Source organism: Alteromonas sp. AWM4_230 (assembly GCF_056158305.1).
On sequence record NZ_JBSWTB010000001.1, the window covers coordinates 834,911 to 892,581 of the forward strand.

Consider the following 57,671-nt stretch of genomic DNA (forward strand, 5'->3'; position numbering starts at 1 on the left):
ATCAGCGTTTATTTTATCTCCATGGTTGTGCTTATCTTCAGTACTGACTGGCGCTTAGCCATGCCGCTTATCGTGTGGTTTTTTGTGTATATCGGTATCTTGAAGGTGCTAGTACCAAAACTAAAAGAAGTCTCTCAAAAGCAAGCCGACGCGCGCTCATTAATGACTGGCCGTATTGTGGATAGTTACACCAATATCACCACAGTGAAGCTGTTTTCGCATAGTCGCCGTGAAGCTGATTACGCAAAAGAAAGCATGGATGGTTTTCTTAAAACGGTTTACCCGCAAATGCGTTTGGTTACCGTATTGGAATTTTGTGTGGAAATGGCTAATGCCATTCTTATCTTTACCATCGGTGCGCTGTCGGTGTATTTGTGGATGGAAAACATCGCGAGCCCCGGTGACATTGCTATTGCTATAAGCCTTTGCCTGCGACTAAACGGTATGTCGCACTGGGTAATGTGGGAAGTATCAGGCTTGTTTGAGAACTTAGGTACTGTGCAAGACGGCATGAATACCTTAGCGCAGCCAATTGCAGTAAAAGATAAGCCTAAGGCCAATGCACTTAAAGTAAATGGCGGCGGGATTAACTTCGACAACGTGAACTTTTCTTATGCTGGGGCCGATGAAAAACCTATTGATGTGTTTAAAAATTTAGATTTAGACATTAAGCCTGGTGAAAAAGTAGGGTTAGTGGGGCGCTCTGGTGCAGGTAAATCGACTTTAGTGAATCTATTAATGCGCTTTTACGATACCCAAAGTGGCCGAATTATCATTGATGGGCAAGATATTACCCAAGTGGGGCAGGAAACCCTACGAGCTAAAATCAGTATGGTAACGCAGGATACCTCGTTGATGCATCGCTCTGTACGCGACAATATTTTATACGGGCGTACGGATGCGACAGAAGAAGATATGGTAAGGGCGGCTAAGCAAGCCGAGGCGCACGATTTTATCCTTACACTTACCGATAGTTACGGTAGAACAGGCTACGACGCGCATGTAGGTGAGCGCGGTGTGAAGCTTTCAGGAGGGCAGCGTCAGCGTATCGCTATCGCCCGTGTATTGCTAAAAGACGCACCTGTACTGGTACTGGACGAGGCGACATCGGCACTAGATTCAGAAGTTGAAGCGGCCATTCAAGCCTGTCTGGATAAAGTGATGGAAGGTAAAACCGTGCTAGCCATTGCACATCGCCTATCTACCATTGCACAAATGGACAGGTTACTGGTTTTAGATAAAGGTAACATCGTAGAGCAGGGCACACATGCTGAGCTTATCGCTCAAAATGGTATTTATGCGAAGCTTTGGGCTCACCAAACCGGCGGATTTATTGGTGTTGAATAGGAAACTCGCGAAATAGTGTTCAATCGCAGAAGGGATGGATAAACCGCTTGTATCTTGAAAGTGGTTAAGTATAATACTCGTCCCTCCCTTGCGATACCGCACTTTCCTTAGAAAAGACGCACAACTCACAAGGGCAGTGTAAGTAAATTTTGTCTTTTAGACACCACAGGGGTGTAGTTCGAATTGGTAGAACAGCGGTCTCCAAAACCGATGGTTGGGGGTTCGAGTCCCTCCACCCCTGCCAAATTTACTTAAACTAAGAATTTTTAAATTGCGCATTAAATGAGTGCGTAAAACAACGACGCTGTAGTGCTAGGATCGTAACATGAGCGAAAAGACGGAAAATCAGTCCAATGCATTGGACATGTTTAAATGGGTAGTGGTTTTTGCACTACTTGCCGGTTTAGTAACCGCTAATACAATGTACGGTGAGATCTCGGTACTATACCGTGCTATCGCTATTGTTGTAGTAGTTGGTATAGCTGGTTTTATCGCGGCAACTACCGAAAAAGGTAGCACCTTCTTGAGCTTTGCTAAAGAGTCTCGCACAGAAGTTCGCAAGGTTGTGTGGCCTACTCGCCAAGAGGCGAACCAGACTACCCTTATCGTGCTTGCAGCGACGTTAATCATGGCACTAATTTTATGGGGACTAGACGGCATCATCGTTCGTGTAGTTGGCTTTATTACTGGAATAGGAGCATAAACGTATGTCTGAAGAAGAAGCAGTAAAGAAAAGATGGTACGTAGTACAAGCCTATTCGCAATATGAGTCTCGTGTAAAGAAGACCCTGCTTGAATACATCAAAATGCACAACATGGAAGACTACTTCGGTCAGGTACTAGTACCAACAGAAGAAGTTGTTGAGATGCGTGCGGGTCAGAAGCGTAAATCTGAGCGTAAGTTCTACCCGGGTTATGTATTGGTAGAAATGGCGATGACCGAAGAGTCATGGCACTTGGTGAAAAGCGTTCCTCGAGTATTGGGTTTCATCGGTGGTACATCTGACCGTCCTATGCCTATCACGCAAAAAGAAGCTGATGCTATCTTAAATCGTCTTGAAGAAAACGTTGATAAGCCAAGACCAAAGACCTTGTTCGAGCCAGGCGAAGTTATTCGTGTTACCGACGGTCCATTTGCAGACTTCAACGGTGTGGTAGAAGAAGTCGACTACGAAAAGAGCCGCGTAAAAGTATCCGTACTTATCTTCGGTCGTTCTACACCGGTAGACCTAGAATTTGGTCAGGTAGAAAAAGGTTAAGCCTTCTCTGCTAAGCACATTTAAAAAAGCCCCGTTTAACGGGGCTTTTTTGTAGGTAATTACTAGTTAAACGGCGTAGGCTTAAAAATACTGACCTTTCGATGGTTTTTTATTCTAATTAGCCCTTGCATAGTAATTAATCACCTTATATAATGCGCGCCCTTTTAAACGGAAACGGGAAGCCGATTGAGCAAATAATCTCTGTATTTGCGAGGCGTTAGACCCAAACAAGAGAGCATGTAAAATGGCTAAAAAAGTAAGCGGTATTATCAAGCTTCAGGTTGCAGCTGGCGCTGCTAACCCAAGTCCACCAGTTGGTCCTGCACTAGGTCAACACGGTGTAAACATCATGGAATTCTGTAAGGCTTTCAACGCGAAAACAGAAAGCCTTGAGAAAGGCGCTCCAGTACCAGTAGAAATTACTGTATACGAAGATCGCTCTTTCACATTCGAAACTAAGACTCCTCCTGCGTCTTACCTGCTTAAGAAAGCAGCGGGCATCAAGAGTGGTTCTGGCCGTCCTAACACTGAAAAAGTGGGTAAAGTTACTCGCGCTCAGTTGGAAGAGATTGCTAAAACTAAAGAGCCAGACCTTACTGCAGCTGATCTAGATGCAGCGGTACGCACTATCGCGGGTTCTGCTCGCTCAATGGGCTTGAACGTAGAGGACTAATCGAATGGCTAAATTAACTAAACGCGCTCGCGTAATCCGCGACAAAGTTGACTCTACTAAAGAGTACGAAATCAACGAAGCAGTAGCGCTTCTAAAAGAACTAGCAACTGCTAAGTTCGCAGAAAGCGTTGACGTATCTGTAAACCTTGGTATCGATGCGAAGAAATCTGACCAAAACGTTCGTGGTGCAACTGTACTACCTAACGGTACTGGTAAAGACGTTCGCGTTGCAGTATTCACTCAAGGTGCAAATGCTGAAGCAGCGAAAGAAGCTGGTGCAGACATCGTTGGTATGGATGACTTAGCTGAGCAAGTTAAGAAAGGCGAAATGAACTTTGACGTAGTAGTTGCTAGCCCAGACGCGATGCGTGTTGTTGGTCAACTAGGTCAAATCTTAGGTCCACGTGGCCTTATGCCTAACCCTAAAACTGGCACTGTAACGCCTGACGTTGCAACTGCAGTTAAGAACGCTAAAGCTGGTCAGGTACGCTACCGTAACGATAAGAACGGTATCATCCACGCTAGCATCGGTAAGATTGCGTTCGAAGCGAACCAAATTCAAGAAAACCTTGAAGCGCTACTTGAAGCACTGAAGAAAGCTAAGCCTTCTTCTGCTAAAGGTACATACATCAAGAAGATCAGCCTAAGCACTACAATGGGTGCTGGTGTTGCTCTTGATAAGGCTTCTGTAGGTCTTTAATTTCGCTGAGCTAACGCTCATCGAAATCTCTTAAAGGTTATGGGTTGGAGCTGTGACAATTAGCAGTGCTAATAAGCAGCTCCCGTCCTAGACCGCAGGTGCGGTGTGGTGAAAGAGGTAAGAGAACTTTCACAGTCAACACACTGCTTAATACAACAACCTGCGCAGACGGTGGTTTGACTCAGACTCTCTGGGGTAACAAACACCGTAGAGCGGTATCAACCATGAGGGTTGGTATCAATCTGTGAACCCTGACGGCGTAAGCGGGTAACCGTAAACAAAGTCAGATACAAAGAGGTGAACTCAGTGGCACTAGGTTTAGCAGCAAAAAAAGAGATCGTAGCAGAAGTTTCTGAAGTTGCGTCTCGCGCTCTATCCGTAGCCGTTGCTGAATACCGTGGGATGGAAGTTGCAGAACTGACTGACCTACGTGTTAAAGCTCGTGAGCAAGGCGTATACCTTAAGGTTGTACGTAACACTCTTGCAAAGCGTGCTCTAGCAGACAGTCAATTTGCAGACTTAGACAGCGCCCTAACTGGCCCGCTTATCTATGGTTTCTCTATCGACGCACCAGGCGGTGCGGCACGTCTTTTCAAAGACTTCGGTAAGACTAACGATAAGCTTAAAGTTACAGCACTATCTATTGGTAGCGGTCTTCTTGGTCCAGAGAAATTGGACGCAGTTGCAGCACTACCTACCCGCGACGAAGCGCTTGCGAAACTACTTGCAACCTTCAAAGCACCAGTTGGGAAATTCGTTCAAACAATCAACGAAGTTCCTGGCAAGTTTGTGCGCGTATTGGCGGCGGTCAAAGACACCAAGTAATTGGCGTTTTTGGCATATTGATTTTTTTAACATTTTATACCCAGGAGTTTAGAGAACATGGCTCTAACTAAAGAAGATATCTTAAACGCAATCGCTGAAATGCCGGTAATGGAACTGGTAGAACTAATTGAAGCGGCTGAAGAGAAATTCAACGTATCTGCTGCAGCTGCTGTTGCTGTTGCTGGTCCAGCTGCTGGCGGCGACGCTGCTGCTGCAGAAGAAAAGACTGAATTCGACGTTGTAATGACTTCATTCGGTGGCAACAAAGTTGCAGTTATCAAAGCAGTTCGCGGCGCGACTGGCCTAGGTCTTAAAGAAGCTAAAGAAGTAGTTGAGTCTGCTCCTAAAGCTATCAAAGAAGGCGTAAGCAAAGATGAAGCTGAAGCACTTAAGAAAGAGCTTGAAGAAGCTGGTGCAGAAGTAGAAATCAAGTAATCTGACCTAGTCAGATTATTGCCTGAGACGGCAAGGCTGGTGGTTTTTTGAACCACCAGCCTTTTTGCGCTGTATAGTGTGTAGAAACTAACCCTTGGTTACACTACTTAAAGCGCCATTCGGAAATACCCATAAAAAGCATAAAAATCCAACAAGTTAACTAATAATTGGTTAAATTTTGTTGTATGCTGGTGTATCTGCCCGAAAAAGGGTTGTGGAAGTTTGTTGCTTAGTGCGCCATTTGAAACGCAGCTTTTAGCCCATAGCACGCGTTTTAAAGCATTTTGCAGCAGGTTGGGTCATAAATCAGCAGGCTGAGGAACCCATGGTTTACTCTTATAGCGAAAAGAAACGTATCCGTAAGGATTTTGGCAAACGCCCACAGGTACTGGAAATTCCATACCTTCTTTCAATTCAGCTTGATTCTTTCAAAAAGTTTATTGAGACCGATCCGGAAGCTCAATACGGTTTGGAAGCAGCATTTCGTTCCGTTTTTCCAATTAAAAGCTACTCAGGTAGTTCAGAGCTTCAATATGTAAGCTACCGCCTGGGAGAGCCAGTTTTCGACGTTAAAGAATGTCAAATTCGTGGCGTAACTTTCTCTGCTCCGTTAAGAGTAAAACTACGGTTAGTGTTGTTCGATAAAGACGCTGCCCCAGGTACCGTAAAAGATATTAAAGAACAAGAAGTGTACATGGGCGAGATCCCATTGATGACTGAGAACGGTACGTTCGTTATCAATGGTACTGAGCGTGTTATCGTGTCACAGCTACACCGTTCACCTGGTGTATTCTTTGATCACGACAAAGGTAAAACCCACTCGTCAGGTAAAGTGCTTTATAACGCACGTGTAATTCCTTACCGTGGTTCGTGGTTAGACTTCGAGTTTGACCCGAAAGATAACCTGTTTGTACGTATTGACCGTCGTCGTAAATTGCCTGCAACCATCATCTTGCGCGCACTTGAAATGACGTCTGAAGAAATCCTTGATACTTTCTTCGACAAAGTTGGCATACGTATCAACAAAGACAAGTTGATGATGGAAGTGGTTCCAGATCGCCTTCGTGGTGAAACTGCTGCATTTGACATCATTGACGGTGAAGGTAACGTTGTTGTTGAAACTGGTCGTCGTATCTCAGCACGTCATACTCGTGCACTAGAGAAAGCAGGTCTTACTGAGCTAGAAGTTCCAGCTGATTACCTAATTGGCCGCGTTTACGCAGCTACTTACGTAAACGAAGATACTGGCGAAGTTATTGTAAGTGCGAACGAAGAACTTACCCTTGAGAACCTTGCGGCGCTAAGCCAAGCGGGTATCAAAGAGTTCGAAACGCTTTACATCAACGAACTTGACCACGGTTCATATATTTCAGATACGCTACGTATCGACTCTTCAACTAACCGCCTAGAAGCACTAGTTGAAATTTACCGTATGATGCGCCCTGGTGAGCCACCAACAAAAGACGCAGCTGAAACCTTGTTCGATAACTTGTTCTTCTCTGACGAACGTTACGACCTATCTTCTGTTGGCCGCATGAAGTTCAACCGCCGTCTAGGTCGTGAAGAACTTATCGGTTCAGGCACGCTAGATAAAGAAGACATTATTTCTGTAATGAAGCAGCTAATAATGATTCGTGACGGTAAAGACGAAGTAGATGATATCGATCACCTAGGTAACCGTCGTATCCGTTCTGTTGGTGAAATGGCAGAGAACCAATTCCGCGTTGGTCTTGTACGTGTAGAACGTGCAGTTAAAGAGCGCCTAAGCTTAGGCGATCTAGACAACGTAATGCCACAGGACCTAATTAACGCTAAGCCTATCTCGGCTGCTGTTAAAGAGTTCTTCGGTTCATCTCAGCTTTCTCAGTTCATGGACCAAAACAACCCGCTATCAGAAGTAACGCACAAGCGTCGTATTTCTGCCTTAGGCCCGGGTGGTCTTACACGTGAACGTGCAGGCTTCGAGGTTCGAGACGTACACCCGACTCACTATGGTCGTCTATGTCCAATCGAAACGCCGGAAGGCCCGAACATCGGTCTTATCAACTCATTGGCGAGCTTCGCGCGAACCAATGACTTCGGTTTCCTTGAAACACCTTTCCGTCGCATTGTTGACGGTGTGGTAACAGACGAAATCGATTACTTATCTGCAATTGAAGAAGGTCAATTCGCAATCGCTCAGGCTAACATTGCGCTGACTGAGAATGGCGAGTTGGTAGACGACCTAATTCCATGTCGTCACCGCGGTGAAACTACTTTGATGCCGACTGAAGACATCAAATACATGGACGTTTCACCACAGCAGATCGTTTCAATTGCTGCGAGCATTATTCCATTCCTAGAGCACGATGATGCAAACCGTGCACTTATGGGTGCGAACATGCAACGTCAGGCAGTACCTACACTACGCGCTGATAAGCCGCTAGTTGGTACCGGTATGGAAAGAACTATCGCGGTTGACTCAGGTGTTACTGTAGTTGCTAAGCGCGGTGGTGTGGTTGATTATGTTGATGCCAGCCGTATCGTAATTAAGGTAGATGAAGATGAAATGCTTCCAGGTGAAGCAGGTATCGATATCTACAACCTGACTAAATACACGCGTTCTAACCAGAACACTTGTATCAATCAGAAGCCTACCTGTAGCGTTGGCGACCCGATTGTTACTGGTGACGTGCTAGCTGACGGTCCTTCAACTGACCTAGGTGACCTTGCACTTGGTCAGAACATGCGTATCGCGTTCATGCCGTGGAATGGTTACAACTTCGAGGATTCAATCCTTATTTCTGAGCGTGTAGCACAGGAAGACCGTTTCACTACAATCCACATTCAAGAGCTTAGCTGTATCGCTCGTGATACTAAGCTTGGGCCAGAAGAGATTTCTTCTGATATCCCTAATGTGGGTGAATCTGCACTAAGCAAGCTTGATGAATCAGGTGTTGTTTACATTGGTGCGGAAGTAAAAGGCGGTGACATCCTAGTAGGTAAAGTAACACCTAAAGGTGAAACTCAGCTTACGCCAGAAGAGAAACTACTACGTGCAATCTTCGGTGAAAAAGCGTCTGACGTTAAAGATACGTCGCTACGTGTACCTAACTCTGTTCACGGTACGGTAATTGACGTTCAAGTATTTACCCGTGATGGTGTAGAGAAAGACAAGCGCGCGTTAGAAATCGAAGACATGCAGCTACGTCAGGTTAAGAAAGACCTTACTGATGAGTTCGAAATTCTTGCTGACGGTATCTTTGCCCGTGCGCAAACTGCACTTCTACGTGCTGGTGTTGACCAAGCTAAGCTTGACAGCCTACCGCGTGAAAAGTGGTTTGAAATTGCACTTAACAGCGAAGATGCACAGCTAGAGTTAGACCAAATCGCTGATCAACACGCTGAAATTAAAGCTGACTTCGATAAGAAGTTTGAAACTAAGCGTCGTAAGATCACACAAGGTGATGACCTAGCGCCTGGCGTACTTAAGATTGTTAAGGTTTACCTTGCAGTCAAGCGTCACATCCAACCGGGTGACAAGATGGCCGGACGTCACGGTAACAAAGGTGTTATCTCGACTATCCAGCCTGTAGAAGACATGCCATACGATGCTAACGGTACGCCGGTAGATATCGTTCTTAACCCACTAGGTGTACCGTCTCGTATGAACATCGGTCAGATCCTAGAAACTCACTTGGGTATGGCTGCACACGGTCTTGGTGTGAAGATTGACCGCATGATTAAAGAGCAGCGTGAGCTGGCTGAACTGCGTGAGTTCTTGAAGAAGGTGTACGAGCTTGGTGAAAATCACCAAGAAGTTGACATCGATAACTTCACAGACCACGAAGTGCGTCGCTTAGCAGAAAACCTTCGTAAGGGTGTTCCAATTGCAACGCCTGTATTCGACGGTGCTCGTGAATCAGAAATCAAAGAAATGCTGAAGCTTGCTGATATTCCAGAAAGCGGTCAGATTTCATTGTTCGACGGTCGTACCGGTCGCGAATTTGAGCGTCCAGTTACGGTTGGTTACATGTACATGCTGAAACTGAACCACTTAGTAGACGACAAGATGCACGCGCGTTCTACTGGTTCTTACAGCCTTGTTACACAGCAGCCTCTTGGTGGTAAAGCACAGTTTGGTGGTCAGCGCTTCGGTGAGATGGAAGTGTGGGCACTTGAAGCATACGGTGCAGCATATACCCTTCAGGAAATGCTTACTGTTAAGTCAGATGACGTTAATGGACGTACCAAGATGTACAAGAACATCGTCGATGGCGACCACAGAATGGAACCTGGCATGCCAGAATCATTCAACGTACTACTTAAAGAAATTCGCTCGTTGGGTATCAACATCGAGCTTGAAGAAAAGTAATACGGCAATCGCCGCGTAATGTTATGAGATGGCCCGGCGCTTGCGCCGGGTTCTAGAGACTGACTCCGCTGGGAGAGTAATGTGAAAGACTTATTAAAGTTTCTAAAGCAACAAAACAAGACCGAAGAATTCGATAATATTCGAATCGGTCTGTCTTCACCTGACATGATTCGTTCATGGTCATTCGGTGAAGTTAAAAAGCCTGAAACAATTAACTACCGTACGTTCAAGCCTGAGCGTGACGGTCTGTTCTGTGCGCGTATCTTTGGTCCGGTTAAAGACTATGAGTGTCTTTGCGGTAAGTACAAGCGCCTTAAGCACCGTGGTGTTATCTGTGAGAAGTGTGGCGTTGAAGTTACACTGACTAAAGTACGTCGTGAGCGTATGGGTCACATCGAGCTAGCTAGCCCGGTTGCACACATTTGGTTCCTTAAATCACTACCGTCTCGTATCGGCCTTATGCTTGATATGACACTTCGTGATATTGAACGTGTACTTTACTTTGAATCATACGTGGTTACAGAGCCAGGTATGACTACACTTGAGCGCAGCCAACTTCTTAACGAAGAAGAGTACTTGGATGCACTTGAAGAGCACGGTGACGAGTTTGAAGCGAAGATGGGTGCTGAAGCAGTATTCGATCTTCTAACAGTACTAGACGTAGACGCAGATGTTGCGGCTATGCGTGAAGAACTGCCTTCAATCAACTCTGAAACCAAGCGTAAGAAGATTACTAAGCGTCTTAAATTGCTTGAGTCATTCCAACAATCTGGCAACAAGCCAGAGTGGATGATCATGACGGTTCTTCCGGTACTTCCACCAGATTTACGTCCTCTAGTACCACTAGATGGCGGCCGTTTTGCAACGTCTGACCTTAACGACCTATACCGTCGTGTAATCAACCGTAACAACCGTCTTAAGCGTCTTCTAGACCTAGCTGCTCCAGACATTATCGTACGCAACGAAAAGCGTATGCTTCAAGAGTCTGTAGATGCGCTTCTAGATAACGGACGTCGTGGTCGTGCGATTACCGGTTCTAACAAGCGTCCACTTAAGTCGCTTGCAGACATGATTAAAGGTAAGCAAGGTCGTTTCCGTCAAAACCTTCTTGGTAAGCGTGTTGACTACTCAGGCCGTTCTGTAATTACCGTTGGTCCTACGCTACGTCTTCACCAGTGTGGTCTTCCTAAGAAGATGGCACTTGAGCTATTCAAGCCGTTTATCTACGGTAAGCTTGAAGGTCGTGGTCTTGCAACAACAATCAAAGCAGCTAAGAAGTTAGTAGAGCGCGAAGCACCAGAGGTTTGGGACGTACTAGACGACGTTATCCGCGAACACCCGGTACTACTTAACCGTGCACCTACACTTCACCGTTTGGGTATCCAAGCATTCGAACCTACACTAATCGAAGGTAAAGCGATTCAGCTTCACCCGCTAGTGTGTGCGGCTTACAACGCCGACTTCGATGGTGACCAAATGGCGGTACACGTACCGTTGACAATCGAAGCACAGCTAGAAGCACGTGCACTTATGATGTCAACGAACAACATCCTGTCACCAGCGAACGGTGAGCCAATCATCGTACCTTCACAGGACGTTGTATTAGGTCTTTATTACCTAACGCGTGATAAAGTAAACGGCTTAGGCGAAGGCATGGTATTCACCAGCCCGAATGAAGCAGAAAAAGCGTACCGTACAGGTAATGCTGAGCTTCACTCTCGCGTTAAAGTACGTATTACTGAATATGACATCGATGAAGATGGCAACAAAACTGAGAAAGTAACCCTAACTGACACTACTGTTGGTCGTGCGATTTTCTCATTGATCCTTCCAAAGGGTCTGCCATTTGAAATCATCAACCAAGCGATGGGCAAGAAGCAAATTTCAAAACTATTGAATGCTTGTTACCGTACGCTAGGTCTGAAAGACACAGTAATTGCTGCTGACCAAATCATGTATACCGGTTTCCACTACGCGATGATCGCGGGTGCGTCTGTTGGTATCGACGATATGGTTATCCCTGCTGCTAAGAAAGAAATTATCGACGCGGCGGAAGCAGAAGTTATTGAAATTCAGGAACAGTTCCAAAACGGTCTTGTTACCGCGGGTGAGCGTTACAACAAAGTTATCGATATCTGGTCAAATGCCAACGAAAAAGTTGCTAAGGCCATGATGGATAACCTTAAGACTGACATCGTAATTAACCGCGATGGCGAAGAAGAAGAGCAATCATCATTTAACTCAGTTTACATGATGGCCGACTCGGGTGCTCGTGGTAGTGCCGCTCAGATTCGTCAGCTAGCTGGTATGCGTGGTCTGATGGCTAAGCCAGATGGCTCAATCATCGAAACCCCAATTACGGCGAACTTCCGTGAAGGTCTGAACGTACTACAGTACTTCATCTCAACTCACGGTGCTCGTAAAGGTCTAGCGGATACCGCACTTAAGACAGCTAACTCGGGTTACCTAACACGTCGTCTAGTAGACGTTGCACAAGACTTGGTAATTACAAACGACGACTGTGGCACATTCGAAGGTGTTCAAATGACACCACTAATCGAAGGTGGTGACGTTGTTGAGCCGCTACGCGAGCGTGTACTAGGTCGTGTGGTAGCAGAAGACGTACTTAAGCCAGGTACTGACGAAGTACTAGTTGAGCGTAATGTTCTTCTAGACGAAGCGTTAGTAGACATGCTTGAAGCTAACTCAGTTGACCAAATCATGGTTCGCTCGGTAATCACTTGTGACAACGACTTCGGTGTTTGTGCTAAGTGTTACGGTCGTGACCTTGCACGTGGTCACATGGTGGGTAGCGGTGAATCGGTTGGTGTTATTGCAGCACAGTCAATCGGTGAACCAGGTACACAGCTTACCATGCGTACGTTCCACATCGGTGGTGCGGCATCAAGAGCATCTGCTGAGAACAGCGTACAAGTTAAGACAGCGGGTAGCCTTAAGCTACACAACGCGAAGTTCGTACGTAACTCTGAAGGTAAAGTGGTTATTGTTTCGCGTTCGACAGAGCTTACTGTTATCGACGAGCAAGGCCGTGAGAAAGAGCGCTATAAAGTACCTTACGGTGCTGTACTTAGCGTGGATGACGGTGCATCTATTGCAGCTGGCGACGTTGTTGCTAACTGGGATCCGCATAGTCACCCAATCATCACTGAACGTGCAGCTAAGATTAGCTTTGCAGACATTGATGACTCTAACACCGAAATGCAGCAAGACGAGCTTACTGGTCTAACCCGTATCGTTGTTAAAGACCTTGCGAAAGTTAACGCTAAAGAGCCTAAGCTAATTCTTGAGAGCGATGAGTTCGGTCTTCAGGAAATTCGTCTTCCAAGCTTTACCACGATTGAAGCGTCAGAAGGCAAAGTGGCTAACGAAGGTGACGTGCTAGCACGTATTCCTCAAGAAAGCTCGAAGACTCGTGATATCACCGGTGGTCTACCGCGCGTTGCGGACCTATTTGAAGCACGTAAGCCTAAAGAGCCTGCAATCCTTGCAGAAATCTCAGGTACTATCGGCTTCGGTAAAGAGACCAAAGGTAAGAAGCGTCTTGTAATCACACCTGCTGAAGGTGACGCATACGAAGAGATGATTCCTAAGTGGCGTCAGCTTAACGTGTTCGAAGGTGAGAAAGTGGAAAAAGGTGAAGTTATCGCCGATGGTCCAGAGTCTCCACACGATATCCTACGTCTACGTGGTATCTCAGCAGTAGCAAACTACATTGTGAACGAAGTTCAGGAAGTATACCGTCTACAGGGTGTTAAGATTAACGATAAGCACATCGAAGTAGTTATTCGTCAGATGCTACGTAAGTGTATTATCACTCACCCAGGCGATACGCAGTTCCTTGAAGGCGAACAGGTTGAAGTATCGAACGTTAAAGTGGCTAACCGTGAAATTGAAAAACACGGCAAGATCCCTGCGCAGTACGAAACACAGCTGCTTGGTATCACTAAAGCGTCACTGTCTACTGAGTCATTTATCTCGGCGGCATCGTTCCAAGAAACAACACGTGTTCTAACTGAAGCTGCGGTTCAAGGTAAAGAAGATGACCTACGCGGTCTGAAAGAAAACGTAATCGTTGGTCGACTTATTCCAGCGGGTACCGGTTTCGCTTACCACGAACGCCGTGCACAACGTCGCAAAGAGCAAATCGAAGAAATGTCAGTTTCTGCTGCTGAAGCAGAACAGGCACTAACCGAAGCGCTTAATGCAGGTGCAGATGAAGATACTGCCGAATAAGGCAAGATCATAGGAGTACGTTAACGTACTCCTAACAATTTGGCAGTGAAGTTGTACAGATTGCAGATAAATTAACTGCTTAAGCTTTGTACACCTTGACAGTCAGAGCGATGATCTTTAATATTCCGCGACCCGATTTTGGATAGCCATCAAATGGCTCGATAAACGGTCGCGGTTTTTCGTATCAGCGCTCAGTGAATATTGACGAGCACAATGTTCACAAACAAGCGCGATTAATAGATTAATCGCATTAATATGGACCCAATCGCAGTGATTGGGTTTTCGTAGTTTTTAATCAGGAGCTAGTTAATGGCAACAGTTAACCAGTTAGTGCGCAAGCCGCGTAGAAAGCCCGTTGAAAAAAGCAACGTAGCTGCTCTACAAGCTTGTCCACAAAGACGTGGTGTATGTACTCGTGTATATACTACTACGCCTAAGAAACCAAACTCTGCACTACGTAAAGTATGTCGTGTACGTCTAACTAACGGTTTTGAAGTTTCTTCATACATCGGTGGTGAAGGTCACAACCTACAAGAGCACAGTGTAGTACTTATCCGTGGTGGTCGTGTTAAAGATCTACCAGGTGTTCGTTATCACACAGTTCGCGGTACTCTTGACTGCGCAGGTGTAAACGATCGTAGACAAGCCCGTTCTAAGTACGGCGCGAAGAAGCCTAAGTCTTAACGGTTCTCCGTTAGTAAGGCCAAACTGAAGTTTAAGAGTTTTGGGTTTTCCCTGAATTCATACGGAGAATAGAAAATGCCAAGAAGAAGAGTCGTAGGTCAACGTAAAATCCTACCAGAGCCAAAATTTGGTTCACAACTGCTTGCGAAATTCATGAATGTCGTAATGCTCGACGGCAAAAAGTCAGTCGCTGAAAGAATCGTTTACGGTGCGCTTGATATTGTTGCTGAAAAAACCGGCAAAGCACACCTAGATATCTTCGAGGAAGCGCTTGATAACATCCGCCCAACAGTAGAGGTTAAGTCTCGTCGTGTTGGTGGTTCAACTTATCAGGTTCCAGTTGAAGTACGTCCAGTTCGTCGTAACGCGCTAGGTATGCGTTGGATGGTAGAAGCTGCACGTAAACGTGGCGAAAAGTCTATGGCACAACGCCTAGCTGCTGAAATGCTAGACGCAGCAGACAATAAAGGTTCAGCGGTTAAGAAACGTGAAGACGTTCACCGTATGGCCGAAGCAAACAAAGCGTTTGCTCACTACCGTTGGTAATCAACGTTATTTAACTGAGAGAGATTTATGCCTCGTAAGACCTCGATTGAGCGTTATCGCAATATTGGTATTGTGGCTCACGTGGACGCGGGTAAAACCACGACCACAGAGCGAGTCCTGTTTTATACAGGGCTGTCTCACAAAATCGGTGAAGTGCACGATGGTGCTGCTACCATGGACTGGATGGAGCAAGAGCAGGAGCGTGGTATTACTATCACGTCTGCTGCAACGACTTGTTTCTGGTCTGGTATGGAGCAACAGTTCGATCAGCACAGAATTAACATCATCGACACCCCTGGACACGTAGATTTTACTATTGAAGTAGAGCGTTCATTACGTGTACTAGACGGTGCAGTAGTTGTTTTCTGTGGGTCTTCTGGGGTAGAACCTCAATCAGAGACAGTCTGGCGACAGGCTGACAAATATGAAGTGCCACGCCTAGTGTTCGTTAATAAAATGGACCGGGCTGGCGCTGATTTTGAGCGCGTTGTGGGGCAAATCCGCAAGCGTTTAGGCGCAAACTGTGTTCCGATTCAAATCAACATGGGCGCTGAAGAGAATTTCCATGGCGTCATCGACCTTGTGAAGATGAAAGCCATCAACTGGAATGAAGACGACATGGGTATGACATTTACCTATGAAGACATTCCGGCTGAATATCTTGATACCGCTGAGCAGTACCGTACCGAGATGATCGAAGCGGCTGCAGAAGCGTCTGATGAGCTGATGGATAAGTATTTAGAAGGCGAAGAGCTGACTGAAGAAGAAATCCGTTTAGGCCTTCGTACGCGTACACTGAACAACGAAATTGTTCTTGCCACTTGTGGCAGTGCCTTCAAAAACAAAGGTGTTCAGGCAGTACTAGACTCTGTAATTCACTATCTACCGTCTCCAACTGAAGTTAAAGCCATTACAGGTGTGCTTGACGATAAAGACGAGACTGAAGCAGAGCGTCATTCAAGCGACGATGAGCCTTTCTCAGCACTAGCATTTAAAATAGCAACAGACCCATTTGTGGGTACGTTGACCTTTTTCCGCTGTTACTCAGGTGTAGTTAACACGGGCGATACTGTATATAACCCAGTAAAAGGTAAACGTGAGCGCTTCGGGCGTATCGTGCAAATGCACGCAAAAGACCGCGAAGAGCTTAAAGAAGTACGCGCAGGTGACATTGCCGCCGCTATCGGCCTTAAAGATGTTACCACTGGTGATACGCTTTGCGATCCTAATAACGTTATCACGTTAGAGCGTATGGAGTTCCCAGACCCTGTTATTTCAATAGCAGTAGAGCCTAAATCTCAGGCTGACCAAGAAAAAATGGGTATTGCCTTAGGCAAACTTGCGGCAGAAGATCCATCGTTTAAAGTTAAAACTGATGACGAGACGGGTCAGACAATTATCTCAGGTATGGGTGAACTTCACCTTGACATCATTGTCGACCGCATGAAGCGCGAATTTAAAGTTGAATGTAACGTAGGTAACCCACAGGTTGCTTATCGCGAAACCCTTCGTAAATCTGTTGAAGTGGAAGGGAAGTTCGTTCGTCAGTCAGGCGGTCGTGGCCAGTTTGGTCATGTATGGTTACGCATTGAGCCTCAGGAAGAAGGTTCAGGCTACGAATTTGTGAACGAAATCGTCGGTGGTGTTGTACCAAAAGAGTTCATTCCAGCGGTCGATAAAGGAATTCAGGAGCAGATGCGAAGTGGTGTTCTTGCAGGGTTCCCAGTACTAGATGTAAAGGTTACTTTGTTTGATGGTTCTTACCACGATGTTGACTCTTCTGAAATGGCGTTTAAGATCGCCGGCTCTATGGGTTTCAAAAAAGGCGCCGCAGAAGCAAATCCGGTGTTGCTTGAACCCACAATGAAAGTTGAAGTGACTACTCCAGAAGACTGGATGGGTGATGTAGTTGGTGACATTAACCGTCGCCGCGGCATGATCGAAGGTATGGAAGATGGCGTAGCAGGTGTTAAAATAATACGTGCAAAAGTGCCGCTTTCAGAAATGTTTGGCTACGCAACTGATTTGCGTTCACAAACACAAGGTCGTGCTTCATACTCAATGGAGTTCTTCAATTATTCTGAGGCGCCTAACAATGTGGCGCAGGCTATTATTGAATCTAGAATTTAATCTAAATGAAGGTTCGGTCCGGTCTATTGGTGGGTCGGACTTTTAACTTAGGAAACGAGAAAAATGGCAAAAGAAAAGTTTGAACGTACGAAACCCCACGTAAACGTGGGTACAATCGGCCACGTTGACCACGGTAAAACTACCCTTACTGCAGCTATCACTACAGTTCTTTCAAAGACTTACGGTGGTTCTGCTCAGGCTTTCGATCAAATCGATAACGCGCCTGAAGAGAAAGCTCGTGGTATCACCATCTCTACTTCACACGTAGAATATGACACTCCTACTCGTCACTACGCACACGTAGACTGCCCAGGACACGCTGATTACGTTAAAAACATGATCACTGGTGCTGCTCAGATGGACGGTGGTATCCTAGTAGTAGCTGCGACTGATGGCCCTATGCCTCAGACTCGTGAGCACATCCTACTTGGTCGTCAGGTTGGTATTCCTTACATCATCGTATTCATGAACAAGTGTGACATGGTTGATGATGAAGAGCTTCTAGAGCTAGTTGAAATGGAAGTTCGTGAACTTCTTAACGAATACGAATTCCCAGGTGATGACCTACCAGTTATCCAAGGTTCAGCTCTTAAAGCGCTTGAAGGCGACGCAGAGTGGGAAAAGAAAATCATCGAGCTTGGTGAAGCGCTTGATTCATACATCCCAGAGCCAGAGCGTGCAATCGACAAGCCGTTCATCCTTCCAATCGAAGACGTATTCTCAATCTCAGGCCGTGGTACTGTTGTAACAGGTCGTGTTGAGCAAGGTATCATCAAGGTTGGTGAAGAAGTAGAAATCGTAGGTATCAAAGACACTACTAAGACTACTTGTACTGGTGTTGAGATGTTCCGTAAGCTTCTTGACGAAGGCCGTGCAGGTGAGAACGTTGGTGTTCTTCTACGTGGTACTAAGCGTGATGAAGTTGAACGTGGTCAAGTACTAGCTAAGCCTGGTTCAATCACTCCACACGTTAACTTCGAAGCAGAAGTATACGTACTGTCTAAAGATGAGGGTGGCCGTCATACTCCATTCTTCAAAGGCTACCGTCCACAGTTCTACTTCCGTACAACTGACGTAACTGGTGCTGTAGAGCTTCCAGAAGGCGTAGAAATGGTAATGCCTGGTGACAACCTTAAATTTAAAGTTGAGCTAATTGCTCCGATCGCGATGGAAGAAGGTCTTCGTTTCGCAATCCGTGAAGGTGGTCGTACAGTAGGTGCTGGTGTTGTATCTAAGATCCTAGACTAATCTAGACTTAGCAACACAAGCCAAAAAAAGCGCACTTAGGTGCGCTTTTTTTATGCCTGCGATTTAGTTCGTGATTGTTGTGCCCTCTGAAACACGCCGTAAACCCATCCATGGGGGCTCCTACACCGCATCCCTGCGGTGTAGGGTTTCAGAGGGCACAACAATCACTTCCTTTTGATGCATAGCAAAAAGCTTGAAGAGGAGGGGAGTAATACGCCGTAAAGACATCCATGAGGGCTTCGCAGCAGCGTCCCTGCTGCGATCAGTTTTTGATGGGGCTTCACTCCCTCCTTAACCGGCATAGTCAATAGCTTGAGAGGAGGAAGGGGGATACGCCATAAAACCATCCTTGTTTTTATGTAAGAGCTTCGACATCGCACCCCTGCGGTGTCAGGTTTAGAGAGCGATTTACCTCTGAAATAGGCATAAAAAAGCCAGGACTATGCCTAGCTTTGATATTTAGGTCGGTAGCAAGAAGGGGGTTACATTTGCTCGACTTTGTAGCCTTTCGCTTTTAATAAGGCGATAACACTGTCATCGCCCACTAGGTGCCCCGCACCCACTAAAACAAACTCTTGGTCTTCATCGCCGAACATAGCTTCAATTTGAGGTAGCCAGTTTTGATTACGCTTGGTAAACACATCATCATAAGAGGTGGGAGATTCACGTTTGAAAGTGTCTACCACCAACTCGTCAATTTGATCAGTGTCACCGTTTCGCCATGCTTTAATAGTGCTTTGTAGCATGTCTTTTAGCTCTGGTAAGGTTTCTAACGTTTCAGAAATAAGGCGATCTTCTTCACCCGCGCCCATGTTCGCAAGCATGTTGATTTGAAAATCTAGTGATTCTAAGTATTCGCTTGCTTTACCATCGCGTGCTGCTAACTGCATGAAGTAGGCATCTACCCCTTGCCCAGCCATTTGAGAGCGTTGTGCTTCCATAGCAACTAGCATTGATGCAACCATGCCTGGCTTAAATCGAGCTAACTGATCAGCAGTAGCGCCGAATTTAGCTAAATAAGCATTGAGGGCCTGATAGGTTTCTTCTGACACATCATCTTTAAGCGACTTGCCTTCCGCGTAGGCGAGCCCTGCCATCATTTTCTGTTGGCCTTCAATGTCTGTGGGATCCGGCATTTTGACTTCGAATACTAGTGTGTCTGCCTGCTCATAGACGTCGGTAAATTCACTTGGCAGAGGGAATTCAGAGATAGGTAAAATATGGATAGTGCCACCTACATATACGGCATCTTCCCCATTGGATACTTTCCAAACTGACGTTTGGCTATCATCGTCGGCAATAACGGTTGTTACTGTAGATACAGCGAGTCCTAGTGAGAACAGTAGTTTGTGTATAGAAAAGCTTTTCATCTTCATCCCTAAGGTTATTTACTTATTAGCTAAAGCGTGCGATTTAGCATCCCTTCGCTTTCAAAAAAGTCGTAATCATTTTTACGGTAGTGAGTAAATTATAAGCTAGCATAGCAAAATGCAATCTAGATATAACCTGTACTTAGTACAGTTTTTTCAGACTACCTAGAAAAGGCTCATCTAGGTCTAGGCGAATGCTAGCAATTGAAGCCGCAAGTCAGACTAAGCTTTATATTTACGCGGATTGGTATTACAGCTTTGTTCACGTACATTAACTCTTATAGAAAGCTACACATTTACGTAAGGCGTTTATTCATTATGAAATTTACATACCTATTGATGTACGTACTTGCGTTGTTATTTACTCCTACTACATTAGCTACTACAAGCCCTATGCAAAATAATAAGCCACCATTACCCCAAGCAGCCAGTGAGGCGCTGATAGAAAGCATTTCAGCATTTCCCCACTTCACCAAAGAAGAAGTAATAGCGAGTACGCCTCGTACCATTGAAGAATGGAGAAACTATGTTCACGCTAGAAATAGCGAGCAAAAGAAAAAAATCAAAAAGATGAAAAAAGAGCTTAACGTGGATGTTGAGCTTATTAAATTAAATGATGTGGTAGTGCGCAAGTTGACACCTAAAACGATTACACCTGAATTTAAAGACAAGGTTTATCTTGATATTCATGGTGGAGCGTTTGTGCTTTTTGGCGGTTTGCCGAGCATCGAAGAAGGGCTGCTCGTCGCTGAAAGGTTAGGTATTGTGGTGTATAGCGTTGACTATAGGATGCCACCAACGTTTCCTTTTCCCGCTGCACTGAATGACGTAGTTGCAGTTTACAATGCTTTACACGACCAAGTTGGTGAGGGAAATATATTTGTGGGAGGGACATCGGCTGGAGGTGGTCTAGTGCTTTCACTAGTCCAGTCTCTTATAAACAGTAAAAGTCCTTTACCCAAAGGAGTGTATGCAGGCACGCCTTGGGCCGACCTTACCAAAACCAGCGACAGCCTTTCTACAAATGAGAGTATAGACGGTGTGTTGGTGACCTACGATGGGACACTTGAAGCAGCCGCCAAACTATATGCTGGCAAAAGAGCACTAACAGACCCTGCAATATCGCCACTTTACGGATCATTTGAAGCATTCCCACCAACTCTACTGGTGACAGGGACGCGAGACATGTTTTTAAGCGACACCGCACGAGTCAGTCGTGCAATACGCGATAGCGGAGGTGTTGCGCAGATAGAAATCTTTGAAGGGCTATCCCACGCCGAATATTTGATTTTTTATAAAACCCCAGAGTCGGAGACCACTTACAGGTCGATGAAATCCTTTTTTCTCTCTGCTATTTAATCAGCTTAGCGCGCATAACGCTATGTATGCGCGCTAAAATTACCACGATTCAGAGTCTACAAGCCACCTTTATTCAACGACAAAGAATGCCATATGAGCTTGCTCTTATAACTAAACAAATCCAACTATCTAATTCTTATTAACAAGCTTTAAAGCTATACAAGCCAAGATTTCTGAAGTTAGTCGTCCCAAGCCAGATTCTTGTAGTAGGGCGGTGCTGGGAGGTTTTCTAAAATTTTATTTAGCAGTGTTTTGAGCATATTTGTCGGTTTTATGTAAAGAAATTAAAAAGCCTTTAAATATTAATTAAGTTGCAAATGATAATCATTGTCATTAGTATATTGCAAAGTTTGAGCATGGTTAGTCACTTCTCGCTAAAAGAATAGAAATAGTGTAATGAAAACTCTCGATGACAGACAGGGAATGCACGTTTCTAAGGATAGCCTCTCTTTTGGGCATTCTTTTTTGGAATAACAATAACCACACCAAGTGTCCTAGCTCAAATTTCAAGTGGTTTGCTCATGCTTGGCGTAATCGCCAGTCATTAAGATAAGCCGCGCGCAACAAGACACAACATTTTGACATGGCGAGCCACTGGCTGGCCAACACTCAACTTATTAAGGATTATTAAATGCCTGTAAATGGTAAGCGCATTATTTTGTTAGGAACTCTGTTTCCCATGTTGTCAGCGGGTGTGCTGGCGCAAAGCGAAGAGATAGAAACGCTTGACACCACCGTGGTGCAATCTGCGTCTGAAGAGCTGAAGCAAGCCCAAGGCGTGTCTATCATCACTGAAGAAGATTTCAAACGTCGTCCTGTCACTAACGATATCGCTGAAATTGTAAGAACCATGCCGGGTATCAACCTTACAGGTAACTCAAGCTCCGGACAGTACGGCAACAAACGTCAAATAGACATTCGCGGAATGGGTCCAGAAAATACGCTTATTTTAATTGACGGTAAGCCGGTGTTGTCGCGCAACTCTGTAAAAATGGGCCGCTCAGGCGAGAGAAACACTCGTGGCGACAGCAACTGGGTACCAGCAGAAGCGATTGAGAGTATTGAAGTTATTCGTGGTCCTGCCGCTGCTCGATACGGCTCAGGTGCATCTGGTGGTGTCATCAATATCATAACTAAATCTCCAGATGAAGCTTCTACTTCTATCACTGCTCAGACTGAGCTTTCTTCAAATAAATACGAAGGAGATAATCGTCGTTTTAACCTAGTAACAAGTGCGCCTTTATCTGAGCGTTTCTCTCACCGCACTATTGTTAACTATAACGAACAAGACGCTGACGATCCGCAAATCAACTTAGATGATTCCGGACTAAATAGCCGCGGCACTGCTTACGCGGTTGGCGCTGGCCGAGAAGGCGTTGAAAACATTGATGTGCGAACATTGGTTAGATTTGACCAAGATGATGTTCATCGTTGGGATTTTGAAGCGGCCTATAGTCGCCAAGGTAACCGCTACGCTGGTGACAATGCCTTTCAAGGTGTAAGTTTCCCAGTTGATGACGAAGGAAATCTTGTCGACATTGATTACGATGCGCTGGATGATACTGACGCCCAAAACCTGATAGGTGAAGAAACACTGGTGATGCACCGTCGTACGCTTGGTGTAACACACAATGGTGACTATGACTTCGGTGATTCGTTTAGCTACATCCAATACGAAAGTACGTCTAACAGCCGTTTAGGTGAAGGCTCTGCAGGTGGCGGCGAAGGACGCATAAATAGCCTTGAAATGACCACCATTAAATTAGAGAACATTACGGCAAAGACCGAGTGGAATGTGCCGTTAACATTAGGTGGGTTCAATCAAACCGCAACGTTTGGTGCGGAGTACCGCAAAGAAACCCTAGACGATTCAGTGAGCAACCAGCTCTCTCTGAACGTGGTTAATGATGGCACTATTCCGGGCGTAGAGACTGACCCGGCAAATCGTCCATCTGAAACCGACGCCACGCTTGTAGGTGTGTATGTTGAAGATAATATCATGCTAACTGATTCAATTACGTTAACGCCTGGGCTACGTTTTGATGATCACAGCAAAGCGGGTACAAACCTTAGCCCGAGCTTGAACGCGTCATGGCAGGCATCGCCTAACATTGTGGTTCAAGGTGGTATTAGTCGTGCCTTTAAAGCGCCAAACCTTTATCAATTAAACCCTAACTACGTGTACTACACCCGCGGTAATGGATGCCCGGTTGACTTCTCTAACCTGGGCGGTGGATGTCACATTTTAGGAAATCCTGACCTAGAGCACGAAACCTCAGTAAATAAAGAAATTGGTGTTAACTACACCAACGAAGAGGGCTTGAACGCAGGTATTACTTACTTCCACAACGACTACAAAGACAAAATTGGTACCGGTAATGTACCGCCAGAGTATGTGTTACCTGGCGAGGAAGGTGGCGAGGCAAACGTTCAGGTATTCCAGTGGTTTAACGTTCCTGAAGCGGTTATTTCTGGCCTTGAAGGTAACTTGTTGTTCCCTATAACCAGCGCTATTGAGTGGTCGACCAACTTTACCGTGATGCTTGAATCAGAAGATAAATCTACTGGCCAGCCATTATCAATCGTTCCCGACTACACAGTAAACTCGCTAATAAGCTGGCAAGCCACTGATGCGCTTGAACTTGTAATTAGTGCTCAGCATTACGGTAAAACAGAAAGCCCAACGGCTAGCGTAAATTCGGGCGCCGTTATCGAAGCTGATGATCGCGAAGCCTATACCATCACAAATTTCAACGCCATTTACGCGTTTGACGAAAACTTAAGCTTCAACGTGTCGGTCAAGAACCTGTTTATGGAAAGCATTAAGCGCGAAGGTACACAAGCTTCTAGCGCAGGAGCGAATACCTTTAATGAACCAGAGAGAAGCTTCTTGTTGTCTGCTACTTACCAGTTCTAATACTTAGCAAGCAGTAACACGACATTGAAAATGCCGGCCTCGATAGCGATATCGACGTGCCGGCAATCTCATTAATTCAGCTAAGAGATGTAAGGGATTTGAATGAAAGTTAAAAGAAGCGTAGCGTTTTCTTTTGTACTGGTATCACTTGTAGTGCCTTCATCAGGTATTGTGATGGCAGCAACAAAAGCCAGCGATATTGATGGACTCACTGAAAAGTGGATAAGCATTGAGCGCCAGACGCAAAAGCTAGAAAACGAGTGGCGTGAATCAGAGCCTGCATTGCGTCAGCGTATTCAACTGCTTAAAGCTGAACGTACTCAGCTGCAGAGTATGATTGGTGAAAGTAAGGCTGCAACCACTGACGTAGAAGCCCAGCGAGAAGCACTGCTTTCTGAGCAAAGTGAGCTTGAAGCACAACAGGGTGGGGTAGAACGTGCTTTGACTGGAGTAATAGGGCAAGTAGACAGCCTTTACTCGTCGCTGCCTGAAATTATTCGCCAGACGTGGGATAAAGAGCAAGCCGAATTAGCGGCTGACGCCGACACGTCGAATAAGCTTCAGGTTACCCTTGCAAAACTTTCATCCCTTGCGCAATTCAATAGCAAGCTTCTGGTTAACGAAACCGTAATGCGTGCTCCCGATGACAAAGATGTATTAGTTAAGCAGTTCTTTGTTGGCAGCAGCTATGCGTGGTTTACCAACGCCGATGGTCAATATCAGGGAGTGGGCCGCGTTCAAAATGGGCAGTGGCAGTGGCAATTTAGTGACAATGTCGATAGTGAAGCGGTGGCCCTTGCCGTCGCTATTTTTGAGAAAAAGCATGAACCTGATTTTGTTTCTTTACCACTTACACTGGCTAAAGGAGAAGGCGAATGAAATGCTTATCTCACGTTCTCACACCATTTAATCTAATGTTGAAATCCTCTTTCATCACAGCATGTGTTGCTTTGTGTGCAGCTGTGGTTTGTGTACCGGCAGTTGCAGCGCCTGAAGATAGCATGCTGGCCAATATTAAAGACGCGAAAGCGCGTCTGGATCGCACCGAAAGCAAAATTAGTAAAGAGCGGGTAGCGCTGGCTAACGAATTGCGTGCGCTTGAACAGCAGGTAATGAAACTGCGCAATGAAACCACGGTCGCCCGCCGTAAAATGGACGAAAGAACCCTTAGTCTTTCACAGTTAGAAAATCGCCTATCGAGCTGGAGCGAGCAACAAGAGTTCCAACAAAATTTGTTGAGCCGTTTTCTGCTTCAAACCGGTGTAGACAGTCTGTCATTAAGCGAAATGAGCTTGTCTGACAAAGTCCAGAAAGTGGGTGAAAAAGCGAAAGATTTTGCGGATCAACAAACCCCTAACTTCAGTGCAGGAAAGGTTGTACTGGCGAATGGCGAAGTGACCCAAGCAAAAGTGCTTACTCTTGGCCCGGTGACGTGGTATCTGGCGCAAGCACAAAACGTTGCGGGTACGGCAGAGCGTAAGCAAGACCTGTTTACCTCTACGTCCACGTTTTCAGATACGGATATCGAAAGCCTTGCAAGCTTGGCAAGCAGCGGCAATGGAAGCATTAAAATAGATCCTACCCTTGGCCGCGCAGCAACACGCGAGCAAGCGTCAGAAGGGGTAATTGAACATGTTGTGAAAGGCGGAGTGTGGGTGATCCCTATCGTGTTGTTTGCCCTTCTCGCTACGCTTATCGCACTGTTTAAAGTTATTCAGCTATGGCGCCTACCGAAGGTTAAGCAAGTAGCATCAGGCAAAGCTCTGGTAAACATGGTGGGCAGTTCAGGTGTGGGCTTCTTTGATGGCATGCAGCGCGAGCTGTATGGCATAACTAAGCGTGCAAGCACGCCAACTGAACGCGACGATGAACTGTTTTCTGCACTCCAGCAAGACAAAATAAAGCTAGAAAAATACAACGGCACCATTGCTGTAACCGCTGCCGTTGCCCCCTTGCTAGGTCTTCTAGGTACGGTAAGCGGTATGATTGAAACCTTTAGAATGATGACGGCGTTTGGTTCGAGCGATCCTGAAGTTATTTCTGGCGGGATCGCTAAAGCCTTGGTTACGACAGAGTTAGGCTTGGTTGTGGCTATACCGGCATTAATTCTCAATGCCGTACTCTCTCGCAAAGCACGACATTACTACGAAGAGCTCGAAAGTTTCGCGCTTGTACTTAGCAATGACGAGCCTGACGTTGGCAAGAACACCGACCAAAAGAGAGATGGTCAACAGCAAACGAGCGCAAGCTAATGATTGAACAGCTAGCGGGGAACGCACTGTGTTGGTTGATGCTGCTGGTGGCATGGTTTGCTTACCAGCAAATCTTTGTGTTGTTTACTTCGCGCAAAGAGATAGCTCAATGTGGTGGTAATGAAAAGCTTCGTGATGGAGAGAAAGAGCTAGAAAAGCGAGAAATGGTACCTGCCGTATTGGTCAGTGCCCTTCCTTTGATGGGGCTATTAGGCACGATTTCAGGCTTACAAGTGAGTTTTACCGGAATGATGTCGTTAGGTGTCGATAGTCAAGTCGTCACTGGTGGCATTGCCGATGCACTTTTTACCACTCAGCTTGGCTTAACCTTGGCTATTCCTGGCTGGCTTTTGTTGATGTTTGTTAATGGTGCGGTAAAGCGCGCCGTAGCAAGGGAGGCGTAAACATGGCAAGTCGATTACAGCGACGCCTTGAAAACCAGCGAGCGCAAGGCATTGATATGTCTCCGCTACTAGACGTGGTTTTTATACTTTTAATTTTCTTTATCGTTTCGACAGTGTTTGTAAAAGAGACTGGGGTAGAGGTAGATAAACCACAGGCAATATCAGCAAAAAAGCTCGATCAAATGGCCATTATGCTGGCAATTACCCGAACCGGTGAAGTGGTGTATGACAGTGCCAATATCGGCGTGAGCGGTGTGCGCTCTACCGTTGAGCAATTGTTGATGAAAGAAAAGCGCCCAGTAGTCATTCAGGTAGATAAAGCCGTTCGCTCTGAATTACTGGTAGAAGTCATAGATGAAGCCAAACTGGCGGGTGCCGACACGGTAAATATCGCCACTTTGAAGCCATAGCGAACGAGGCAAAATTCAATGAAATACAATCTTCAACCTTCTCTACTTAGCGGTGCGGTGCTCGTTAGTGCACTTGGCGTTATGTGGCTAGGACACTTTTTGTCTAACCTGCAGCCCGACACTATGGTAGTGCGCAAATTAGACATTGCGGTAACGCCTCCACCACCACCGCCTCCTAAAACGCAAAACGTAGTAGAAGAAACTGAACTCGTTATGCAGGTAGAGGGCAGTGGCGCAGCTATGACAATGGCTGATTTAAGTGTTGAGCCGGATATTCAAGTGCCAAAGCCCGATATGCCAACTGTCAAAGTGACCGACACCCAATGGGATATGCCTGACATTGAGTTAGATGCCTTTGGGCTAAGCGAACTGGACTCAAAGCCTACTTTGCTTACACCGGTCAAAATACGTTTTCCCAAGCGACTTAAAAAGCAAGGGGTCAAGCAGGTGATTGTAAAGCTCGACGTCATTATTGATGAAAATGGCAACGTAAAGCTGATGGATATTGTCGAGAATCCGCATCACGAGCTCAATAGGGAAATAATGCGCTTTGTTAAAGCCAGCAAATTTACGTCGCCCTACAAAGAAGATGAAGCGGTGAAGGCCCGTTTTATTTGGCCTGTAGTTATTGAGGCCTAGTCTGGCGTAACAGAGCGAAATAGAAGCTAAAGAATTTAGAGGTTGATTGTGACAATGTTAAAGAAAATTACAGCCGTAACTGTCCTCAGCTGTATAGTGAGCGCGCTGGCTTTTATTAAGCCGGTAAGTGCAAAAATATCGGTGGAATTGGAAGAACCCGATTGGCAGTTTGTTCTGCGTCATCACCATAGAGATGACCATCGTGAACGTATTTCCCGCGAAGAAGGTAAGTTTATTGGGCTTATTCAGGCCGACTTGCAAGCTGGTAATTATTCAAACGTTGCCAGCGCATTTGCGAAGCAGGATATTTCTCAATTTAGTCCACGCTTACGTGAGCTTTACGGACAAGTGCTATTGAATGAGAAAAGCTACGCACTTGCCGAAAAAGTGCTGTTAGACGTTATAGACGCTATGCCAAACCTTCCATCGGCGCACAGAAGTTTGAGCATGGCGTATTTAATGACAGATAAATTAGCCAAAGCACGCACTCATTTAACTAAAAGCGTTGAGCTCGGTATTCAAGATGCCCAACTTTTCGGGCAGCTAGCCTATACCAATGTTCAGCTTGGCAAACCTGTCACTGCCATTAGTGCTTATCAAAATGCGTTGATGCTCGAACCTGATAACAAGCAATGGTATCAAGGTTTGCTGTTCGCGCTTATTGAAAGTAATGCACTTGCACAGGCCGAAAGCTTATTAAGCGAAATGTTGGTCGATGATGAAAGCAATCAGCAGCTTTGGCTCCAACGGGGGCAAATAGCGTTAAAGCAGGGTGACATGGTCAAGGCACTGAGCAGTTTAGAGACGGCGCTTTCTTTGGGCGACCGCTCGCTGTCGAACTTAATTTCAGTGGCGAAATTACACGTATCTGACGGCAGTCCGCGCCGCGCCGCAGCCATACTGGCTACCCACGCGAAGACTTTCATCACCGACAAAGAAGGGGAAGGCTTTGAGGCTTATTCTAAAATAGCGGCTTACTTAGCGGCCAACGAGCAATGGTCTGATTTAAGTAAATTAACACAAGCTGCCGACAACAATGTGAAAAAACTCACGACCTCTCAAGCAGCTACGCTTAATGTACTTAAAGCTCAGTTGGCTATGGGCAAAGGGCAGAGTAAAACGGCAATTTCCCTGTTAACCAAAGCCGTTGCTGACGCCCCTGACAATGGTGAGGCGCTGTTGTCTCTTGCTTCACTCTATCGGCAACAGAATAACGTCGAACGTGCCAAAATGACCTATCTGCGAGCTGAGTCGCTCGCCGACGTTAAACAACGCGCCATGCTCGGGCGTGCGCAAATTGCCATAGATCAGAGTCAGTACCAAGATGCACTTACGCTTCTACGACAGGTTTATAAATCGTACCCATCCCGTTCTGATTTGCTTGGCAACATCCAGTCACTGGAAAACCTAGTCAAGAACACAATATGAAGCGCTGTGTAATTATCTGTTGCTCGCGGCTTTTTTGAGGGCCCTCGTTTCCGCGAAAAGTGAAGTAATCCTTAAAGGTCGTTGAGCAAAAAATACAATAATGAGAATTAATCTCATTTACATTGAAAAGGGTGGAAATATCTGTATTATTTAGCCCGTTGAAATAAATCAATATCACCGAGTAATACAGAGAGTTAGCAACGAAATTATGAGTTTTTCTTTAGGCGGCATCCGCCAATGGCACTGGATGAGTGGCGCAGTCTGTCTGGTCGGGATGATTTTATTCTCGATAACGGGAATTACGCTAAATCACGCTGCAGATATTTCAGCCAACAGAACCGTAACGTCAGCAGAATCAAGTGTACCATCGTTGGTTGTTGAACAGTTGGTTTCTCTGGACACAGGTGAAATAGCCATTCCTAGCGAACTCGTCGCGTTTATGCAGTCGCAAGAGGGCATTTCACTACCTTCATCGGTGACGGGAGAGTGGGATGGTATTGAATTTTATGCCGCTTGGCCTGGACCCGGTGCCGACAGTTGGATTGCCTTAGATGCTGAACTTGGCACCGTGACTTATGAAAACGTTGATAGAGGATGGGTATCTTATTTCAATGACCTGCACAAAGGGCGGAATACAGGAAATGCCTGGCGCTGGTTTATCGATATCTTTGCTGTTGCCTGCATTATTTTTAGTGTAACTGGGCTGCAATTATTAATGCGCCACTCGAAAACGCGCGCGTCTACCTGGCCCATTACGATGCTCGGTGTGCTAATCCCGTTTGTCATTATTTTACTGTTTGTGCATTAGCGTGAGGCTAGTGGCACTTACCTACACAATTTCAAGGAGTGTTTACATGAAAATGCGAAAAGGCGCAGTTATCGCATCGACTTTATTAAGTATGACATTTGCCTCTGGCGCTATTCACGCGGCTAGCCAAGCCAAGCTTGACGTGGCTTTACCGCAACTTGATGTGGCTGAATATCACAAACCTTATCTAGCAGTGTGGATTGAAGACAGTAAACGTAAGGCGACTCAGGTCGCAGTATGGTACGACGTTGAAATGCGTGAAGGCAAAGGTAAAGAGTGGCTTAAAGATTTACGCCAATGGTGGCGTCGTGGTGGGCGCAGCCTTGATTTGCCTTATGACGGACTTACCAGTGCAACAAAAGGCCCAGGTGATTACAGCCTTGATTCGCAGTTAAATAAAGCGTTAGCAGAACTGCCAGAGGGCGATTACACGCTTCGCGTTGAGGCATCACGAGAAGTAGGCGGAAGAGAAGTACTGTCACTGCCATTTTCATTACCGCTATCTGCTGCGTCACTACCGGTAGAAGTGAAAGGAAATTCAGAACTTGGGCGTGTAGTACTGCGTCTGGAAGATTAATCTGCTGAGGCGCTAATTCAACGCTCACTCAGTAGAGTAACAATAAGAGGACATTATGAAAAAACTATCAGTAAAAGCTTCAGCCATTGCGCTAGCAGCAACGCTTGCCGTGTCATTTTCAGCCAGTGCGCATCGCGCGTGGTTACTTCCAAGCTCTACCGTACTATCAGGTGAAGAAGCTTACGTGACGTTTGATGCTGCTATTTCAAATACTATTTTTCACCCTGACCACTTCGCAATGAATGCCAGTAACTTAGTGGTTCAATCGCCAGAAGGTGAAGCCGTAGACGTAGAAAATATGGCACGCGGTAAGTATCGAACTACCTTTGATTTGAAATTAAATAAAGAAGGTACATACAAACTGACGTCTGCCAGCAACGGTATTCGCGCTTTTTGGCGAGATGAAGAAGGCAAGCGCAAGATGTGGCCCGGCCGTGGTGAAGAATATAAGCCGGAAGAGTTCGCAGCAGCCGTGCCTAAGAAAGCAAAAGATCTTCGTGTAACGCAAAGCTCTCGCCGTGTAGAGACGTTTGTTACTCTTGGTGCGCCATCGAATAAGGTGTTTACGCCTGACAACGTGGGTTTAGAGCTAGTGCCAGTGACTCACCCTAATGATTTATTCGCCACCGAAACTGCAACGTTCAAGCTACTTATTGACGGTGAGCCTGCGGTTGGCGCCGAGGTGGAAGTTGTGCGTGGTGGTATGCGTTATAGAAATGATCAGGAAACGATTAAAGTTACGTCAGACAAAAATGGTCAGATTGAAATTACATGGCCACAAGCCGGAATGTACTTTGTAGAAATAGGCTATGAAGACGATAAAGCGAAAAAGCCTGCAACGTCTCGTAACGGTAGCTACTCAGGTACATTTGAAGTACTTCCGCTGTAATAACCGTGCGTTATAGCGCAGCTAGGGGCGGTAAACGTTCTTTGAATACTAAAAGAGCAACAGCTTCTTAAGTCTCTAGCCATTTCAATACAACGGCATAAAAGTTAAGCACATGACAGAATCACACCGTCTACTCATAGCAATAGTAAGCATTGGCCTGTATATGCTGTGGGTAGCGGTGTTATTTTTTAAACATCAAAAGCAAAACAACTATGCGGTATCAGGCGAGGAGACCCTTGTCGTATACGCAAGTCAAACCGGTACGGCTGAAAAAATTGCCCGCACGAAGGCCGCGGCGCTATCACAGCAAGAGCAAACGTCGGTAGTGTCCATGGCATCTTTAAAACTCAACACGTTAAGTAGTGTGTCGAAAGTCATTTTTGTTGTGAGTACCTACGGTGAAGGCGAGCCCCCTGATGCGGGTAGAGCCTTTAGTAAAGCGCTAAAAAAGGCGTCGTCGAATCAATCTGACTACCTGTCCCATCTGTCTTTTGAAGTGGTGGGGTTAGGCGATAAGCAATACGCCGCGTTTTGCCAATTCGCAGTCACTCTGTTCGATAATATCAGTGCACTAGGTGCACGTGCGCTTTCTCCGCTAACGACATTAGATTCAGGGAAAGGTGAGCATTTGTCTTTGCTTGGTTCATTGCCACAGGGTGAGCAGCATCCCACCCATGCTTTCACACTGAAAAATCGGGTTCAATTAAATGAAGTAAGTCTAGCTTCTGGCGAGACTTCAAACGAACCCGCCAACCACTCTGAGAGCAAACCTTCAAACCCAGCGTCGCCAGGCTTGTTCGGCTTGTCTTTGAGCGTTGACCATTTAAATTATACACAAGAATTACATGAACAATGGGAAGCGGGTGACGTGTTGGAAGTACTCATTCCTCAGCAAGGGCAGTCACCGATCGTAAGCCGAAGCTACACCATTGCGTCGGTACCACAAGAGCACGATGTAAAGCTTGTAGTTCGACAGCTGGTTAAAGACAACGGCCAACTTGGGCTAGGTTCTGGATTACTTACCCGTTCTTTACCTTTATCTCGGTCAGTACAGGCCTACATTCGTAAAAATACCAGCGCAATTATTACTAGTACTCAGTGCCCATTGTTATTAATTGCTGCGGGTAGCGGCATTGCGGGGGTACGCGCTCAGCTTGCAAAACGCGCATTGCTTGAGAACGCTGGGCCAGTTTGGATATTTTATGGTGAGCGTCATCCCACGCAAGATGACGTGCTAGATAAAACGCTATCGCCTTTCCACAATAGTGACTGTATTTTTAAAAAGTCAGTTATTTTCTCCCGACTTGAAAACGGTGGCTATGTTCAACAGCGCCTCGTTGAGCAGCGAGATGAAGTCAAATCCTTCTTAGGCGACACGGGACAAGTATATGTATGTGGGCATTTTGAAGGAATGGGTCAAGGCGTAGACATGGCTTTGCAATCCATACTCGAAGCGCAAGCCTACAATGCGTTAGCTGACGAAGGACGTTATCACCGCGACCTTTACTAATGTGTAGAACAACCAGTAATTAATGTCTGCCTTACGCTTTCCTGTTTCACCGCTGAACCATCGCTAATAAACCTCAAAAGCCTTACAGCTAAATCTCAAACTTTGAGTTAGACTTTAGTCTAATGTGCCAGGCCCTTGCCTTGTCGCATGTTTAAATATGCACAGCAGTACACTGGGCATACCTTAAATAGGTGTTTTCTTATTCAGGTATGACCTTTCGGCACCGGTAATTGGTGTAATGTTTGAACTGAAAATAAGAAAATCAATCGGCTAGGTGCTCATTGATAAAAAATTAGGACGACAGTATGCAGTCTATTGCCATTGTTATACTGGGCATCATCGGAATGTTGCTCGGTTGGTTCGTATATTCGAAGTTTATTGCGAGCCGCATTTTTAAGTTGGATGATAGTTTTGTAACACCAGCCCATACCATGCAAGATGGAGTGGATTTTGTACCCACCAATAAAGTAGTGTTATGGGGTCACCATTTTACCTCGGTAGCAGGTGCAGCGCCCATAGTAGGTCCAGCTATTGCTGTCTATTGGGGCTGGGTTCCCGCTGTTCTGTGGGTTGTATTTGGAACAATTTTGTTTGCTGGTGTGCACGATATGGGCGCCTTGTGGGCCAGCGCACGTCACAAAGGGAAATCCATGGGCGCGCTCTCTGAGAGCGTTATAGGTAAACGGTCTCGCTCTCTTTTCATGATAGTGATCTTCCTTGTACTCTTAATGGTTAATGCCGTTTTCGGCGTGGTTATCGCTAATTCCTTTGTTTCCCAACCTAATGCGGTTTTCCCTGCGTGGATGGCGATTGCCGTTGCATTAGTTATTGGTCAGCTACTAAAGCGTAACTTCAGCCTTATTCCTTTGTGTCTTGTCGGCATTATCGTGCTTTACGCATCGGTATATGCAGGCAGTTATATTCCTCTGAGTCTACCGGAAACCATGTTTGGTTTAGCCGATAAAGCTAATTGGATCATTATTCTCTTTGTTTACGCCGCTATTGCTTCCCTACTGCCAGTTTGGATGTTGCTACAGCCGCGTGACTTCATCAACGGCATGCAGCTATTAGTGGGCCTATTTTTACTTTACGGTGCCGTCTTCTTTGCTATGCCAGACATCACTGCGCCAGCGTTTAACACGCAAACGGCGGTAGATTCACCAAGCCTGATTCCATTGCTGTTCGTTACTATTGCATGTGGTGCGGTTTCTGGCTTCCACGGCATAGTGTCATCAGGTACTAGTTCCAAGCAGCTTGATAAAGAAACAGACGCACGCTTCGTAGGTTACCTTGGCGCTGTGGGCGAAGGTTCACTTGCGCTTATTACTATTGTCGCGGTTAGCGGTGTAGCGTTCGCTGCGTCACCTGAAGAATGGCACGAAGTCTATAGCCACTTAGGCGCTGGAAGTGTCGGTGCATTTATCACCGGTGGTGCGAACTTAATTCAGCAGGGCTGGGGATTGCCAGTAGATTTCTCTTCAACGATCCTTGCGGTAATGGTTGTCCTGTTCGCAGGCACTACTATGGATTCGGGCGTAAGGTTACAGCGCTACATCATACAGGAATGGGGCGATATCTATTCTATTGGAGCACTGAAAAACGGCGTAGTAGCGACGCTTGTGGCGGTGGGCTGCTGTTTGCTACTCGCATTTGGCGCAGGTGGTGCGTCAGGCAGTGGCGGTATGATTATTTGGCCTTTGTTTGGCTCTACTAACCAGATACTAGCTAGTTTAACCCTGTTAGTAATCTCGGTGATGCTGATTAAATTAGGCCGACCAGCGAAATATACGCTCATTCCAATGGTGTTTGTACTTATCATGGCTTTCTTTGCTGGCCTGATAAAGCTTAAAGAGTACTACGTAGAAGGAAACTATCTGTTGGTGTTCTTAGACGCAGTAGTGCTGGTGGTTTCAGTACTCGTAATGCTCGAAGCTTTCTCTGTGGTGTCTAAGCTTAAAAAAGAGAAGCAACATAAGGCTACACAAGAATAAGCAGCTTAATGATTAACTGAACAATTATCCGATTTTTCATGGTTGACCTCTGAGTTTAAAAAGCACACTCACGAGACAGTCAACATTCGGCCAGTACATTTGTACTGGCCATTTTTATGCTTCTACAATCAACCTAATCAGTTTTGTTGATTTTCTGTCACACCTTATATCTGTTACTATCTATAGTGTTCAAGACAACGTGACTTTGTCTGCAAGCAGTGTATGCCTATGAGCATTGAAGCTTAAGGCAAGGTTACAAGAGAGGCTATGTGTCAGATATCATTTTACTAGGGCAAAACTTTCTAGCGCTATTCATGGAATCAGCGCCATGGCTGCTATTGGGTTTACTGGTCGCAGGAGTGATGCATGAGCTAGTGCCTGTATCTTTTTTAGAAAAGCATATGGGTAGCGCATCATTTGGCTCTATTAGCAAAGCTGCTATTATCGGCGCGCCTTTACCACTTTGTTCATGTGGCGTTATTCCGGCAGCACTCGGTTTGCGCCGAAGCGGCGCATCCAAGTCTTCAACGATATCTTTTCTAGTGTCTACACCGGAGACGGGGGTGGATAGTGTGTCAGTTTCTTACGCATTGTTGGGGCCTTTGTACGCTATAGTTAGGCCTGTTTCAGCGGTGGTGAGTGCAATCTACGCAGGTTTGATGGTACGTTTTTTCGCAGAGCGCAATGAATTAACATTGCAGAATGAACGTGTAGTTGCTTCAGCCACACCATCGTGTTGCAGCAGTAAAGCAGAGCCAGCGATAGCAAAGAAACCAGAGGGTAAGACCCAATGCTGTGACAGCGAGTCTGCCCATCAGCACGATCACCGTGCTGGCCAGCATGATCATAATCTACCGCGCAAATCATCTCAGGTGGCTAAAGTATTGTCTTATGCAAGTGGCAAGCTGCTAGAAGATATTGTGGTGTGGCTACTTATTGGTTTAGCCCTCGCCGCCGCCATTAAAACTTGGGTGCCCACCGACTTTCTTACCCAGTGGGGAGATGGTGTGGTCGCTATGCTTGTTATGGCACTTATTGGTATTCCTATGTACATATGCGCTACCGCGTCTACACCGCTTGCGGTTGGCTTTTTGGCTGCAGGGTTATCTCCTGGTGCCGTGCTTGTGTTTTTAATGGCAGGCCCTGCCACTAACGTGTCTACTATGGGCATGATAAAACAAGAGATGGGGGCGCGAACACTTGTGCTTTATTTGTTCAGCGTTATCTCGGCAAGCATAGGTTTTGGTTACGCACTAAACTACCTAGTGTCCTCGTTTTCTCTATCTTCGATGATCAAAACAGCCAGCCACGTTCATGAGCACGGCGCAGATGTTCAAATAATCTATGGTTTATGTGCAATTTTACTGGCGGGGTTGATGTTAAGGCTGGGTGTGAAAAAGCTTCAGCAATATCGCCATAATCACGAACAGCACTCGGCATGCTGTGGTTAGGTTTAACGCTGCAGTTGCTTCTTCTCATTCAAGCGTTCGAATGTTATTTACAGAGCGCTTGTATATCCCGCTCTATTATCCATAATAGTCGCTCAACTTCTTTAAATTAAAACGCGTTTAAACCTACAGGGACGCTTGGAATAATTACATGCTTTTACTTATTGTGTACGTCTTCATTGCACTGGGCTTTTCTTTTTTGTGCTCAATCGCAGAGGCTGTAATTCTGAGCGTTTCGTCAGCGTATATCTCGGTATTGGAAAAAGACGGCAAAGCCAGCGGTGCATTACTTCGTAAACAAACCGATAATATTAATACTCCGCTATCTGCTATTTTAACGCTGAACACCATTGCCCATACCATGGGGGCTGCCGGCGCAGGTGCGCAAGCAGCGGCCGTATTCGGCGACGCCTATTTAGGTGTTATTTCAGCTGTCCTTACTCTGCTTATTCTAATTTTTTCAGAAATAATTCCAAAGACACTTGGCGCTACTTATTGGCGAACACTTGCGCCCGTAACAGCGTACTTTCTCAAATACCTTTCAATTGTGCTTATGCCGTTCGTTAAAATGTCTGAGCTCATGACTAAAGGGTTTAAGGAAGACAGCCCACTTCGCGGATTGAGCCGCAGCGAGCTTCACGCTATGGCTGAACTGTCAGGGCAGGAAGGGCAGTTAGCTAATCATGAAGCGGCGTTTCTGCAGAGCTTATTAAGCTTGCACGAGCTTAGAGTTAAAGATGCTATTACCCACCGAACGGCGCTATTTAAAGTATCAGAGTCGATGACGGTGGAAGCGTTTTTCCATAAACACGCCAATATTGAGTTTTCACGTATACCTGTATTTGAAGATAGTGACTCAGAGAACATTACTGGCTACGTAATGCGCTCTGACTTGTTGGTCGCGCAGGCGAGAGGTAACACTGATAAGCCGCTTTCTGAATACGCCAAAGACTTGGTCACAGTATTAAACACCATGCCTTTATCGGTAACTTTTGAGCACTTCATTAATAAGCATGTACACATGTTGTTGGTAGTAGATGAGTACGGTGGCTTAGAAGGCGTTTTAACCTTAGAAGATTTGTTGGAGCGCTTGTTGGGCGTAGATATTGTAGACGAAAAAGATACAACGGTGAGTATGCGTCGATTAGCGAAGATGATGACAAAGCGTAAGGAGCAGATGATGATTAAAAATGTTCCCGATGCGTCACTTGAAAAATCATCGAGGAAAAAATAACCTATATTGCAACAAAGGCCTGAACCGTTATTAAGGATGATAGTGATGTTTAAAGCGATATTGAAAAAAGCTAAACGACGTGAAGCCCCACCATTGCTCCTGCCCATGTACAAGTATAGGACTGAGCAAAAACCGCTCGCCTTTATGGTAGCTGTTTTACTCACTTCTGGTTATATGGCTGGCGCAACCGCACAAGAGTTGAGTATTCCCTGCGATGAAGTTGAAGAGAAAGCGCTAGCAGAAGCCAAGACGGATGAAGTGGAGCGGATAAGTGCATTTAAACCCGCGACCCCGTTAGAGCGCGTTGACCCTAGATATCCTTCTTCTGCAGCGAGAAAAGGCCGTGAAGGTTGGGTTAGGCTGAGCTATGTTATTGATGAAGAAGGCAGAGTGAAAGACCCTGTAGTAGAAGATTTCTTCGGAAGCCCCTCTTTCAAGCGCAGTGCACTATCAGCGGTTAAGAAGTGGCAGTACGAGCCTGCAATAAAAGACGGCGAACCTACACAACAGTGTCATCAAGCTGTTCAAATGGATTTCGCATTAGTCGGAAAAACGGGCGCCACTCGTAAATTTATTAAAGCTTATAAAAACGTAGATGAAATATTTAAAGCGGGAGACGTAGAGGCGGCAGACGAAGCTCTCAAAGAGTTATTAAGCTGGGACACGTTAAACCGATACGAGAATGCGTGGTTACTCAACTTGGAATCACAGATTGCAGGTGCTAAAGGTGACATCGAAAGAGAAGCGAGAAGCCTAACGCGTTTACTTGCCAGCAATGGACAAAAGCGCCTTGACAATGCGGTGTTCGATGACGACTACGTAGCTTACGTGCTTCAAAGAAAAATCCTTTTAGACACCCAGCGTGGTTATTTTGCAGATGCCTTGAAGTCTTACAGCAGGCTTCAAGAAATGGATGAACAACAAAAGCGTATCGAAGAAACTGCCGCCGTAATAAATCAGATTGAAACATTCATTGCGTCTGAAAAGAATCTTCAGGTACCTGTGGACATGGAAGATAACGGACGTTGGTTCCACACGCTGGTGAGAAACAAGTTTGCTTTTAATAACATACAAGGCGAACTTGATACTGTGGAAGTTCGCTGTGACTCCCACCGAGAAAAGTTCACCGTAGCCGAAGCTCATGTTTGGCACATCCCACAAAGCTGGGGGCAATGTCAGGTTATGGTTAAAGGAGACAGTGAGACGAAATTTGACTTAATCGAGGTTGCCGAAAGTTAGATTTCGCCAGACTGAGCTTTAAAAAGCTATAGTTCAGAGTGTTGCGGTTAACGCCACTTGAAAGAGGTGTTCTGTGAAATTCTCACTAGGCCGAAAGAAACGCAAATTTTCTTGCTCACCTGAGTTTAATTGCCATTCTGTCGTTACTGAAAAGCGAGAGGTAATGTCGTACTTTACGCTAATTGTATAGGCGTTACCTCGACTACCATTTGGGTCGTACATTGTGTTGTCATTATCACTCACGCGATACCAGTCTATGCGTGCTGCCGCGGTTAAGTTTTTTAGTCCCACCGCATTCAAATCTAAGGCAGCGGCAACATAAGCGCTCGCAAAGTCATTATCAACGATGTTTTCTCCCATTAGGGTGTCGCCATATAGAAGTTGAGAAAACAGCGTTAATTCGGGGCGGGGTAGATAGCGCAGTGTTAACGAATGAAAGCGTGTATGCCATGCGTAGATGCGGTCGGGGTCGACTGCATTTGCGTCTGCGTTATTATCGTAATAGTAATAGCGCATTTCAGCGCTGCGCTTGTACGCCACGTGCGCTCCGAAGTAATAGCCAAAGCGGTTGTCTATTTCTCTAAAGGGTTCGGTCCAAGCGGGCGCATCTAGCCTGTTTTCATCTACTACACCCGGAATTGGGAGGAAGTTAACCCGATCGTTGTAAAGCGATTGTCTGTCATGAAGTGCGAAGCCTCGCCAAGAGAGCAGTGTTCCAGTGCTATCGTTACCTTTAAAAACGCTGCCCAATACTTTCCACGACCAGTTGCTTCGTACTTGTCTGCCATTTTGCCGAAGACTCATCTCAAGCCCACCTGTTCTTAGTTCTTCACCTATCCAGCTGTTTATGGCTGAGTTAGTGAGGAAGTGAGGTGATAGCCAAGCAATGTCTGTATTTTCAGCTGAAATAGCAGGATAAAATGCACCTACTTTTACTTCTGGTTTTATAGATGAGGCGCTAAGTGGCCGATATTTTAAATAGAGCTGAGAAAAGTTGAGTCGTTCCTCACCGTCACTGTAAGCGTTTAAAACACCAGATAATGTCCAATCATCAAACAAACGCAGGTTGGTTGAGATAACGGCTTGAGAAAGGTGTAAGCCATCACCTTCGAATCGCTGGTGGTTTTGGCCAAAGTCTTGAAAACTTTGTGTGTTTTCTTTCAGCGCCCAGGTTCCGCGCAACAAAAAGTCTGTTTCTGCGTAGCTTGCGATAGAGAAAACTAACGACAATAGGGCTAATGATTGAGTGACAAACCGCATCAATAGTCGCCGAAACCAGAATCGAATCCGTCATCCCTAATTATGTTTGCATTAAGTGCCCATGTTACTTGAGTATCGGCAGACACAGAAATGGACTGTGCAGGGAGCGCTTTTTCACCTTCCACTTGCGGGTGCCAAAAACGGACGGTGTACTCACCATGAGGAAGTGAAATTGAAGACTGCCCCTCATTATCAGTTTTACCAAAATAAGGAGAATCTGAAACAACAATATACCCCAGCATCCAATCGTGAATATTACAGCCAATATCCACGATTCCAGCATTTTCAAAGCGCAAAGGCTCTGCGGTAAATTCTTTATAAAGCTTTAGTTCGAATTGCTTTGTGGGAGAAAATGAATAGACGTGGTGAAACAAATTATCCGCATTAGGGAAAGTCACTTCAGTACCCGCTTTTACCACAAGCACGTGAGGTTCAAACTGTTTATCTATTTGATTCATTACGGCTGGTTTTTGGTGTGGCATTTGATGTGCATCCGGCTCAAACTGAGGCTCAAAAAGAAACACGCCGTTATCGACAGGCTCGCCATCGCTATCATTAAGTGTGATAGAAAAGCTAGCGGTTTCGCCGTTTTGTCCTAAGGCCATACTTGAACAAGCCATAAAAAGAAGGGCGGTAAAAAGTGTTTTATATTTCATTCAAGTACCACAGCACAAAGCATAAAAAGAAAGCGTCAGTTGAATTAACCATAGAATAAACCCAGTAATATACAACTGCGTTACACCTTTAGTATAAGACCTTGTTGACTAGGTTTTTATTTCGTCCGCTCCCAAGAAAACTTTTGCGATAGTACTTGTGTCAGATTGTGCTTGAGTTTAATCGCAATTAAAGCTGAGAAAACTTTCTTACCAAATTGTGGTAAACATGATGAAGTCCATCAAGCTGCTCTCGCTCAGCGGTGCCTGCGTTAACCAGTGACTGAATGCTTTGGTCAAGCTGGAAAAGCGTTTCACGCATTTGCTGGTCACTCACCATACTTTGCAGCCAGGTGATAGCGGCAATGCGCTCGCCTTTAGTGACAGGCGTCACCTTGTGTAGACTTGAAGATGGGTAGAGTATGGCGCTTCCGGCATCGCATTTAACTTTTTGCTCGCCAAATCCTGTCTGAATAACAAGTTCACCGCCTTCGTAGTCATCTTTATCTGTAAGAAAAATCGTCATCGACATATCGCTGCGTAAGACATCGGGCGTATTCGGAATACGCATAATGGCGGCGTCTACGTGATAGCCATAGGTTTGCGATTCGCTGTAGCGGTTAAAGCACGGCGGGAAAATACGTTGAGGAAGGGCAGCGGAGATAACTTTGGGGTGGTTACCTAATTTGCTCAGCAATTGGTTAGCAAGCTGCTGAACACGTTTGTCCTGTGCATCTGCCTGACCGTTATTTTTGACGCCTGCAGCCATACCCATCGCCGTATTTTTACCGTCAACATAGGGAACATCGTTAAGCTGCTGACGAAACTGCGCAACATCGCTTTTCGTCAATAAGTCATCAATAATAATCATGTCTTCAGTGCTTTTTAGAGTGTTTTTAATATAAAAAGACCTAGGCAGTCGCCTGCCTAGGTCATGCTAGCATTAAAATTCGTAGCTAACGGTACCTGTAATGTTGCGACCATCACCGATATACATGAAAGCGCCAGAACGGTAGGCTGCTGTCCAGTATTCTTCGTCAAACAAGTTACCTATGTTAACACGGAAAGTCAGTGACTCTGAGTGATAGTAGTTAGCGAATAGGTTAACCACTTGATAGTCAGGAACTACGATAGAGTACTCACCGGTTTCGGCGCTATAGCCCGCTGCGGTATCTGGTTGACCGCCATACATTTCCGACTGGTAGCTGTAGTCTCCACCAAAGGCAAACTTCTCATTAGGCTGATAGCGCATTTGAATGTAGAAGCTTTCGTCAGCGAAGTTGCTTAGCGCAAGGCCGATATTATCTTCGCTGTAAGACTCAAGAATTTCTGAATCCATAAATGCAGCAGACGCCTGGATGCTAAGCTTATCTGTGATATCACCGCTTAAACCAAACTCAATACCTTCTACACGGTTTTCACCTGTGTTCAATGTACCTAGCGTTGAATAAGCATCACCAACACTCTCGTGTACGTCGCTCTTAGTGATGCGGAATAGTGCGGCGTTTGCTACAAGCTTTTCATTGAATAGTGACCACTTAGTACCTAACTCAATGTTTTCAACCTGCTCTGGATCAGCTTGAGACGCTTGCTCTGGCGTACCACAAATACCGCCATAACCACAGTTAGCACCTAGATCTGATTCACCGCCGTTTATGTTGGTTGCGGTGCTATACGAAGCATAGATGTTTCCGTTTTCGGTCACATCATAAACTAGCCCTAAATGACCGTTGTACAGTTCATCCGAGAACTCGTAAAGGTCGCTAGAGGTTTGGTTGCTATAGTCATAGCTATCTACGCGAAGACCAGCGAAAACATTAAAGTTATCGGTCAGTTCAAAGGTGTCCATTACGTATAGCGAGTAAGTTTCAATGTCGAATAGGGCATCAGCATCGCCACGGGTATAAGCTTTACCCATTAGCGAGTTGATATTATCAACCATGTTACCTTCGCCATCTAACAAGCAATAGCTTTCAGATACACCGCGGCGGCCGCTAGTTAAACAGTTTGACGGATTGGTGTAGTCCATATTGAACACGCCGTTGTCTACCGACTCATCTGTATATTCAAAACCGAATACAAAGCGGTGATCAACGCCTGCGAAAGCCGTATCCCAGAATAGGTTAAACTGGGTAGTTACGTAGTCAACTTCCTGCCAACCTTGGTGATTGCTTAAAGATAGTGTGTAAGCACCTGGTGCTGTAGGGTCGGTTGCGTCACGGTTTGTGCCACGCATACCTGTGGTAATGTATTCGTTTTCCGTTTTACCTACACGGGTGGCGTTATAAAAACGCACGTTGTCACTGATATCGTACTCAGTACGTAAAGTGAATGTAGTTACTTCCGAGTTTTGGAAGTCTTCGTCTTGTGCATATACAGGAATATCTTCAAGCGGGTAGCCAGCATCCCTGTCGTAATAGCTACCTAAGTCAGGAATGTCTTCTGCATTGAGGTAATACAAGTCGCCAGTGAATGACAAACGGTCAGTAGGCTGATTCACATAAGAAAGCTGCACCCCTTCACGATCACGTTCAATGCCTTCACGGCCAGGCTTATCTTCTGACGAGTAAAGTCCATTTAAGCGCACCGCGCTGGTTTCAGTTAGCGTTTTGTTTAAATCGACAGTTAAACGTGTGTGCTCATCGGTACCTACTGCGGCATCAACACGACCGAAGTTATAAGCGGTAGAAGCTTTTTTAGTGATAGAGTTAACCGCACCACCTGAAGAGCCACGGCCTGCAAAGGTAGAGCTAGGACCTTTGGTAATTTCAACGCGTTCGGTAGCGAAGCTTTCACGGGTTGTCATACCTGGATCGCGAAGCCCATCAACGAATACGTCGCTACGTGCTTCATGACCACGAATTATATAGCGGTCACCAAAAGCATTACCATTCTCACCCGTACCTAAAGTTACGCCTGCCTGTGCCTGCAGTATGTCTTTTAAGTCTGTTCTTCCGCTTTCTTGAATTTGGTCTTGAGTAAGAACGCTAATGGTTTGTGGTGTATCAACAAGGTCTGCTAAGCGACGAGGATCGCCAGATTTATTGTAGCGGTAGATAGATTGCTGTACGCCGTGGATTTTAATCAGTTCTATTGCTTCGTCAGTTACGGCCTCACATTCTGCTGAAGTAGTGCCATTACAGGTTTCTACTTCTTCCTGCGCCATTACTGCACCACTACCAAATGCCAGTGCAGCGGCAATAGTCTGTGCGCCCATAGTTAACTTAGTGTTTTTCATCCTGTTTCCCTTGAGTGTGTGTAAGGAGGACGAAGTCTATGAAATATGCAAAGAAATGTAAATATAAATAATAAACATTCTCATTTGATATGCTTGAAAGAGTCTTAAGTAATGCTTAATTCAAATTCTCTTTATATTTCGGTCAGTTGCTTTTGTAAGATAGCTTGCCACTTAGCAAAAAGGACGTCTAATGAGGAGAGACGTTTGTTTTGCTATTAGACTCTCCGAGTATTTATAACAGGTGACTTTGCCAAAAATGCTTTATACCAGAATTAAAGCGGCAGCTTAACGGTAACGATGACGCCCGTGCCATCTTCTCTGTCATTCAACAAAAGCTGCCCTTTATGAAAAGTGGCGATCATGTTCGCGATATAAAGTCCTAGCCCTAAATGAGGAGAGTTAGTCGCGTTTTGTACGTCATTTTCTTTTCTTACCGAGACCATGGATTGAGTAAGCTGACTCTTCATTCCTTTGGGAAGTAAAGGCCCAGGGTTACTCACCGACAACCGCACCGATTTGTCGTTCTTTTCCAGTTTGACGATAATTTCATCATTGTCTTTGCTGAAGTCCACAGCGTTTGACACGATTTTATCGAAAAGCTGAGCAATAAGTTCAGGAGACCCTTTAATGAGCAAACTATTGTCAGTAGAAATAAAGGTCCATTTTCTTTGCGCATATGCGTGCTGGTAGCCTTGAACACATCCGTCAATCACCTTAACAATATTGAAGGTTTCTAGGTCTTCCTGCTCAATCGCCTGCTCTAATCGCGTTGCCTCACTCATACTGTTTAAAATGGTACTCAGGCGATTTACGCCTGACTGAGCCCTTTCTACAAATACCGCTTGTTGTTCAGCATCATTAACGTGAGACAGCATATCCAGCGATGACTTCACCACGGCGATAGGCGTTCTAAGTTCATGAGACAAACGAGAGGCCATGTTTTCTAGATAAGAGTTGTATTGCTGTAAGCGTGAAAGGACGTCGGCAAATGAACGGGATAAATCGCCAATTTCATCACGTTGATTCGATACCGGCAATGTGCCAATAATTTTACCATTGTCATCAATGACAGCTTCAGTGTTATCGCGAAGGGAACGGATACGATTTGAAATTCGCGTAGCGAATAACAGTAGTCCTAATGTACCTATGGTCATTACTGCTAAGATAACGTGGAAAAGCTGCTCTAATGCTCGGTTTCGCAATGTGCGAATGCCATTGGTTGTCTGTTCTACAATTACCGCCCCCATTACATTGCCTTCAATAAAAATGGGGTAAGCAGCAGAAAGTACAATAGCTTTGTTATCGGGAGACAAACGCCATAGTGAGTCTGGTTGACCATTTAAGGCTGTCCCTAAATCCTGACCCACGAGTGCATAGGCATCGTCTAACTCATCGATAAAGTCGGCAGGTGGACGGGTAAGAATTTGGTAGTAAAGAGGAAGTAACCACTCACTTTCTATCCAATGCCAAAACGCATTAGATGGCGCTTCTTTTTCGTCTACTTTAATGCCTGTAGCCGATTGAATATCCCCAGCGCGAGCGAGCACGCGTTTGTGCTTATCCACAACCCATACCCGTGAATCGGCATATTTCAAGCCTGCCAAAATACGCTCAATTTCAGGGGAGGGTGTTATGACAGTTCCCAACTCAGCGAGTTCTTTTGTATTTGCCGTGCCGAGCGCGTATTGCTTCAACCTGCTATTTTCATCATCAACATCGACGAGTGAAAATGCTAAGCCGCCTGTAGTCATAGACAGCGGAAAGCGCAATTCAACATTGTAGCCGGTGGCGGTTTCCTGCCAGCGACCCTGAATTGAAAGGGCGTTCTCTACTGCCCGTGTTGTAGTCGTGTTGCTAGCGAGCTTGTACGCATTTACCCAGCCACTTTCATAAGGCGCTACAACGTATCTTGCTAGTTCGCCTTGTGGGGTTTCCATGCCGATAAGTAAATGGTCGCCCGTTTCTACGCTTAAGCTATTAGGTTGCCGCCATAACAGCACGTCATCGCTGACTTCAAACATGGCATACAGAAATTGTCCGTAGCGTCCCACCATATGCATAAAAGACAGGCTAGTAGGTTCGCCAGAAAAGCCGTTATAATACTCAATGACTTCATTACTGCCATACTGGCTCATTAATTCGCTAACTTGCTGCCAGTCGTTCAGTTCGCCATCTAGCTGAATAGGATAAGGAATAGGCGGCGCGTAGAGGTCTGTACCGGGGCGTACGTCTTGAAGATAAGCTGATTGACTATCAAATAAAGCGGGTCGTTCGTGAAGGGCAGTGGCAACGGCTCGCGCCGTACCTATCATGGTTTGCTCTTGACCATTTCTAAGGTACTGTTCAAGCTCCCACACGTAGTTATAGCCCAAGTAGGGAATGGTGAATAGAAACAACGACAGCACCATAAGCTGAAGGCGGATAGAAAAGCGAAATCCCATGTGTATAGCCGGTTGCCTCTATTGTTCTTATTTGTGATACACAGCGCTAAATGCAAGCACTTTAAAGCTGCCAGCGATACCCCATACCGTACACGGTATCGATATGATCAAAGTTTGCGTCAAGTTGTACAAATTTCTTGCGCATACGTTTTATGTGAGACGTAATGGTGGTGTCGTCGACTACCATTCTCGACTCATCCATAAGCTGTTGACGGCTTTTCACGTGACCTGGCCGTTTGATGAGTGCGTGCAGCATCCAAAATTCTGTTACCGTCAGTAAAACAGGTTGATTTTGCCAGCTTACCGTCATTCTCGATACATCTACTTTTAAGTCACCTACTTTTAGCTCATCTTTTTGCTCTGTGGGAGCAGCAAGCAAATCTGTACGTCTAAACAGTGCGGCAATTCGGGCTAGCAGGTGGGCCATGCTGATATCTTTAGTTAGATAATCATCAGCGCCCATTCTAAGGCCACTAATAGTATCGACATCGTTATCCCGCGCAGTAAAAAAGATAATGGGAAGGGTTTGAGAAAGGCCTCGCAGTTGCTGGCACAGCATAAAGCCACCTTCAATTTCATCTTTCAAACCAATATCGATAATGGCTAAGTCGGGTAGGGTGTGGTTAAACGCTTCGGCCGCAGATGGTCTGTCTTCATAGGCATTTACGCTATATCCCTGCGCTTTAAGCGCCATAATGTAGTTTTCGCGAATGGCCGCGTCATCTTCCACTAATGCAATTGTCTTTGGCATACATTAACCCACAATTATAATTCTAATAGAACGCACACTATACCTATGAACAAAAGCTATTGCCTAAGTTCGACATAAAATCCTCAAACTTGCCTCATTTGCGCCATATTTGAGAAGCGTTGAGCGAAATTTTTATAAATAGAGCATTCTGCAACGCGAGCTTCTATCTGGCTTAGCGTTCTATTGTACTGTCTGACTGGACTGGTATTAAACCATCATTACATTTCCACAATTAGGCGCCTTTTCTGCCATTTGTACCGTGTTAAATAAATATCGTCTGTCGAACACAGTGCGCATCGCTTCAAAACAGGCTTCTATACCTAGTCTGTTTTAGCAAGTGCAATGTGGTTAAAGCAGACTGTGCTGTTGACGTCTCTTTTATTCTCAAGAGAGTGACAAACAGCACCGTGGAAGCGGTAAGGCTGAACTTCCATGCAGACTGGTATAAAGCTACCCTTTGCGCTGCGTGCTCCCCCAACGGTACGCAGCGCTTTTTTATTAGGGTTGAAAAAGGTCTTTTCGCACTCATTTCCTAACTGTTTAAAGCAACCACTAAACGCGAGTGTATTCATTTAATAGCATGAACTAGGTTACACTTCGTTGGCTATATATTGTTAGCGACAGATAACGACATCTCACTAAAGTTGGTTAGGGCGTACTGACCTTTGGCTTTTATCAAAGGTCAGTATGTCTTAGTAGTCACACTCTCACTACGGGCAAATCATGAAAGCGTTGGACATTAAAGGGTTAACCAAAACCTACAAAGGTGGCGTACAGGCACTAAAAGGCGTCGACCTTACAGTACAAGAAGGAGACTTCTTTGCATTACTTGGCCCAAATGGGGCAGGAAAATCGACCACCATTGGCATTATAAGCTCACTTGTTAATCAAACTAACGGCAGCGTTTCGGTGTTTGGTTATGATCTCACCACGCAAAAAGAAAAAGCTAAAGCCTGCATTGGTCTGGTACCACAAGAGTTCAACTTCAACCAGTTTGAGACCGTACTGCAAATTGTGCTTAACCAAGCTGGGTACTATGGCGTACCGCGTAGTGTTGCGAAAGAACGCGCTAAAAAATACCTTGCTCAACTGGATCTATGGGAAAAGCGCGATGCCCGCGCCCGCGAGTTATCAGGTGGTATGAAACGCCGCTTAATGATTGCTCGTGCGTTAATGCATGAACCAAAGCTACTTATTCTAGATGAACCAACTGCAGGCGTAGATATTGAAATTCGCCGCTCAATGTGGGGCTTTTTAGAAGAAATAAACCGTCAGGGTATTACCATTATCCTTACCACCCACTACCTTGAAGAAGCAGAGATGCTGTGCCGCAATATCGCCATTATTAATAAGGGCACCATTGTAGAGAACACCAGCATGAAGGCGCTGCTGTCTAAGCTTAATGTAGAAACCTTTGTGTTAGATATCAAAATCCCAGATGGCATAAAGACAACAGATGGCCTACTAACCGGCTTTGAACACCGTTTGATTGACGACCACACCCTTGAAGTTGATGTAGAGAAGACCGAAGGACTAAACCCAGTTTTCATGCAACTCAGTGAAAAGGGCGTTCAAGTAATGAGCATGCGCAACAAATCAAATCGCCTTGAAGAATTGTTTGTGCGTTTAGTTGAATCAGCGAAACAAGCTAGCTAAACCCACAGCAGGAAACGGTGAAAAACATGAAAACTGAAAGTACACAAATGAAAACAGAAGAAAACGTGGGTTGGTTAAAGCAAAACTATGTAGCGCTAACCACGATTTGGATTAAAGAATGCACGCGCTTTTTGCGCATATGGGTACAAACCCTGGTGCCACCAGCTATCACTATGAGCCTGTATTTCGTTATATTCGGTAGCCTTATCGGTAACCGTATTGGCGAAATGGGGGGCTTTACCTACATGGAGTTTATTGTGCCGGGTCTTATTATGATGTCGGTGATCACAAACTCTTACGCCAATGTGTCGTCTTCATTTTTTAGCGCAAAGTTCCAGCGCAATATTGAAGAGCTACTGGTATCGCCGGTACCTACCTCAGTCATTATTCTTGGCTATGTTGGCGGAGGCGTGGCTCGCGCTATTCTCATTGGCATTATTGTTACCTTGGTATCGCTATTTTTCGTTGATGTACAAATACATAATTTAGGCATTATAGCGCTGACGTTACTACTTACTTCTACCTTGTTTGCCACTGCGGGCCTGATTAATGCGGTGTTTGCCAAAACTTTTGATGATATCAGCGTGGTGCCAACGTTTGTTTTAACGCCGTTAACTTATTTAGGCGGCGTGTTTTATTCTCTTACTCTATTGCCTGAATTCTGGCAATGGGTGAGCAAAGCGAACCCTGTTGTATACATGGTAAACGGGTTTCGCTATGGCTTTTTAGGTGTATCTGACGTGAACGTGACACTATCGCTTACTTTGTTAGTGGGCTTCAACGCGTTGCTATTTAGCGTAGCGTACTATTTACTTAAAACCGGTAAAGGTATTCGTAGCTAATGGCAAGCGGTAACTCTAGAGAAATCACCACATCGCAGGTGGGTATTCACGATAAGTTAGATGACTTAGTAAAAAAGTACCAAGCGAGTGAAAACAAGCGACCCATTAGCGAGCATACACAAGCCGCCTTTGACGAGGTAAGTGCGTGGCTTTATGCTGGCGACGGCTTCAACGGCGAGGTTATTCTAGACTCTTGCTGTGGTGTTGGCGAAAGTACGGCCAACATAGCACGAGCTAACCCCGATGCCCGTGTTATCGGCATTGATAAGTCAGCTTTACGAGTAGATAAGCATGAGCATTACAGCGCGCAGCAGGATAACTATCGGGTGATCCGTGCTGATGTAAATGACTTTTGGCGCTTGGTAAAACAGTCTAATTGGAAGGTGACGCAGCACTTTTTACTGTACCCTAACCCGTACCCCAAAAAGACCCAGGTTCAAAAGCGTTGGCACGGCAGTGCGGCCATGGTGGATTTGATGGCGATCACCCCTAACATAGTGGTGCGAAGCAATTGGCTTATCTACCTGATGGAATTTGCGCAAGCGGCTAAACATTACGGCATGGTGTCAGACTTATCTGAAGTCACCGGCGACAATCACATGACGCCGTTTGAGCGAAAGTACCGAGGGAGCGGTCAATCGTGCTGGCAGCTTAACTGCCGTAGCGAAGAAGGCTGAGTCTGCTATAGCAGCAAGAAATACTGAAAGCTGATAAAAGTGGGGTGAGATGAAAATCTCGCCCCGTTTGTTATTCGGATTTGTATAATTCGCTTGTTAATGGCGTGCAGTGGCACTTCGCACATTCGCCATGGGCGGACTAAACACATAGCCCTGAGCATAGCGAATGGGCAAGCGTTTTACGCGTTCTAAATGCGCTTCATCTTCAACGTGTTCAGCTATCGTGCTTACGCTATGTCGTTCACACAGCGACAATAAATAGTCCACATACTCTCTTACCGCCTCTTGTTCATCGTAATGTTTAATGAGCCCGCCCGCTAGCTTTATGCCTCGAACTGGCAGGTTCATCAACGCCCGGATATTTCCTGGGCAAGAGCCTACATTATCGATAAACACGCCAAGCCCGGCATGCATACTTTTTTCTATAAACGCGGTTAAACTTTTAGGGTTAGACAGTGCGGTAGATGCGCTGACTTCAATGCTCACTCGCTCTGGCGCAGGGTAACTTGCTAAGTGGGTTATAAGTGTGTTGGTAAGCTCTTGGTTATATAGATCTTTGGCACTTATATTAATATTCCAAGGAATATTCACATCGTGAAAGTAACTCGCACACTGAACGAACATACTTGCTGCAAGTGAATTTACATGTTGCTCTCGTTCAATAAGATAAAGAAATTCGCTGGGCAGAAAGGTTTTATCCCCTCGTGTAATCAGGCGCGCCAAGCATTCGTATCGCCATACCCCTTGGCTATTTAAATCAACGATGGGTTGAAAGTAGGGGACAATATCTTCTATGGAGAAATCCTCGGATATTTCGCGTATGGGCATAAACCGACCTCCTTGCAATAATGTATCTAATAGTGACTGATACGTCGCTGACACCTGTACTTAACAGCTATAGCAGACTGCGCATTCGCACTATTCATAAATTAAATATAGTTGAGAGTGCAAAATTTTGCGGTACTAATTTGAAAGAAGTATTGTTTATCCTTGCAGGTCACATCACTAGACAGCTAAAGGTATAGTGTGTCCGTCATGTCCATGAAAATTGACTAACTAGTCTGAATGTTTCACATAAGACAGTGAATTGGCGGTTTCTGCCTCTTGGCGAGCATTGCAATCTGATGTAAAGTGCCACACCCTGAAAGTATTGTGATAAGTTTCAGGTTTGGCAACGAATGGACCGCGTCAACGCGCATTAGCCTAGCCGATATCTAGTTTTTATATAGCAACGAGGTATAGGGGTTAAATAGCTGCTGTTAAAGAAGCATGCTAAATGGCTGAAGGAAAAGTAAGTGTCAGGCCGGTATCCTATAAAACCGCCTGTTTATTTCGCCCAATAAATGTGAGCGAAATGTGTGATTGTTTAAAGTATGAGGTGTGTTGAGTGGGTGAAGCGCAAGTTAGTTTAGAGCACCTGTTTAGGGTCTTTACCAAACCTGAACACAAAGACTCAAAGCTGGCTCAAATAGAGCAGCATTTATCTGACAATATCTTAGATTTTTTGTCGCAGCATGTAGTGACAAAAAAAACGTCGTTAGAAGAAATTGAAAAAGATTTTTCAGACTCTAAAGTGCCTGAGTCACCTGAGTTTGTGTCTACTCATGCTGAAAGCTTACTTGATAAGCTCGTTGCGCACTCTGTAAATACTTACTCGCCTACTTTTATTGGTCACATGACCTCTGCGCTACCTTATTTTCACCTACCGCTTTCTAAGCTAATGGTAGGGCTTAACCAGAACCTGGTTAAAATAGAGACCTCTAAAGCTTTCACACCGCTTGAACGTCAAGTGCTGGGTATGATGCACAACCTTGTGTACGACCAGCCTCAAGATTTTTATGATGAGCATTTGCACAGTGCAGCACACTCATTAGGTGCATTCTGTTCAGGCGGTACTATCGCCAATATCACTGCTTTGTGGGTAGCTCGCAATAAATTACTCGGCCCGCAAAAAGGCTTTTCAGGCGTAGCTAAAGCGGGTCTTGCCGCTGCTTATCGTCACTATGATATTAATAACTTAGGGGTGATGTGCAGCAAGCGCGGCCACTACTCATTATCAAAAGCAGTAGACGTACTAGGCTTAGGTCGTGAGCAGTTACTAACGGTCGCTGCGCCGAAGCAAACCCTAGATCCAGCGAAAGCCCTCCGCATTGGTAAACGTTATCAAGAGGAAGGGAATAAGCTTCTTGCTATCGTTGGCGTGGGCGGTACCACTGAGACCGGTCACGTCGACCCACTGGATGAACTTGCTGACGTGGCAAAAGAGCTCGGCTGCTGGTTCCACGTAGACGCAGCTTGGGGCGGCGCTACCCTATTTTCTGCGCGCTATCGCGACCGATTAAAGGGTATTGAGCGAGCAGACTCAGTCACTATTGATGCACACAAACAAATGTACGTACCTATGGGTGCAGGCATGGCCCTTTTTAAAGATCCACAACATGCCAACGCGGTAAGACATCATGCACAGTATATTCTGCGTGCAGGATCTAAAGATTTAGGTGCTACCACGCTAGAGGGCTCCCGTAACGGTATGGCTATGATGGTGTACTCGGCGCTGCATATATTTGGTCGCAAAGGTTACGAACTCCTTATTGATCGCAGCATCGATAAAGCCAAAGACTTTTCACAAATGATAGATAAGGCGAGTGACTTTGAATTAACTACTACGCCAACGTTATCGCTATTGACCTATCGAGTGTGCCCTGAAGAGGTACAGGAAAAGTTAAAGCACGCTAACGCCCAAACGCGTAACGCAATTAACCAAAAAGTTGACGCGCTCGTTGTCGCAGTTCAAAAGCAGCAGCGTGAAGCTGGTAAGTCATTTGTGTCTCGTACTCGCCTTGAAGCCCCTGATTACCCTTCCCAGTGTATTACGGTGTTTCGCGTAGTGTTAGCGAATCCGTTAACGAGCCATAACGACTTGGCCGCGATTTTGGCTGAGCAACACTTAATTGCGAAAGAGACACAGGCTTGGAAAGAGCTAATGGATTTTGTTCGCGAAGCAGATACCGTTGCTTTATAGGTGTTAGCTTTTCAAGTGTTAGTCTTTTAGGCGCTAACGAAAAAGTTAACTTCTCAGAACGAACAAACAAAAACGCCCGATGCAGGCTCTGTTTAGGAGTAATGCATCGGGCGTTTTCTTTTGTAGTTCGAGATTTTCCGCGAGGATTGGTATTACACTTAATCTCGCGTAATTTGCATATTATCAATTAAGCGCGTCTTGCCCATAAACATAGCAACAAGCAGAACTAATTCTTTGTCGCTATCGCTAGCCGGTTCAAAGGTGGCGGCGTTAACTACCTGACAGTAGTCCTTCTTAAAGCCTTTCGCTTCAAGGTTAGCAACCATGATATTTTCAAGCTCAGCAAAGTGAGTATTACCATTTTCAATGCTCGCTTTAATACGCTGCATCTCTTCAAAAATAGCGCTTGCTGTGGCTTTTTCAGACTCTGTCAGGTACCCATTTCTAGAGCTCATTGCCAGACCTGACGCCTCGCGCTCGGTAGGTACGCCATGAACTGTTATCGCCATCGACAAGTCGCGCGCTAGAGCGCGAATAACTTGTAGTTGTTGGAAATCTTTCTCGCCAAAGAAGGCATCGTCTGGTTGTACCATGTTAAACAGTTTAGTAACCACGGTTGCCACGCCGCGAAAATGTCCTGGACGACTTGCCCCACAGTGAGAGTCTGATATACCAGGCACTTCAACAAAGGTTTGCGCGTCTAGACCTGCCGGGTACATCTCAGCAACACTTGGTAAAAATACGGCATCTGCGCCCACAGAGATAAGCTTAGCTTTATCTTCTTCAATAGTGCGTGGATAGGCGTCTAAATCTTCGTTCGCACCAAACTGCATGGGGTTAACAAAAATGCTTACCACCACTTTGTCGTTGTGTGCTTTTGCTTTTTTGACTAGTTTAAGATGACCGTCGTGCAGGTTGCCCATCGTGGGAACAAAACCTACGGTTTCACCATGTCGACGCCACGTATTTACGGTGTCGCGCAATGCTGAAATACTATCAAGCACCTTCATATTTTACCCCGTTATTCGAAGCTGTGTTCAGCAGAAGGAAACGCACCGCTTTGCACATCTTCAATGTATTTTGATACTGCTTTACGCATATCACCGGTTTCTACAAGATAGTTCTTAGAAAACTTAGGCATGTAGTTGGCGCTTATACCAAACATATCGTGCATCACTAGAATTTGGCCGTCGGTATCTTTACCTGCGCCTATGCCTATTACAGGTATGGTTAAGGCTTCGCTTACTGCTTTTCCAAGTGATGAAGGTACGCATTCAAGTACCAGTAGCTGAATACCGGCTTCTTCTAATGCTTTTGCTTCACTAAGCAGCTTTTCCGCTTGGCTTGCTTCACGACCTTGTACTTTAAACCCACCGAATACGTGAACTGACTGCGGTGTTAAGCCTAGGTGTCCGCACACGGGCACGCCGCGAAGGTTTAAGCCTTTAATGGTGTCGCATAACCAGCTTCCGCCTTCCATCTTTACCATGCTAGCACCGGCAGCCATTAGCTTTGCTGCATTAGTGTAGGTTTGCTCTGGTGTAGCGTAAGACATGAATGGCATATCAGCTAAAACGAAAGCGCGCTCGGTACCACGTCGTACACTTTTTGTGTGGTAGGCAATATCGTCGATAGTTACCGGAAGGGTATCGTCTTCACCTTGAAGAACCATGCCTAAAGAGTCGCCGATAAGAAGGGCGTCTACGCCTTGTTCATCAAACATTTTGGCGAAGCTGGCGTCGTAAGCGGTTAAAGAGGTGATCTTTTCCCCAGCCTGCTTTTTCTTAAGCAAGCCAGATACTGTTACTTTCTTCATGACATGTCTCAGATTGATATTTGTTGATATCGTGTGGCGAACTATACGGATTTTGTTGCTAATTGGAAGTCTCGCAGACGACTAAGTCCGTCTAGCGAGCAGTTAGCAACCCACGCTGAAATAGGCTTACCGTCGTGCATTACCATATTAGGGGCAATTTCAAACAAGGGGACCATAACGAACTCACGCTCTGCCATACCGTAGTGAGGGATAATCAAATCTGCAGTATCGATAGTTTCACTGCCGTATAGCAGTATATCTAGGTCCAGCGTGCGCGGGCCCCAGCGTTCACCCTTACGCTCGCGGCCTTCTTCTAGCTCGATGCGCTGAAGTTGTTTTAATAGTCCGTGAGGTTTAAGCGACGTTTCTATTAAGCATACTGCATTAATATAGTCAGGTTGGTCTTGCGGCCCCATCGGCTTACTGGAATAAAGTGAAGAGGTTTTAAGTACGCGAGTATCTTCTAATTGGTTAATGGCATCAAACGCACGCTGCGCTTTTTCTTGGCTATTGCCAAGGTTGCTACCTACGCCAATGTAAACGTGCTCTTTATGCATCTGGACCTCGTTTCGCTGCTGGTTTACGCTTGCGTTTACGCGGTGCACCTTTTCCGCCACCCTCGCTTTTGCGAAGTGCGTTAAGCATGCCTTTTTGTTTACCATTGTCAGCGTGCTGGAAGTGCGTCCACCACTGAGCTAGCTCAAGCAGATCGCCGCCTTCTATTTGACCTCGAGCCAATAAGAAGTCATAGCCAGCTCTGAACTTAGGGTGAGTAAGCAATTGAAACGCGCGACGACCAAAGCGTTTAGGAAGACGCTGCTGTAAAATCCAGATGTCACGTACCACGGTAGAGAAGCGCTTAGGTATCATAATGCGTTGCGTCTGACGGGCAATAACTTCGCCTGATGCAATGTTAAATGCGTCGTGTGCGTTTAAGCCAGACTCACTTTGCAAGCGCTGTGACTGCTCTTCAACCGGATACCACAATAGTGCCGCATAAAGGAAAGCGGGCGTAACACGCTGATCGTTGTTAATGCGTTCATCGGTATTGGCAAGCACACGGCGCACAAACTGCATCTCACGGCTGTTTTCATCTTTTAAAAAAGGCGTAAGCTGAGGGAATAAAGGCTCAATTAAACCGTATTCGTGCAGCATTAAGAAGGTTTCTTCCCCCTTACCCGATAAAAACAGTTTAAGAGTTTCTTCAAACAAACGTGCTGGTGGTATGTTCTGAAGAAGATTCGCCAGAGATTTCATCGGTGCCGCGGTTTTTTCTTCGATGCTCATGCCAAGTTTAACGGCAAAACGTACCGCGCGTAGCATTCGCACTGGGTCTTCACGGTAGCGTGTTTCTGGGTCGCCAATTAGCTCAACTTCACGCTTTTCTATGGCGGCTAGACCATTTGCAAAGTCTTTCACCGTAAAGTCAGCCACACTGTAATACATGGCATTAAAGGTAAAGTCACGGCGCTCAGCATCTTCTTCGATAGAGCCAAAAACGTTATCGCGTACTAGCTGACCATGTGCGTCACGCTTCGCAATAGCTTTGCCCTTAGGCAGATTTTCGTCTTCGTCGGACTCTTGGTGGTGACCACGGAATGTGGCAACTTCAATAATTTCTCGACCAAAAACAATATGAGCTAAGCGAAAGCGCCTGCCTATAAGGCGGCAGTTTCTGAATAAACCTTTAATCTGTTCAGGTGTAGCATTAGTCACTACATCGAAGTCTTTTGGTTCGTAACCCATCAAAATATCGCGTACACAGCCTCCGACCAAATAGGATTCGAAGCCAGCTCCATTAAGGCGATACATTACTTTCAATGCATTTGCGCTTACATCTTCACGAGAAATGCCGTGTTCTCCACGGGTCATTGTCCTTGGCTTCAAAGCGTCAGAGGACGAGCTCTCTTTTGAAAAAGCGCGCTTAACAGATTTAAAAACACGATGAATGATGATGGTATCTCCGCAGACTATAAAGGTTCGCTATAATAAGTGGATTCATGCTGTGGAACAATAATTTCGGGTGTTTTCACTACTTTTTTCCTATCCCACATCGAAATAGCCGCTTTAAGCGCTGAATCAATATCATCAAATTCTGATGCAATTGGAAAGGAAAAGCCTAAAAAGTCCATCACACGCACAATATTATTTAGCGCTGTATTGTTGTTAACGGGGGCTGCTCGGTTTTGTTTACTGAGTTTTCTGCCTGGCGCGACAGCCGCTACCGGCACATGCCCGTATTGAGGGGCGGTGTAACCAAGTGTTTTATACACCGCGCGTTGCAATGGCGTTACATCAATTAGGTCGTACCCTCTGATTACACAGTTAACTCGCTGAAATACATCGTCCAAAATGACCACAAGATTGTAAGAAAACAAACCGTCA

46 protein-coding genes and 1 tRNA gene (2 of these 47 running past the window's edge) are annotated in these 57,671 nt (G+C 45.6%); 34 read left to right on the plus strand and 13 right to left on the minus strand.

The features are described from left to right. From ACXACS_RS03600 to tuf, 14 genes are all read left to right on the plus strand, one after another. A protein-coding gene (locus tag ACXACS_RS03600; RefSeq protein WP_269919007.1) for an ABC transporter ATP-binding protein crosses the window boundary here: on the plus strand, nt 1-1,347 show its 3' portion. Its footprint begins 495 nt before the window's first position; 1,347 of the gene's 1,842 nt are visible here — the last part of the coding sequence; its start codon lies beyond the left edge, outside the window; its stop codon occupies nt 1,345-1,347. Nucleotides 1,348-1,514: 167 nt separating this feature from the next. Beyond that, nucleotides 1,515-1,591: transfer RNA gene (locus tag ACXACS_RS03605), tRNA-Trp, on the plus strand. 81 nt (nt 1,592-1,672) lie between these two features. Next, a complete protein-coding gene (gene secE, locus ACXACS_RS03610) occupies nt 1,673-2,050 on the plus strand; it encodes a preprotein translocase subunit SecE (RefSeq protein WP_014951045.1) in 378 nt (125 codons plus the stop codon). 4 nt (nt 2,051-2,054) lie between these two features. Further along, nucleotides 2,055-2,606, plus strand: coding sequence for a transcription termination/antitermination protein NusG (nusG, locus tag ACXACS_RS03615; protein ID WP_179984807.1), 552 nt, complete (start codon nt 2,055-2,057; stop codon nt 2,604-2,606). Nucleotides 2,607-2,850: 244 nt separating this feature from the next. Continuing rightward, nucleotides 2,851-3,279, plus strand: a complete 429-nt coding sequence (gene rplK, locus ACXACS_RS03620; RefSeq protein ID WP_014951043.1) for a 50S ribosomal protein L11 — start codon at nt 2,851-2,853, stop codon at nt 3,277-3,279. Nucleotides 3,280-3,283: 4 nt separating this feature from the next. Continuing rightward, nucleotides 3,284-3,979, plus strand: a complete 696-nt coding sequence (gene rplA / locus ACXACS_RS03625; protein WP_014980521.1) for a 50S ribosomal protein L1 — start codon at nt 3,284-3,286, stop codon at nt 3,977-3,979. 306 nt (nt 3,980-4,285) lie between these two features. Then, on the plus strand, nt 4,286-4,804 hold the full coding sequence (gene rplJ / locus ACXACS_RS03630) for a 50S ribosomal protein L10 (RefSeq protein ID WP_014951041.1): 519 nt from the start codon (nt 4,286-4,288) through the stop codon (nt 4,802-4,804). A 57-nt stretch (nt 4,805-4,861) separates the two neighbouring features. Beyond that, entirely contained in the window at nt 4,862-5,239 is a 378-nt protein-coding gene (gene rplL, locus ACXACS_RS03635; protein ID WP_015068303.1) for a 50S ribosomal protein L7/L12, read from the plus strand. A 325-nt stretch (nt 5,240-5,564) separates the two neighbouring features. After that, nucleotides 5,565-9,593, plus strand: coding sequence for a DNA-directed RNA polymerase subunit beta (gene rpoB, locus ACXACS_RS03640; RefSeq protein WP_474804194.1), 4,029 nt, complete (start codon nt 5,565-5,567; stop codon nt 9,591-9,593). Between the two features lie 81 nt (nt 9,594-9,674). After that, nucleotides 9,675-13,847 carry a DNA-directed RNA polymerase subunit beta' gene (gene rpoC, locus ACXACS_RS03645; protein WP_179984806.1) on the plus strand — a complete coding sequence of 1,391 codons (4,173 nt, stop codon included), beginning with the start codon at nt 9,675-9,677 and terminating at the stop codon, nt 13,845-13,847. Between the two features lie 309 nt (nt 13,848-14,156). Beyond that, nucleotides 14,157-14,531 (plus strand): 30S ribosomal protein S12, encoded by a 375-nt coding sequence (gene rpsL, locus ACXACS_RS03650; protein WP_025257518.1) that lies wholly within the window; start codon nt 14,157-14,159, stop codon nt 14,529-14,531. Nucleotides 14,532-14,606: 75 nt separating this feature from the next. After that, the gene (gene rpsG, locus ACXACS_RS03655) at nt 14,607-15,077 is read left to right on the plus strand and encodes a 30S ribosomal protein S7 (protein WP_014980519.1); all 471 of its coding nucleotides are present in this window, start codon (nt 14,607-14,609) and stop codon (nt 15,075-15,077) included. Nucleotides 15,078-15,104: 27 nt separating this feature from the next. After that, nucleotides 15,105-17,207: an elongation factor G gene (gene fusA, locus ACXACS_RS03660; protein ID WP_474804199.1), complete on the plus strand. Its 2,103-nt coding sequence runs from the start codon at nt 15,105-15,107 to the stop codon at nt 17,205-17,207. A 63-nt stretch (nt 17,208-17,270) separates the two neighbouring features. Further along, on the plus strand, nt 17,271-18,455 hold the full coding sequence (gene tuf / locus ACXACS_RS03665) for an elongation factor Tu (protein ID WP_012519826.1): 1,185 nt from the start codon (nt 17,271-17,273) through the stop codon (nt 18,453-18,455). Between the two features lie 482 nt (nt 18,456-18,937). On the opposite strand, the gene ACXACS_RS03670 is transcribed toward tuf, so the two are convergent. Continuing rightward, nucleotides 18,938-19,825, minus strand: coding sequence for a TraB/GumN family protein (locus ACXACS_RS03670; RefSeq protein ID WP_474804202.1), 888 nt, complete (start codon nt 19,823-19,825; stop codon nt 18,938-18,940). 318 nt (nt 19,826-20,143) lie between these two features. On the opposite strand from ACXACS_RS03670, the gene ACXACS_RS03675 reads away from it, so the two are divergent. From ACXACS_RS03675 to ACXACS_RS03750, 16 genes are all read left to right on the plus strand, one after another. Then, complete coding sequence (locus ACXACS_RS03675; protein WP_474804205.1) at nt 20,144-21,184, plus strand: alpha/beta hydrolase; 1,041 nt, start codon at nt 20,144-20,146, stop codon at nt 21,182-21,184. A gap of 631 nt (nt 21,185-21,815) precedes the next feature. Continuing rightward, nucleotides 21,816-24,101, plus strand: coding sequence for a FepA family TonB-dependent siderophore receptor (locus ACXACS_RS03680; RefSeq protein WP_474804207.1), 2,286 nt, complete (start codon nt 21,816-21,818; stop codon nt 24,099-24,101). Nucleotides 24,102-24,203: 102 nt separating this feature from the next. Beyond that, the gene (locus tag ACXACS_RS03685) at nt 24,204-24,980 is read left to right on the plus strand and encodes a DUF3450 family protein (protein WP_474804209.1); all 777 of its coding nucleotides are present in this window, start codon (nt 24,204-24,206) and stop codon (nt 24,978-24,980) included. Then, nucleotides 24,977-26,353, plus strand: coding sequence for a MotA/TolQ/ExbB proton channel family protein (locus tag ACXACS_RS03690; protein ID WP_474804211.1), 1,377 nt, complete (start codon nt 24,977-24,979; stop codon nt 26,351-26,353). Before ACXACS_RS03685 ends, ACXACS_RS03690 begins: the two co-directional genes overlap by 4 nt. Further along, on the plus strand, nt 26,353-26,757 hold the full coding sequence (locus tag ACXACS_RS03695) for a MotA/TolQ/ExbB proton channel family protein (protein ID WP_474804213.1): 405 nt from the start codon (nt 26,353-26,355) through the stop codon (nt 26,755-26,757). The genes ACXACS_RS03690 and ACXACS_RS03695 overlap by 1 nt, the downstream gene beginning before the upstream one ends. Before the next feature lie 2 nt (nt 26,758-26,759). After that, nucleotides 26,760-27,167 carry an ExbD/TolR family protein gene (locus tag ACXACS_RS03700; RefSeq protein ID WP_474804216.1) on the plus strand — a complete coding sequence of 136 codons (408 nt, stop codon included), beginning with the start codon at nt 26,760-26,762 and terminating at the stop codon, nt 27,165-27,167. Nucleotides 27,168-27,185: 18 nt separating this feature from the next. Further along, nucleotides 27,186-27,806 carry an energy transducer TonB gene (locus ACXACS_RS03705; protein ID WP_474804218.1) on the plus strand — a complete coding sequence of 207 codons (621 nt, stop codon included), beginning with the start codon at nt 27,186-27,188 and terminating at the stop codon, nt 27,804-27,806. A gap of 54 nt (nt 27,807-27,860) precedes the next feature. Further along, nucleotides 27,861-29,234, plus strand: a complete 1,374-nt coding sequence (locus tag ACXACS_RS03710) for a tetratricopeptide repeat protein (protein WP_474804220.1) — start codon at nt 27,861-27,863, stop codon at nt 29,232-29,234. Nucleotides 29,235-29,442: 208 nt separating this feature from the next. Further along, entirely contained in the window at nt 29,443-30,042 is a 600-nt protein-coding gene (locus ACXACS_RS03715; RefSeq protein ID WP_474804223.1) for a PepSY-associated TM helix domain-containing protein, read from the plus strand. A 46-nt stretch (nt 30,043-30,088) separates the two neighbouring features. Further along, nucleotides 30,089-30,619, plus strand: coding sequence for a DUF2271 domain-containing protein (locus ACXACS_RS03720; protein WP_474804225.1), 531 nt, complete (start codon nt 30,089-30,091; stop codon nt 30,617-30,619). 55 nt (nt 30,620-30,674) lie between these two features. After that, nucleotides 30,675-31,508: a DUF4198 domain-containing protein gene (locus tag ACXACS_RS03725; protein ID WP_474804227.1), complete on the plus strand. Its 834-nt coding sequence runs from the start codon at nt 30,675-30,677 to the stop codon at nt 31,506-31,508. A gap of 112 nt (nt 31,509-31,620) precedes the next feature. Further along, on the plus strand, nt 31,621-33,018 hold the full coding sequence (locus ACXACS_RS03730; protein WP_474804230.1) for a flavodoxin domain-containing protein: 1,398 nt from the start codon (nt 31,621-31,623) through the stop codon (nt 33,016-33,018). A gap of 305 nt (nt 33,019-33,323) precedes the next feature. Then, on the plus strand, nt 33,324-35,009 hold the full coding sequence (locus ACXACS_RS03735; protein ID WP_474804232.1) for a carbon starvation CstA family protein: 1,686 nt from the start codon (nt 33,324-33,326) through the stop codon (nt 35,007-35,009). 269 nt (nt 35,010-35,278) lie between these two features. Then, complete coding sequence (locus ACXACS_RS03740) at nt 35,279-36,460, plus strand: SO_0444 family Cu/Zn efflux transporter (protein ID WP_474804235.1); 1,182 nt, start codon at nt 35,279-35,281, stop codon at nt 36,458-36,460. A gap of 148 nt (nt 36,461-36,608) precedes the next feature. Continuing rightward, a complete protein-coding gene (locus tag ACXACS_RS03745) occupies nt 36,609-37,691 on the plus strand; it encodes a CNNM domain-containing protein (protein WP_179984797.1) in 1,083 nt (360 codons plus the stop codon). Nucleotides 37,692-37,736: 45 nt separating this feature from the next. After that, on the plus strand, nt 37,737-38,930 hold the full coding sequence (locus ACXACS_RS03750) for an energy transducer TonB (RefSeq protein ID WP_474804238.1): 1,194 nt from the start codon (nt 37,737-37,739) through the stop codon (nt 38,928-38,930). A gap of 33 nt (nt 38,931-38,963) precedes the next feature. Here ACXACS_RS03750 and ACXACS_RS03755 read toward each other — a convergent pair whose 3' ends face one another. From ACXACS_RS03755 to pdsR, 6 genes are all read right to left on the minus strand, one after another. After that, nucleotides 38,964-40,190, minus strand: coding sequence for an outer membrane beta-barrel protein (locus tag ACXACS_RS03755; protein ID WP_474804240.1), 1,227 nt, complete (start codon nt 40,188-40,190; stop codon nt 38,964-38,966). Next, nucleotides 40,190-40,846, minus strand: a complete 657-nt coding sequence (locus tag ACXACS_RS03760; protein WP_474804242.1) for a methylamine utilization protein — start codon at nt 40,844-40,846, stop codon at nt 40,190-40,192. The genes ACXACS_RS03755 and ACXACS_RS03760 overlap by 1 nt, the downstream gene beginning before the upstream one ends. 187 nt (nt 40,847-41,033) lie before the next feature. Continuing rightward, a complete protein-coding gene (locus tag ACXACS_RS03765) occupies nt 41,034-41,714 on the minus strand; it encodes a Fe2+-dependent dioxygenase (protein WP_474804245.1) in 681 nt (226 codons plus the stop codon). Nucleotides 41,715-41,786: 72 nt separating this feature from the next. Next, nucleotides 41,787-44,081 carry a TonB-dependent receptor gene (locus ACXACS_RS03770; protein ID WP_474804247.1) on the minus strand — a complete coding sequence of 765 codons (2,295 nt, stop codon included), beginning with the start codon at nt 44,079-44,081 and terminating at the stop codon, nt 41,787-41,789. A 272-nt stretch (nt 44,082-44,353) separates the two neighbouring features. Then, nucleotides 44,354-46,522: a proteobacterial dedicated sortase system histidine kinase gene (gene pdsS / locus ACXACS_RS03775; protein ID WP_474804249.1), complete on the minus strand. Its 2,169-nt coding sequence runs from the start codon at nt 46,520-46,522 to the stop codon at nt 44,354-44,356. A 61-nt stretch (nt 46,523-46,583) separates the two neighbouring features. Then, nucleotides 46,584-47,273, minus strand: a complete 690-nt coding sequence (gene pdsR, locus ACXACS_RS03780; protein WP_179984790.1) for a proteobacterial dedicated sortase system response regulator — start codon at nt 47,271-47,273, stop codon at nt 46,584-46,586. Between the two features lie 723 nt (nt 47,274-47,996). Here pdsR and ACXACS_RS03785 point away from each other — a divergent pair. From ACXACS_RS03785 to trmB, 3 genes are read left to right on the plus strand one after another with little or no spacing between them, the layout of a single operon-like run. Further along, nucleotides 47,997-48,929 (plus strand): ABC transporter ATP-binding protein, encoded by a 933-nt coding sequence (locus ACXACS_RS03785; protein ID WP_474804251.1) that lies wholly within the window; start codon nt 47,997-47,999, stop codon nt 48,927-48,929. Between the two features lie 26 nt (nt 48,930-48,955). Beyond that, nucleotides 48,956-49,771, plus strand: coding sequence for an ABC transporter permease (locus ACXACS_RS03790; RefSeq protein WP_474804254.1), 816 nt, complete (start codon nt 48,956-48,958; stop codon nt 49,769-49,771). Further along, nucleotides 49,771-50,448, plus strand: coding sequence for a tRNA (guanine(46)-N(7))-methyltransferase TrmB (gene trmB / locus ACXACS_RS03795; protein ID WP_474804257.1), 678 nt, complete (start codon nt 49,771-49,773; stop codon nt 50,446-50,448). The genes ACXACS_RS03790 and trmB overlap by 1 nt, the downstream gene beginning before the upstream one ends. 96 nt (nt 50,449-50,544) lie before the next feature. Here the strand turns inward: trmB and ACXACS_RS03800 are convergent, their stop codons facing one another. Next, the gene (locus ACXACS_RS03800; protein WP_474804260.1) at nt 50,545-51,276 is read right to left on the minus strand and encodes an EAL domain-containing protein; all 732 of its coding nucleotides are present in this window, start codon (nt 51,274-51,276) and stop codon (nt 50,545-50,547) included. 559 nt (nt 51,277-51,835) lie between these two features. Between ACXACS_RS03800 and panP the strand changes: the two genes are divergently transcribed. After that, nucleotides 51,836-53,470, plus strand: coding sequence for a pyridoxal-dependent aspartate 1-decarboxylase PanP (gene panP, locus ACXACS_RS03805; protein WP_474804263.1), 1,635 nt, complete (start codon nt 51,836-51,838; stop codon nt 53,468-53,470). A gap of 158 nt (nt 53,471-53,628) precedes the next feature. Here the strand turns inward: panP and panC are convergent, their stop codons facing one another. From panC to gluQRS, 5 genes are all read right to left on the minus strand, one after another. Further along, complete coding sequence (panC, locus tag ACXACS_RS03810) at nt 53,629-54,480, minus strand: pantoate--beta-alanine ligase (protein ID WP_474804266.1); 852 nt, start codon at nt 54,478-54,480, stop codon at nt 53,629-53,631. An 11-nt stretch (nt 54,481-54,491) separates the two neighbouring features. Further along, nucleotides 54,492-55,286, minus strand: coding sequence for a 3-methyl-2-oxobutanoate hydroxymethyltransferase (gene panB, locus ACXACS_RS03815; RefSeq protein ID WP_014980494.1), 795 nt, complete (start codon nt 55,284-55,286; stop codon nt 54,492-54,494). A gap of 41 nt (nt 55,287-55,327) precedes the next feature. Then, nucleotides 55,328-55,843, minus strand: coding sequence for a 2-amino-4-hydroxy-6-hydroxymethyldihydropteridine diphosphokinase (gene folK / locus ACXACS_RS03820; RefSeq protein ID WP_474804270.1), 516 nt, complete (start codon nt 55,841-55,843; stop codon nt 55,328-55,330). Beyond that, nucleotides 55,836-57,158, minus strand: a complete 1,323-nt coding sequence (gene pcnB / locus ACXACS_RS03825) for a polynucleotide adenylyltransferase PcnB (protein WP_474804273.1) — start codon at nt 57,156-57,158, stop codon at nt 55,836-55,838. Before pcnB ends, folK begins: the two co-directional genes overlap by 8 nt. Nucleotides 57,159-57,256: 98 nt before the next feature. Continuing rightward, nucleotides 57,257-57,671, minus strand: the end of a protein-coding gene (gene gluQRS, locus ACXACS_RS03830) for a tRNA glutamyl-Q(34) synthetase GluQRS (RefSeq protein WP_474804276.1). The gene runs 509 nt beyond the window's last position; 415 of the gene's 924 nt are visible here — the last part of the coding sequence; its start codon lies off the right edge, out of view; the stop codon is at nt 57,257-57,259.

Excerpts from the sequence above, each read along its gene's own strand:
- secE (WP_014951045.1), top strand. The coding sequence starts at position 1,673 with ATGAGCGAAAAGACGGAAAATCAGTCCAATGCATTGGACATGTTTAAA.
- nusG (WP_179984807.1), top strand. The coding sequence starts at position 2,055 with ATGTCTGAAGAAGAAGCAGTAAAGAAAAGATGGTACGTAGTACAAGCC.
- rplK (WP_014951043.1), top strand. The coding sequence starts at position 2,851 with ATGGCTAAAAAAGTAAGCGGTATTATCAAGCTTCAGGTTGCAGCTGGC.
- rplA (WP_014980521.1), top strand. The coding sequence starts at position 3,284 with ATGGCTAAATTAACTAAACGCGCTCGCGTAATCCGCGACAAAGTTGAC.
- rplL (WP_015068303.1), top strand. The coding sequence starts at position 4,862 with ATGGCTCTAACTAAAGAAGATATCTTAAACGCAATCGCTGAAATGCCG.
- rpoB (WP_474804194.1), top strand. The coding sequence starts at position 5,565 with ATGGTTTACTCTTATAGCGAAAAGAAACGTATCCGTAAGGATTTTGGC.
- rpsL (WP_025257518.1), top strand. The coding sequence starts at position 14,157 with ATGGCAACAGTTAACCAGTTAGTGCGCAAGCCGCGTAGAAAGCCCGTT.
- rpsG (WP_014980519.1), top strand. The coding sequence starts at position 14,607 with ATGCCAAGAAGAAGAGTCGTAGGTCAACGTAAAATCCTACCAGAGCCA.
- fusA (WP_474804199.1), top strand. The coding sequence starts at position 15,105 with ATGCCTCGTAAGACCTCGATTGAGCGTTATCGCAATATTGGTATTGTG.
- tuf (WP_012519826.1), top strand. The coding sequence starts at position 17,271 with ATGGCAAAAGAAAAGTTTGAACGTACGAAACCCCACGTAAACGTGGGT.
- ACXACS_RS03670 (WP_474804202.1), bottom strand. The coding sequence starts at position 19,825 with ATGAAAAGCTTTTCTATACACAAACTACTGTTCTCACTAGGACTCGCT.
- ACXACS_RS03675 (WP_474804205.1), top strand. The coding sequence starts at position 20,144 with ATGAAATTTACATACCTATTGATGTACGTACTTGCGTTGTTATTTACT.
- ACXACS_RS03680 (WP_474804207.1), top strand. The coding sequence starts at position 21,816 with ATGCCTGTAAATGGTAAGCGCATTATTTTGTTAGGAACTCTGTTTCCC.
- ACXACS_RS03685 (WP_474804209.1), top strand. The coding sequence starts at position 24,204 with ATGAAAGTTAAAAGAAGCGTAGCGTTTTCTTTTGTACTGGTATCACTT.
- ACXACS_RS03690 (WP_474804211.1), top strand. The coding sequence starts at position 24,977 with ATGAAATGCTTATCTCACGTTCTCACACCATTTAATCTAATGTTGAAA.
- ACXACS_RS03695 (WP_474804213.1), top strand. The coding sequence starts at position 26,353 with ATGATTGAACAGCTAGCGGGGAACGCACTGTGTTGGTTGATGCTGCTG.
- ACXACS_RS03700 (WP_474804216.1), top strand. The coding sequence starts at position 26,760 with ATGGCAAGTCGATTACAGCGACGCCTTGAAAACCAGCGAGCGCAAGGC.
- ACXACS_RS03705 (WP_474804218.1), top strand. The coding sequence starts at position 27,186 with ATGAAATACAATCTTCAACCTTCTCTACTTAGCGGTGCGGTGCTCGTT.
- ACXACS_RS03710 (WP_474804220.1), top strand. The coding sequence starts at position 27,861 with ATGTTAAAGAAAATTACAGCCGTAACTGTCCTCAGCTGTATAGTGAGC.
- ACXACS_RS03715 (WP_474804223.1), top strand. The coding sequence starts at position 29,443 with ATGAGTTTTTCTTTAGGCGGCATCCGCCAATGGCACTGGATGAGTGGC.
- ACXACS_RS03720 (WP_474804225.1), top strand. The coding sequence starts at position 30,089 with ATGAAAATGCGAAAAGGCGCAGTTATCGCATCGACTTTATTAAGTATG.
- ACXACS_RS03725 (WP_474804227.1), top strand. The coding sequence starts at position 30,675 with ATGAAAAAACTATCAGTAAAAGCTTCAGCCATTGCGCTAGCAGCAACG.
- ACXACS_RS03730 (WP_474804230.1), top strand. The coding sequence starts at position 31,621 with ATGACAGAATCACACCGTCTACTCATAGCAATAGTAAGCATTGGCCTG.
- ACXACS_RS03735 (WP_474804232.1), top strand. The coding sequence starts at position 33,324 with ATGCAGTCTATTGCCATTGTTATACTGGGCATCATCGGAATGTTGCTC.
- ACXACS_RS03745 (WP_179984797.1), top strand. The coding sequence starts at position 36,609 with ATGCTTTTACTTATTGTGTACGTCTTCATTGCACTGGGCTTTTCTTTT.
- ACXACS_RS03750 (WP_474804238.1), top strand. The coding sequence starts at position 37,737 with ATGTTTAAAGCGATATTGAAAAAAGCTAAACGACGTGAAGCCCCACCA.
- ACXACS_RS03755 (WP_474804240.1), bottom strand. The coding sequence starts at position 40,190 with ATGCGGTTTGTCACTCAATCATTAGCCCTATTGTCGTTAGTTTTCTCT.
- ACXACS_RS03760 (WP_474804242.1), bottom strand. The coding sequence starts at position 40,846 with ATGAAATATAAAACACTTTTTACCGCCCTTCTTTTTATGGCTTGTTCA.
- ACXACS_RS03765 (WP_474804245.1), bottom strand. The coding sequence starts at position 41,714 with ATGATTATTATTGATGACTTATTGACGAAAAGCGATGTTGCGCAGTTT.
- ACXACS_RS03770 (WP_474804247.1), bottom strand. The coding sequence starts at position 44,081 with ATGAAAAACACTAAGTTAACTATGGGCGCACAGACTATTGCCGCTGCA.
- pdsS (WP_474804249.1), bottom strand. The coding sequence starts at position 46,522 with ATGGGATTTCGCTTTTCTATCCGCCTTCAGCTTATGGTGCTGTCGTTG.
- pdsR (WP_179984790.1), bottom strand. The coding sequence starts at position 47,273 with ATGCCAAAGACAATTGCATTAGTGGAAGATGACGCGGCCATTCGCGAA.
- ACXACS_RS03785 (WP_474804251.1), top strand. The coding sequence starts at position 47,997 with ATGAAAGCGTTGGACATTAAAGGGTTAACCAAAACCTACAAAGGTGGC.
- ACXACS_RS03790 (WP_474804254.1), top strand. The coding sequence starts at position 48,956 with ATGAAAACTGAAAGTACACAAATGAAAACAGAAGAAAACGTGGGTTGG.
- trmB (WP_474804257.1), top strand. The coding sequence starts at position 49,771 with ATGGCAAGCGGTAACTCTAGAGAAATCACCACATCGCAGGTGGGTATT.
- ACXACS_RS03800 (WP_474804260.1), bottom strand. The coding sequence starts at position 51,276 with ATGCCCATACGCGAAATATCCGAGGATTTCTCCATAGAAGATATTGTC.
- panC (WP_474804266.1), bottom strand. The coding sequence starts at position 54,480 with ATGAAGGTGCTTGATAGTATTTCAGCATTGCGCGACACCGTAAATACG.
- panB (WP_014980494.1), bottom strand. The coding sequence starts at position 55,286 with ATGAAGAAAGTAACAGTATCTGGCTTGCTTAAGAAAAAGCAGGCTGGG.
- folK (WP_474804270.1), bottom strand. The coding sequence starts at position 55,843 with ATGCATAAAGAGCACGTTTACATTGGCGTAGGTAGCAACCTTGGCAAT.
- pcnB (WP_474804273.1), bottom strand. The coding sequence starts at position 57,158 with ATGACCCGTGGAGAACACGGCATTTCTCGTGAAGATGTAAGCGCAAAT.